This window comes from Microcoleus sp. B13-B6, assembly GCF_036705405.1.
Classification (GTDB): Bacteria; Cyanobacteriota; Cyanobacteriia; order Cyanobacteriales; family Microcoleaceae; genus Microcoleus.
Genome location: NZ_JAUBUJ010000030.1, coordinates 1 through 57161, shown reverse-complemented (window position 1 = coordinate 57161; position 57161 = coordinate 1). Strand labels below are relative to the sequence as shown.

General features: G+C 44.6%; 59 protein-coding genes and 1 pseudogene. 36 read left to right on the top strand and 24 right to left on the bottom strand.

What is annotated here, in order from left to right:
• Positions 1 to 7: 7 nt before the first annotated feature.
• The 8 genes from QUB35_RS15810 to QUB35_RS15775 form a co-directional block, all read right to left on the bottom strand.
• A complete protein-coding gene (locus tag QUB35_RS15810) occupies positions 8 to 253 on the bottom strand; it encodes a hypothetical protein (RefSeq protein ID WP_333142801.1) in 246 nt (81 codons plus the stop codon).
• Between the two features lie 52 nt (positions 254 to 305).
• Positions 306 to 617: a hypothetical protein gene (locus tag QUB35_RS15805; RefSeq protein WP_333142800.1), complete on the bottom strand. Its 312-nt coding sequence runs from the start codon at positions 615 to 617 to the stop codon at positions 306 to 308.
• A 250-nt stretch (positions 618 to 867) separates the two neighbouring features.
• Positions 868 to 2439, bottom strand: a complete 1572-nt coding sequence (locus QUB35_RS15800; protein WP_333142799.1) for an oleate hydratase — start codon at positions 2437 to 2439, stop codon at positions 868 to 870.
• Between the two features lie 9 nt (positions 2440 to 2448).
• Positions 2449 to 2913, bottom strand: a complete 465-nt coding sequence (locus QUB35_RS15795; protein WP_333142798.1) for a hypothetical protein — start codon at positions 2911 to 2913, stop codon at positions 2449 to 2451.
• Positions 2914 to 2940: 27 nt separating this feature from the next.
• Positions 2941 to 5067 (bottom strand): heavy metal translocating P-type ATPase, encoded by a 2127-nt coding sequence (locus QUB35_RS15790; RefSeq protein ID WP_333142797.1) that lies wholly within the window; start codon positions 5065 to 5067, stop codon positions 2941 to 2943.
• A 135-nt stretch (positions 5068 to 5202) separates the two neighbouring features.
• Positions 5203 to 5652: a pyridoxamine 5'-phosphate oxidase family protein gene (locus QUB35_RS15785; RefSeq protein WP_333142796.1), complete on the bottom strand. Its 450-nt coding sequence runs from the start codon at positions 5650 to 5652 to the stop codon at positions 5203 to 5205.
• A complete protein-coding gene (locus QUB35_RS15780; protein WP_333142795.1) occupies positions 5652 to 5780 on the bottom strand; it encodes a hypothetical protein in 129 nt (42 codons plus the stop codon). Before QUB35_RS15780 ends, QUB35_RS15785 begins: the two co-directional genes overlap by 1 nt.
• A gap of 88 nt (positions 5781 to 5868) precedes the next feature.
• Positions 5869 to 7986, bottom strand: coding sequence for a response regulator (locus QUB35_RS15775; RefSeq protein WP_333142794.1), 2118 nt, complete (start codon positions 7984 to 7986; stop codon positions 5869 to 5871).
• Between the two features lie 268 nt (positions 7987 to 8254).
• On the opposite strand from QUB35_RS15775, the gene QUB35_RS15770 reads away from it, so the two are divergent.
• From QUB35_RS15770 to QUB35_RS15705, 15 genes are all read left to right on the top strand, one after another.
• Positions 8255 to 8614: a four-helix bundle copper-binding protein gene (locus QUB35_RS15770; RefSeq protein ID WP_333142793.1), complete on the top strand. Its 360-nt coding sequence runs from the start codon at positions 8255 to 8257 to the stop codon at positions 8612 to 8614.
• A gap of 30 nt (positions 8615 to 8644) precedes the next feature.
• The gene (locus QUB35_RS15765) at positions 8645 to 8890 is read left to right on the top strand and encodes a hypothetical protein (protein WP_333142792.1); all 246 of its coding nucleotides are present in this window, start codon (positions 8645 to 8647) and stop codon (positions 8888 to 8890) included.
• A gap of 68 nt (positions 8891 to 8958) precedes the next feature.
• Entirely contained in the window at positions 8959 to 9579 is a 621-nt protein-coding gene (locus QUB35_RS15760; protein ID WP_333142791.1) for a DUF305 domain-containing protein, read from the top strand.
• Positions 9580 to 9622: 43 nt separating this feature from the next.
• Positions 9623 to 9874, top strand: coding sequence for a DUF2933 domain-containing protein (locus QUB35_RS15755; protein ID WP_333142790.1), 252 nt, complete (start codon positions 9623 to 9625; stop codon positions 9872 to 9874).
• Positions 9875 to 9924: 50 nt separating this feature from the next.
• Entirely contained in the window at positions 9925 to 10614 is a 690-nt protein-coding gene (locus QUB35_RS15750; RefSeq protein WP_333142789.1) for an isoprenylcysteine carboxylmethyltransferase family protein, read from the top strand.
• Positions 10604 to 10918: a DUF5676 family membrane protein gene (locus QUB35_RS39180; RefSeq protein WP_445251356.1), complete on the top strand. Its 315-nt coding sequence runs from the start codon at positions 10604 to 10606 to the stop codon at positions 10916 to 10918. Before QUB35_RS15750 ends, QUB35_RS39180 begins: the two co-directional genes overlap by 11 nt.
• Before the next feature lie 106 nt (positions 10919 to 11024).
• Positions 11025 to 11516, top strand: a complete 492-nt coding sequence (locus tag QUB35_RS15745) for a DUF1269 domain-containing protein (protein ID WP_333142788.1) — start codon at positions 11025 to 11027, stop codon at positions 11514 to 11516.
• A 55-nt stretch (positions 11517 to 11571) separates the two neighbouring features.
• Complete coding sequence (locus QUB35_RS15740) at positions 11572 to 12108, top strand: universal stress protein (protein WP_333142787.1); 537 nt, start codon at positions 11572 to 11574, stop codon at positions 12106 to 12108.
• A gap of 141 nt (positions 12109 to 12249) precedes the next feature.
• Positions 12250 to 12936 (top strand): methyltransferase domain-containing protein, encoded by a 687-nt coding sequence (locus tag QUB35_RS15735; protein ID WP_333142786.1) that lies wholly within the window; start codon positions 12250 to 12252, stop codon positions 12934 to 12936.
• Positions 12933 to 13085 (top strand): hypothetical protein, encoded by a 153-nt coding sequence (locus tag QUB35_RS15730; RefSeq protein ID WP_333142785.1) that lies wholly within the window; start codon positions 12933 to 12935, stop codon positions 13083 to 13085. Before QUB35_RS15735 ends, QUB35_RS15730 begins: the two co-directional genes overlap by 4 nt.
• A gap of 118 nt (positions 13086 to 13203) precedes the next feature.
• Positions 13204 to 13398 (top strand): heavy-metal-associated domain-containing protein, encoded by a 195-nt coding sequence (locus tag QUB35_RS15725; RefSeq protein WP_333142784.1) that lies wholly within the window; start codon positions 13204 to 13206, stop codon positions 13396 to 13398.
• Between the two features lie 55 nt (positions 13399 to 13453).
• Complete coding sequence (locus tag QUB35_RS15720; RefSeq protein WP_333142783.1) at positions 13454 to 15157, top strand: multicopper oxidase domain-containing protein; 1704 nt, start codon at positions 13454 to 13456, stop codon at positions 15155 to 15157.
• A 139-nt stretch (positions 15158 to 15296) separates the two neighbouring features.
• Positions 15297 to 16832, top strand: a complete 1536-nt coding sequence (locus tag QUB35_RS15715; protein ID WP_333142782.1) for an NAD(P)/FAD-dependent oxidoreductase — start codon at positions 15297 to 15299, stop codon at positions 16830 to 16832.
• A gap of 66 nt (positions 16833 to 16898) precedes the next feature.
• Positions 16899 to 18137: an FAD-dependent oxidoreductase gene (locus tag QUB35_RS15710; RefSeq protein WP_333142781.1), complete on the top strand. Its 1239-nt coding sequence runs from the start codon at positions 16899 to 16901 to the stop codon at positions 18135 to 18137.
• A 40-nt stretch (positions 18138 to 18177) separates the two neighbouring features.
• Positions 18178 to 18399, top strand: a complete 222-nt coding sequence (locus QUB35_RS15705) for a hypothetical protein (protein ID WP_333142780.1) — start codon at positions 18178 to 18180, stop codon at positions 18397 to 18399.
• 119 nt (positions 18400 to 18518) lie between these two features.
• On the opposite strand, the gene QUB35_RS15700 is transcribed toward QUB35_RS15705, so the two are convergent.
• Entirely contained in the window at positions 18519 to 19457 is a 939-nt protein-coding gene (locus QUB35_RS15700; RefSeq protein WP_333142779.1) for a GIY-YIG nuclease family protein, read from the bottom strand.
• A 683-nt stretch (positions 19458 to 20140) separates the two neighbouring features.
• On the opposite strand from QUB35_RS15700, the gene QUB35_RS15695 reads away from it, so the two are divergent.
• From QUB35_RS15695 to QUB35_RS15685, 3 genes are all read left to right on the top strand, one after another.
• Entirely contained in the window at positions 20141 to 20449 is a 309-nt protein-coding gene (locus QUB35_RS15695) for a hypothetical protein (RefSeq protein ID WP_333142778.1), read from the top strand.
• A gap of 92 nt (positions 20450 to 20541) precedes the next feature.
• Complete coding sequence (locus QUB35_RS15690) at positions 20542 to 21606, top strand: ATP-binding protein (protein WP_333142777.1); 1065 nt, start codon at positions 20542 to 20544, stop codon at positions 21604 to 21606.
• The gene (locus QUB35_RS15685; RefSeq protein ID WP_333142776.1) at positions 21599 to 24241 is read left to right on the top strand and encodes a S8 family peptidase; all 2643 of its coding nucleotides are present in this window, start codon (positions 21599 to 21601) and stop codon (positions 24239 to 24241) included. The genes QUB35_RS15690 and QUB35_RS15685 overlap by 8 nt, the downstream gene beginning before the upstream one ends.
• 224 nt (positions 24242 to 24465) lie before the next feature.
• Here the strand turns inward: QUB35_RS15685 and QUB35_RS15680 are convergent, their stop codons facing one another.
• On the bottom strand, positions 24466 to 24672 hold the full coding sequence (locus tag QUB35_RS15680; protein ID WP_333142775.1) for a hypothetical protein: 207 nt from the start codon (positions 24670 to 24672) through the stop codon (positions 24466 to 24468).
• A 66-nt stretch (positions 24673 to 24738) separates the two neighbouring features.
• On the opposite strand from QUB35_RS15680, the gene QUB35_RS15675 reads away from it, so the two are divergent.
• Positions 24739 to 25062, top strand: coding sequence for a hypothetical protein (locus tag QUB35_RS15675; RefSeq protein ID WP_333142774.1), 324 nt, complete (start codon positions 24739 to 24741; stop codon positions 25060 to 25062).
• A gap of 133 nt (positions 25063 to 25195) precedes the next feature.
• On the opposite strand, the gene QUB35_RS15670 is transcribed toward QUB35_RS15675, so the two are convergent.
• The 3 genes from QUB35_RS15670 to QUB35_RS15660 form a co-directional block, all read right to left on the bottom strand.
• Positions 25196 to 26170 carry a hypothetical protein gene (locus QUB35_RS15670; RefSeq protein ID WP_333142773.1) on the bottom strand — a complete coding sequence of 325 codons (975 nt, stop codon included), beginning with the start codon at positions 26168 to 26170 and terminating at the stop codon, positions 25196 to 25198.
• A gap of 199 nt (positions 26171 to 26369) precedes the next feature.
• Entirely contained in the window at positions 26370 to 26564 is a 195-nt protein-coding gene (locus QUB35_RS15665; protein WP_015211780.1) for a heavy-metal-associated domain-containing protein, read from the bottom strand.
• 267 nt (positions 26565 to 26831) lie between these two features.
• The gene (locus QUB35_RS15660) at positions 26832 to 26987 is read right to left on the bottom strand and encodes a hypothetical protein (protein WP_333142772.1); all 156 of its coding nucleotides are present in this window, start codon (positions 26985 to 26987) and stop codon (positions 26832 to 26834) included.
• Positions 26988 to 27051: 64 nt separating this feature from the next.
• On the opposite strand from QUB35_RS15660, the pseudogene QUB35_RS15655 reads away from it, so the two are divergent.
• Positions 27052 to 28114 (top strand): annotated as a pseudogene (locus QUB35_RS15655) (IS630 family transposase).
• A 361-nt stretch (positions 28115 to 28475) separates the two neighbouring features.
• Here QUB35_RS15655 and QUB35_RS15650 read toward each other — a convergent pair.
• The 7 genes from QUB35_RS15650 to QUB35_RS15620 all read right to left on the bottom strand — a co-directional run bounded on the left by QUB35_RS15650 (position 28476) and on the right by QUB35_RS15620 (position 35451).
• Positions 28476 to 28889 carry a heavy metal-responsive transcriptional regulator gene (locus QUB35_RS15650; RefSeq protein ID WP_333142771.1) on the bottom strand — a complete coding sequence of 138 codons (414 nt, stop codon included), beginning with the start codon at positions 28887 to 28889 and terminating at the stop codon, positions 28476 to 28478.
• Positions 28890 to 29067: 178 nt separating this feature from the next.
• The gene (locus QUB35_RS15645; protein WP_333142770.1) at positions 29068 to 30045 is read right to left on the bottom strand and encodes a cupredoxin domain-containing protein; all 978 of its coding nucleotides are present in this window, start codon (positions 30043 to 30045) and stop codon (positions 29068 to 29070) included.
• 259 nt (positions 30046 to 30304) lie between these two features.
• A complete protein-coding gene (locus tag QUB35_RS15640; protein WP_333142769.1) occupies positions 30305 to 32563 on the bottom strand; it encodes a heavy metal translocating P-type ATPase in 2259 nt (752 codons plus the stop codon).
• Between the two features lie 45 nt (positions 32564 to 32608).
• Positions 32609 to 32809, bottom strand: coding sequence for a heavy-metal-associated domain-containing protein (locus QUB35_RS15635; protein ID WP_333142768.1), 201 nt, complete (start codon positions 32807 to 32809; stop codon positions 32609 to 32611).
• 650 nt (positions 32810 to 33459) lie between these two features.
• On the bottom strand, positions 33460 to 34380 hold the full coding sequence (locus QUB35_RS15630; protein WP_333142767.1) for a vitamin K epoxide reductase family protein: 921 nt from the start codon (positions 34378 to 34380) through the stop codon (positions 33460 to 33462).
• A 91-nt stretch (positions 34381 to 34471) separates the two neighbouring features.
• Positions 34472 to 35083, bottom strand: a complete 612-nt coding sequence (locus QUB35_RS15625) for a cation transporter (protein WP_333142766.1) — start codon at positions 35081 to 35083, stop codon at positions 34472 to 34474.
• A gap of 23 nt (positions 35084 to 35106) precedes the next feature.
• Positions 35107 to 35451: a metalloregulator ArsR/SmtB family transcription factor gene (locus QUB35_RS15620; RefSeq protein ID WP_333142765.1), complete on the bottom strand. Its 345-nt coding sequence runs from the start codon at positions 35449 to 35451 to the stop codon at positions 35107 to 35109.
• Between the two features lie 738 nt (positions 35452 to 36189).
• Between QUB35_RS15620 and QUB35_RS15615 the strand changes: the two genes are divergently transcribed.
• The 3 genes from QUB35_RS15615 to QUB35_RS15605 all read left to right on the top strand — a co-directional run bounded on the left by QUB35_RS15615 (position 36190) and on the right by QUB35_RS15605 (position 42209).
• Positions 36190 to 36906 carry a DUF305 domain-containing protein gene (locus tag QUB35_RS15615; RefSeq protein WP_333142764.1) on the top strand — a complete coding sequence of 239 codons (717 nt, stop codon included), beginning with the start codon at positions 36190 to 36192 and terminating at the stop codon, positions 36904 to 36906.
• A 73-nt stretch (positions 36907 to 36979) separates the two neighbouring features.
• Positions 36980 to 38926, top strand: a complete 1947-nt coding sequence (locus tag QUB35_RS15610) for an efflux RND transporter periplasmic adaptor subunit (protein WP_333142763.1) — start codon at positions 36980 to 36982, stop codon at positions 38924 to 38926.
• Positions 38927 to 39083: 157 nt separating this feature from the next.
• Positions 39084 to 42209: an efflux RND transporter permease subunit gene (locus QUB35_RS15605; protein WP_333142762.1), complete on the top strand. Its 3126-nt coding sequence runs from the start codon at positions 39084 to 39086 to the stop codon at positions 42207 to 42209.
• Between the two features lie 6 nt (positions 42210 to 42215).
• Here the strand turns inward: QUB35_RS15605 and QUB35_RS15600 are convergent, their stop codons facing one another.
• Entirely contained in the window at positions 42216 to 42656 is a 441-nt protein-coding gene (locus QUB35_RS15600) for a heavy metal-responsive transcriptional regulator (RefSeq protein WP_333142761.1), read from the bottom strand.
• Between the two features lie 636 nt (positions 42657 to 43292).
• On the opposite strand from QUB35_RS15600, the gene QUB35_RS15595 reads away from it, so the two are divergent.
• Both QUB35_RS15595 and QUB35_RS15590 read left to right on the top strand, forming a co-directional pair.
• Entirely contained in the window at positions 43293 to 44369 is a 1077-nt protein-coding gene (locus tag QUB35_RS15595; RefSeq protein ID WP_333142760.1) for a cysteine synthase family protein, read from the top strand.
• Positions 44370 to 44372: 3 nt separating this feature from the next.
• On the top strand, positions 44373 to 45680 hold the full coding sequence (locus QUB35_RS15590) for a hypothetical protein (protein ID WP_333142759.1): 1308 nt from the start codon (positions 44373 to 44375) through the stop codon (positions 45678 to 45680).
• Positions 45681 to 46279: 599 nt separating this feature from the next.
• Here the strand turns inward: QUB35_RS15590 and QUB35_RS15585 are convergent.
• Positions 46280 to 46426 (bottom strand): hypothetical protein, encoded by a 147-nt coding sequence (locus QUB35_RS15585; protein ID WP_015211800.1) that lies wholly within the window; start codon positions 46424 to 46426, stop codon positions 46280 to 46282.
• A 225-nt stretch (positions 46427 to 46651) separates the two neighbouring features.
• Between QUB35_RS15585 and QUB35_RS15580 the strand changes: the two genes are divergently transcribed.
• Together QUB35_RS15580 and QUB35_RS15575 are read left to right on the top strand one after the other, a co-directional pair.
• Positions 46652 to 47155: a hypothetical protein gene (locus tag QUB35_RS15580; RefSeq protein WP_333142758.1), complete on the top strand. Its 504-nt coding sequence runs from the start codon at positions 46652 to 46654 to the stop codon at positions 47153 to 47155.
• A gap of 219 nt (positions 47156 to 47374) precedes the next feature.
• On the top strand, positions 47375 to 47842 hold the full coding sequence (locus QUB35_RS15575) for a hypothetical protein (RefSeq protein WP_333142757.1): 468 nt from the start codon (positions 47375 to 47377) through the stop codon (positions 47840 to 47842).
• Here the strand turns inward: QUB35_RS15575 and QUB35_RS15570 are convergent.
• Complete coding sequence (locus QUB35_RS15570) at positions 47832 to 48053, bottom strand: hypothetical protein (protein WP_333142756.1); 222 nt, start codon at positions 48051 to 48053, stop codon at positions 47832 to 47834. The two genes, QUB35_RS15575 and QUB35_RS15570, sit on opposite strands and share 11 nt — an antisense overlap.
• Positions 48054 to 48363: 310 nt before the next feature.
• On the opposite strand from QUB35_RS15570, the gene QUB35_RS15565 reads away from it, so the two are divergent.
• From QUB35_RS15565 to rppB, 6 genes are all read left to right on the top strand, one after another.
• Positions 48364 to 49419: an acyltransferase gene (locus tag QUB35_RS15565; protein WP_333142755.1), complete on the top strand. Its 1056-nt coding sequence runs from the start codon at positions 48364 to 48366 to the stop codon at positions 49417 to 49419.
• 89 nt (positions 49420 to 49508) lie between these two features.
• On the top strand, positions 49509 to 50543 hold the full coding sequence (locus QUB35_RS15560) for a C39 family peptidase (RefSeq protein ID WP_333142754.1): 1035 nt from the start codon (positions 49509 to 49511) through the stop codon (positions 50541 to 50543).
• 165 nt (positions 50544 to 50708) lie between these two features.
• Positions 50709 to 51185, top strand: a complete 477-nt coding sequence (locus QUB35_RS15555; RefSeq protein WP_333142753.1) for a DUF2808 domain-containing protein — start codon at positions 50709 to 50711, stop codon at positions 51183 to 51185.
• Positions 51186 to 51281: 96 nt separating this feature from the next.
• Positions 51282 to 51755 (top strand): hypothetical protein, encoded by a 474-nt coding sequence (locus QUB35_RS15550; protein WP_333142752.1) that lies wholly within the window; start codon positions 51282 to 51284, stop codon positions 51753 to 51755.
• A gap of 113 nt (positions 51756 to 51868) precedes the next feature.
• Positions 51869 to 52339 carry a DUF2808 domain-containing protein gene (locus QUB35_RS15545; RefSeq protein ID WP_333142751.1) on the top strand — a complete coding sequence of 157 codons (471 nt, stop codon included), beginning with the start codon at positions 51869 to 51871 and terminating at the stop codon, positions 52337 to 52339.
• Positions 52340 to 52564: 225 nt separating this feature from the next.
• The gene (gene rppB, locus QUB35_RS15540) at positions 52565 to 53950 is read left to right on the top strand and encodes a two-component system sensor histidine kinase RppB (RefSeq protein ID WP_333142750.1); all 1386 of its coding nucleotides are present in this window, start codon (positions 52565 to 52567) and stop codon (positions 53948 to 53950) included.
• Positions 53951 to 54400: 450 nt separating this feature from the next.
• Here the strand turns inward: rppB and QUB35_RS15535 are convergent, their stop codons facing one another.
• Entirely contained in the window at positions 54401 to 54790 is a 390-nt protein-coding gene (locus QUB35_RS15535) for a DUF2834 domain-containing protein (RefSeq protein WP_333142749.1), read from the bottom strand.
• Between the two features lie 143 nt (positions 54791 to 54933).
• Between QUB35_RS15535 and QUB35_RS15530 the strand changes: the two genes are divergently transcribed.
• The 3 genes from QUB35_RS15530 to QUB35_RS15520 all read left to right on the top strand — a co-directional run bounded on the left by QUB35_RS15530 (position 54934) and on the right by QUB35_RS15520 (position 56927).
• Positions 54934 to 55800 carry a helix-turn-helix transcriptional regulator gene (locus QUB35_RS15530; RefSeq protein WP_333142747.1) on the top strand — a complete coding sequence of 289 codons (867 nt, stop codon included), beginning with the start codon at positions 54934 to 54936 and terminating at the stop codon, positions 55798 to 55800.
• A 255-nt stretch (positions 55801 to 56055) separates the two neighbouring features.
• Positions 56056 to 56394 carry a hypothetical protein gene (locus tag QUB35_RS15525; protein ID WP_333142746.1) on the top strand — a complete coding sequence of 113 codons (339 nt, stop codon included), beginning with the start codon at positions 56056 to 56058 and terminating at the stop codon, positions 56392 to 56394.
• Between the two features lie 359 nt (positions 56395 to 56753).
• Positions 56754 to 56927, top strand: a complete 174-nt coding sequence (locus QUB35_RS15520) for a hypothetical protein (protein WP_333142745.1) — start codon at positions 56754 to 56756, stop codon at positions 56925 to 56927.
• The last annotated feature ends 234 nt before the right edge of the window (positions 56928 to 57161 follow it).

The following is a 57161-nucleotide window of genomic DNA, read 5'->3' as shown; positions in this document are numbered from 1 at the left end:
TTCAGGGTTACTGACTAAACTCCCGCTTTGGAACCTCAGAGCGGAACAAAGAAATTGCCGCGACGGTGGCTAACACCTGAACCGCGACAAAAATTCTTAGATTCTTGACTGCTTGTTTGAAGCCTTCTGGGGTGAATAGATTTATATTAGGATGCTGCAACCACCAACAAAGCAGTAAACAGAGCAGTAAAACTGTTAGGGCGACACCGTTTTTCTGATTCCAAAGAACGCCTTGTCTGTTAGTTCTTTTCACAGCATCCTAAATATTTCCCAAAAGGCGATCGCATGGCGATCGCAATAACTGTCTATCTGGAGGGGTTGCTTTGATTTCCTCTCATCCCAGGCATATTGTTCATACCAGGCATATTGTTCATCATATTCTTGCAACAGCTACATCCGCCTTCAGTAGGCTGCTGCGGAGCCTGATTGGTTTGCGCTATTGTTGGAGTAAGACGCTCTTGAGCTACGGGTGCTTCATTGGTAGAGCTAGAAGCTGTAGTTGGGCTAGCAGTCGGGTTGTGAGTGTCTGCAAACGAGGGATTAGCTGTCAAAGCTAACAACGTTAAGCCAGCTATAGTTCCACCGATTACTGTTTTAGCAAGTGTGAGCATACTCATCTTTATCCTCAATTGAGTGATTAATTTCTTAGAACTAAGTCCATACTAAACTCTCCACCAGACTAGAGAGTCAAGGCCTAAATTCAGAAATTCGAGTAAATATGCCTGAAGAATGATGTTGACTTCTCTACTTGACTCTCTACTCGACTAAAGAGTTTAAGATAATAGAACAGAAATTTTGGTAAAGATAATGAAAAAACGGCGTTGCTGATTGACGGTATGAATCAACTTTTCTGGGAAGTTACAAAACTCATTTAAACGCTTTGATTAAAGCCTCAAACTGCACTCGCAGTGACTTATCATGAGGCGAAACGGGCGGGATTTGGCGGTTAATACCTAAAAATTCATAAACTGCCATTTGAGCAACTCGCACCGAATACTCAACCGTGAAGACAACATCATCAGGAATTTCGACAAACTGGCTGATGAAAGCAAGGTTCTTCGAGCTGCGAGGAATCGGCAACGGTCGATCCGTGCCTAAACGAGGCATAAACATACTTGTGATGTACGGCATCCTGCAAGGAATGCAGTTTGCCGATTCCACAGTATCCAGATCGAATCGTAGATGACCGCAGAGTTCTCGCAGAATTTCTTCACCGTTACACTCGCTCATCGGCTTGGGCACAAAATCACCCACGCGATCGGGGAAAAGAGCGTATCCCCAGAAGACCTGTATATCAACAGGTTGATTTATAAAGTGGGGTTGATAGGCGAGCACGATGGACATCAGCCAGTTGGAGTCTTTAAACGTGACAAGCCCACCAGTTCCCGGTTGATTGCTGCTAAATTCAAGCATTTTGTTGAAGAATGCAGGGGTTTTTAGTGTGACTGTAAAAGACTCCCACAGTGACTCGGCAATGCTGTTGTTAAAAGCAGAAGGATTACCGAAATCTGGGCGTTCTGCCGCCAGCTTTTCCCACAAATTCCAACTGTCGCTGTCCTGTTTGGTCAGCTTCTTGGGCGCACTTGTCATAGAACCCAAACTTGAGGCATCAGTCATCGATCCGTTTTGCAGAAAAACCAGGTCGCCGTCTTTAAGCGCGATCGCTTTACTTTCACCCTTCTGCTGATAATGAATGCCTGTCACCACAAACTTGCCTTCTTCGGTGTTGCGATCGAGATCTGTGACCTTGCAATCGACGATGAAATTGACACCTTGATCTGCGAGCCAACTCTGAAGTGGACGAACCAATGAATCGTACTGATTGTAAATGGTTCGCTTCACCCCAGCAAGGGTTTCAATCCGAGAGAATTCGAGCATGAAGCGATGCAAGTAACGGTTGAATTCAACGGCACTGTGCCACGGCTGGAAGGCGAATGTAGTTGCCCACATAAACCAGAATTCAGTCTTGAAGAATTCTGGAGAAAGCCAATCAGTGATACGACTAGCAGCCAATTCGTCTTCATCAGCTTGGCTAAGCTTCAGCAACTCTTGACGATCTTGCATGGAAAAGCCCATTGAACTCACAGGGACTTTTGCTCGGCGGCTGTCAACGAGACGCGCCATAGAATTTGACTTATGCCGTTCATTAAACTCCATAGTTTCGTCAAACACTGTTTTACCGGGCGAACTTAGGGAGGGGATGGACTTGTAAAGATCCCAAGTGCATTCATAATTGTCAGTCGTCAACATCCGTCCCCCCCGCATCGAATAACCGTCTACAGGGTTCCCGGCTCCATCCAAACTCCCGCCCAAGATGGGCTTTACTTCTAGGATAAAAATATTTCTGCCAGGGAGTCCGCCGTCGCGAATTATGAAGGCTGCGGCTGCTAAAGAGCCGATACCACCACCCAACAGATAGGCATTAAATTCCTTGTCCATGTCGATTAATTAGCTCCGCTTTTCGAGATAACCCAACATATGACGGCGAGCCAGATAAAGGATGAATGGTGGTAAAACGATCCACTGAATTACGGCCAGTAAACTCATCCCTAGAATGGGTACTGCCAGCACCGGAACCCCATAGACTTTAGAAACATTAACTCGATAGGTTTCTATTACCAGAGTAATCACCAACCCAATACTGGTAAACAGGAACGCCAGCTTCGAGGTGGGATAAAGCACCCAATTCCGCGAACGAACTAACACACTCACCGCCCAACTACTAAATAGAATGATGACCCCATCGCCGAAGGAGCAGTGAGTCAAATCTTTGATTTTGTCGGCTAAAGAGGGACTTCGGTAGAACTCGTAATAGGGAGCCTGCCAAACTTCGTAAACAAAATTGAGCAAAAAGGCAAAGAGAAACAGGTTGGTTTCTGGTGCCGCTAGAATTTGGACGATTTTCTTGGACACAAACCCTTACTCCTCCAATATATGCAATTAATCATTCAAACGAACGCGACGTAACAACATTGCATTAACTGAAACAACGACCGTCGAAACGCTCATCAATATTGCTCCCAATGCTGGCGTTAATAGAATGCCGAAGGGAGCCCCAATTCCTGCCGCTAAAGGAATTGCAACGACGTTGTACCCAGTTGCCCAAAGCAAGTTCTGAGTCATTTTGTTGTAGGTCGCTTTCGCAAGTTTAAGCGCGTAGGTTGCATCAAGCGGATCGCTTTTAACCAAGATTAAATCAGCCGACTCGATCGCCACATTGGTTCCAGCGCCGATCGCCAGTCCTAAATCCGACTCGGTTAAAGCCGGTGCATCATTGATTCCATCGCCCACAAAGGCGGTTGGCTTCTCAGCTTTGAGCTTACGAATCAATGCAGCTTTATCCTGTGGTAGGACACGAGCATAGTAGCGATCGATCTTCAAATCCCCAGCAACCGCCTTGGCAACGGCTTCGGCATCGCCTGTAATCATGACCACCTGCACGTCCATTTCCTGTAATTTTACAACCGCTTCTCGTGCAGATTCGCGCACTTGATCGGCTAACCCGAATAGGGCGAGAACTTGCTTGTCGTCCATCAGCACGATCGCACTTTCACCACGAGATTCACGTTCTTGTAGTCCTTTTTGCAATGCTGGCGGAAACTGCAATTTCAACTCTTGAACCCATTCGGGTCTGCCAACCCGATAGCGCTGACCGTTTACCACGCCTTCAACGCCCTGACCGGGAACTGCTTTGAAGTCACTGGCTTTTGAAAGCTCGATTTTGCGATGGCTGGCTTCTTCTACGATCGATTGTCCAAGCGGGTGTTCTGATAAAGATTCGAGAGAAGCAGAAATGCCCAAAGCTTTTAACTCATCTATACTATCTGTATAAATTCGTTGCACGCCAAAATGTCCGGTTGTCAATGTCCCCGTCTTATCAAATGCGATTGTTTTAATGTCTTTTGCTCGTTCAAACGCTTCTCGATTTCGTACCAGAATGCCGTTTTTAGCGGACATTGCAGTTGCGTTGACCAGCACTAAGGGGATCGCTAAACCTAACGCATGAGGACAAGCAATCACCAATACAGTAACGGCGCGATTAATTGCAAATGTTAAACCATCTGGTTTAACAGATAGCCAAATGATGAACGCTAGCGTAGCGATCGCGATCGCTGTATAAGTTAGCCAATAGGCCAGTCGATCGGCTAGTGTTTGAAATTTACTTTTAGATGCCTGCGCTTCCTCAACTAAGCGCATAATTTGGCTCAAGGTTGTTTGATCTCCGGTGCGAGTGACTTTGATTGTCAAAGCGCCTTCTCCATTGACCGCTCCGGCGATCGCCTCATCATTGGCTTTTTTGACCACCGGGCGCGACTCCCCAGTGAGAAAAGCTTCGTTGACGTTGGAAGTACCCTCGATGACCTCACCATCAATTGGGACTTGTTCACCGGGACGAATCAGAATTAGATCGCCCTCAACTAATGCGCTTACTTGGACATCTTCTATCTGCCCATTCGCCTGCTTCTTGTGAGCGACAGAAGGCACTAACTTGGCAAGTTCTTGTAGAGCATTGCTGGCTCCCAGCACAGAAGCCATTTCCATCCAGTGACCGAGCAGCATGATATCGACTAAGGTTGCCAGTTCCCAATAGAAAGAATCTCCCGCCAATCCAAGAGTCACTGCCACACTGTAGACAAACGCCACGGTGATTGCTAGAGCAACCAGAGTCATCATGCCAATTTTACTGCGGAGTTCGTAGTAAGCTCCCTTCAGAAAAACCCAGCCACCATAGAAATAAATAATCGTTGAGAAAATGGGAATCACCCAATTCGCACCTGAAAACTGGATGGCTTGATAACTAAACCAATCCTGAAACATGGGCGCAAAATAGAGGACGGGCAGCGTTAGCAAGAGGCAAATAAAGAAGCGTCGTTTGAAAATCTCTGGGCTGTGTCCAGCGTGTTTGTCGTGACCTGCGTGTTGAGCGTGATTAGGCTGTTTACCGTGAGCACTATGATTGCTGTGTGGGTCAGGCAGATTCCTTTCAACTTGCTGTTTGTGTTCGTGGTGCCCAGCGTGTCCCGGCTTGGGTTGGGTTTGTCCATGTTGATGGCGATCGTGGTTCATAAATTAATCCTCCTAATTTAATGTGATGCCCTGGTTGGCAGATTTACAGAGAAGGAAGCTAGGGCGAAATTTTAGAGAGGCGATCGCCGAATTAAAATCAGCCTTCTAAAATAAGTTTGTCCAAATTTTTCGATTTCACTGACTGCTAACTCCATCAGTCGTGCGTCCGCTCATTTCATTCTCGTGAATGCGGTAGATTGCAATCACCTCTGCTCGTCCCCAAGCATCGATCCAGGTTCGATTGATCGCAGGCGAAAGTGTTGGATTCTGCGTTTTGACAAATTGCATCACCCGATCGATGTCTTGCTGCTCAGTGAGGCGTTCAGCGCGACCATTCACAACAACGCTGCGCCAGTGCACCAGATCGTGAACTTCTTCGATCTGTAAGCAAACTTTTGGATTTGCATCCATATACTCAGTCTTCATTCCCACCGTTGTGAAGATATATATTTCTGAGTCTTTGAGGTAATAGTGCATAGGCACAATATATGGATACCCTTCGCCTATGCAGCCGAGGTGTCCATATCCTACTTTATGTAGCAGTTCGTGTATTTCTTTTTGTCCCATTTCATCGATATCTAACATTACTGTTCTCCACTGCTAATTTCAAAATCATCGATCGCTACTAAAACTCTCTGATATACAAAACCTTCCCCAATGCCAGAATGCGCGCGATCGGAGGTAATTGTATGCAACAGTCCTTGCATACCCACTTTGACTGTAAGAAAACAATCTGAGGAACTTATGAGGAGTTAAGAAAAGTTTGAGGTTGAGAATGTTAATAATGAATTAAGACTTCGTTTATTGGAGAATAGCCCTAGAGTCTCCCGCCGAAAAAATACAAGCACACCCAGCAACTTTAGACTGATGCAAGGCTTCGGATGCGGCTTGATAAAGAGAAGGCAAATCCGTTCCATTATCTGGATATTGAGCAATTCCAGCGCTAAATGTGATCCGAAATTGAGTTTGCTCGGGAGCAACAAATTTTCTGTGGTGGAGCGTTGCTAATAATTGAGTGAGTCTTTGAATACCATCTGCCTTAATCATGCTAGATAAGGCAACCACAAATTCATCGCTCTCCCAGCGAGCAACGACTGCATTTTGCCTAAAAGTTTGCCGGAGCAATTGTCCCCACTGACGCATCACCATGTCGCCAGTATTGTACCCGTGACGATCGTTGATCTGTTTGAGATTGTCTAAGTCCAGAACTGCTAGACAGAGCGGCTGCTCCTGTTGATTTGCAAGTTGAAGGTATTTGTTTAAGTCTTGGGTTGACTTATTGCGGTTAGAGAGTTTGGTCAAATAATCTGTCTCAGCAGCATTCTGAAGGAGTTTGATCCGTTCTAGGCGATTGATGATGCGACTGACCAATTCTGGCCCTACGATCGGCTTGCTCACAAAGTCATCTGCACCCACTGAAAACATTTGATTGACGATCGCAGCATCGGTATGCGCCGTCAAAAAAATGATCGGCAAGCGCCCCCAGCGCGAATTGTTGCGGATAATTTTGCAAAGCTCAACGCCACTCACAGCAGGCATTTTCACATCTAAAATTAGCAGATCCGGTGAGCATGATTTCAACGTTTCCCAAAATCGTTGAGGATCGTTCAGCGTTGTTACGCTCAATCCCCAGGGTTCTAGGAACTCCTTCAGAGTTACAAGAATCTGGGGATCAGCATCGACGACCATCACCCGTTGCTTTGCTGTCTCTGCTTGTTGTGCCGCTTGTGCGATCGCTTTCAGCACTTGAGCCGGGGGCAAGGGTTTGTGTAAAAAACTATGTCCGCCGAGTTGGGCAACTTCTAGGCGATCGGTTAATTGATCGTGACTGGTAAAAACTAGAACTGGCACAGAAGGAGTTTGATGACTGAGCTTTGCCAGCAGCCTTAAACTCTCTGTTGTGGGATGAGTAATATCGGGATCGAGTAGCACAACGGTAGGCGCATCCTGCTCAATTTTCGTTTCGGCTTCGGAAAGTGTTGTGGCGATCGCGCTCCGAAATCCCCAGTCCACCGCTTCATTCATCAACTGTTGGGCCAGTTGGCGATCGGGATCGACGATCAATAACAAAGGACGCTCATCCGCAAACAAAGACTCTTCCGGCTCGCTCCCTTTTGTGGTTAAGTCGTTTGATGCGCGGTCAATTTCTGGACGTTTGGATAAGGCGCTGAGGGTTTGTGGTTGAATCGGTTGAGTCGCTTCATGAGACGTGAGTTGAGCCGTCTTGGTTGAATCAGCGATCGCTTCCAAGGGTTTAAGCCGATAACCCAGTCCATAAACCGTTTCAATCAAATCTGTGGGAGCGCCGACCCCTCTAAGTTTCTGTCGTAGCCCTTTAATATGAGTTCTCACGGCATCTTCGCTAGGAGTGTCTCCATAAGCCCAGATTTGATCCAAAATTACGCTGTAGGTAAATACTTGACGACCATTCCGCAAAAAGAACTCTAGGATCGAAAACTCCTTGGGACTCAAGGATAGAAGTTGCCCTGCGTAAGTAACTTCACGACTTGTTGGGTCGAGCCGCAAATTACCCTTCTCCAGCACAGATTGAAAAGTCGTGCCTGTGCGACGCAGCAAGGCTCGAATTCGAGCAATCAATAACTCCTGATCGAGCGGTTTCACCATGTACCCATCGGCACCTGCATCTAGCCCGATCGCTTGATCGTGACCACTGCCTCGCCCTGTTACCACCAGAATTGGCATTTTATAGTCGTGCGCTCTGACTCTACGACAGAGACTTATTCCGTCTAAACGAGGGAGCGTAATATCTATCAGCAGTAAATCATAGTTATAAACAACAATCAGTTCCCAAGCTGCCTCACCATCGTTAGCAACTTCAACCACGTAATTTTGGTTGGAGAGAATGCAAGTAAGTAGGTCGGCAATTGCCTCATCATCTTCTACCACCAAAATTTTCATCAGTCTAACTCCTTTACAGGCTGGTTGCGGTGTCAGGTGAGCGGAATCCTCCAATAATGATGGGAAAGAATGAAATCAGGATGAAATGAATTGCTCATCGCCAAAAAGCTGGAAAAATCTTCCTAAAGACGTAAACCTTGAATCGCTCATAGGTTTCTCATAGTCTGAGCGTAGCTTGAGAGATATAAGAACTTAGTCATCCCCTAACCAAGGTGAAGGGCATAACAATCCGTTCTTCGTTGTGTTGATTCTTTAGGAGCTTAAAACCATGACTACTACTACTACTAAATCTCATCAATCTCTGCTAGAAACCTGCATTCAGAATTGCCTCGACTGTCTTCGTGAGTGTGAGCAATGCGGAACCGCTTGCTTAACCAGTGACATGGTGCAGATGATGGCTCAATGTATTCAGCTATGCCGCGATTGCGCTGATACCTGTGCTCTCTGCGCTCGGTTCATGGCTCGTAATTCTGACCTGCACGCTCAAATGTGTGCGGTTTGTGCAGAAGCGTGCGATCGCTGTGCGACTGAGTGTGAGAAGCACGACCACGATCAGTGTAAAAAGTGCGCTCAAGCCTGCCGTCGTTGTGCTGAATCTTGCCGTCAGATGGCTAAAGCAACAGCATAAAACCTATTTATTTACCGCGTTGGCTGTTGCATGAGCGATCGCGCTCAACCATTATCCTACGCAACAGCCATCAGTGCAGAATCAGTACCCGCTTTAGCTGAGTTTTATCAAATGGAGCCATGCAAAATTGTTTTTATTGCTCCGATAAACTTCTCCGACACATCCAAGGTGGATCTATCCACTGGTTTTGTCGAAGTTGCTGGCAAAAAATGCCCGTTCCTACATCAAAAGCTGGACAAGCAAAAAGTTCTCTCTCTAGCTTTACATCGCTCATAAGTTTCTCACAATCTAAGCGTAGTTTAAAAAGTATAAGAACGTGATCATCCCTTAGCCAAGGTAAGTTTATGAATAAGAAGTTTTTGGTGTACAGCTTAGTCGGGTTACTTAGTAGTGGTGCTATTACTGGATTTGTCCTTATCAACAGCGAACAAGTTCAGTCATTACCTGCACCAAGAAATCCTCAACAACCCAGATCAGTCCGAGTCGATCAGCATTTTATCGAAATGATGATCCCTCATCACCAAGACGCGATCGCAATGGCTGATCTTGCTTTTAGTCGCGCCAAACGCCCAGAAGTTAAAAAATTAGCCCAAGCGATTAAAAAAGACCAAACTCGTGAAATTCAAGAGATGCGTAGCTGGTACAAACAGTGGTTCGGCAAAGAAGTCCCTGCACCTTCAATGAATGACATGGGCATGATGGGAGAGCACCACAACCAAGGGCAGGGCACAGGCTCAGGCATGATGGGTGAGGGCATGATGAGCATGAAAACTGACCTCGACGCGCTCAAGAAAGCCCCGGACTTTGACAAAGAATTTGTGCGACAAATGATTCCCCATCATCAAATGGCGGTGAAGATGGCGAAGATGGCATCTGAGCGTGCTTCTCATCCAGAAATCCGTACTTTGGCTCAGTCAATCATCACATCTCAGAGCGCTGAAATCGCACAGATGCAAGGATGGTAACAAGCCTGGAATCGCGAGTTGTTCTATTCACAAGGAGGTCTTTATGCACCAACATGGTTCATCAAATCAGTCCCAGCCCGATCGTCAGCCAACTCGTCTCAGCTTGCCAATTAAGGTTGTGCTGTATGTCTCGATCGGGATTATTGCGTACTTTTTGATTACAGAACATTGGGCGCATTTAGCGGGCTTTTTACCGTTCTCTTTACTGTTCATCTGTATATTCATGCACCTATTTATGCACGGAGCACATGGGGGACATGGAGGCGGTAACAGTGGCAATAGCCAATCTCGCTGAAGGAAATTATTCGGACTCTGTAAATAAATCTATTTCAAGGAGATCGAACCATGAGAGATATGAGTAACGTTCCTGCTTACGGACTGTGGGGATTAGTGATTATTAATTCCCTGATATTTATTATCTTTGCCTTTAGTTTCACCAAGCCGCGTAACCCAAGAGATTGGCGATCGTTCGGGGCGTTCTCAGCATTCATTGTGGCATTGTTCACAGAAATGTATGGGTTCCCCTTAACGCTTTACTTATTCTCAGGCTGGCTGCAAACCCGCTATCCAGGATTGAACATTTTTTCCCATGATGCTGGGCATCTGTGGTGGACATTCCTGGGGTGGAAAGGCGATCCTCATTGGAATCCGATTCACCTTCTGAGTAATGTACTAATTTTTGGTGGACTGATTTATTTAGGAAATGCTTGGGAAGTTCTCTACAAAGCTCAACGAAGTCATACATTGGCGGTTTCAGGGCCATATTCAACCATTCGCCATCCGCAGTATGTCGGCTTCATTGTCATCATGTTGGGCTTTTTGCTGGAATGGCCTACTCTCGTGACGTTGCTCATGTTCCCCATTTTGGTCGCGATGTATATCCGATTAGCTCACCAAGAAGAACGGGATGCCTTAGCAGAATTTGGTGAGGAGTATGCCCGTTATGCCGCACTGACACCTGCATTTGTCCCCTGGGGTCATCGCAACACTCAGAAAAAACTAGCTCATTCACAGGAGTCTCACCATGATCCATAGTATTCACCCGAACGAAGAAACCCGTATACGTAGTCATTCAGCGCTGAAGCTAAGTGTGCGATCGCTATTTCTTGCCACAGCGATTATTACAGGAATTGCTTATTTGATTTGCATTCTGTTTCTAACAGTGGCACCTGAGATAACGATGGGATTCTTTAGCTATGTTCTTCACGCTAATTTATCTGGTATTACCCGAAGCATTACCTGGGGAAGCTTTATTGTAGGTCTTGTGGTTTGGTCTGTGGGTACTGGTCTGTACGCTGCTTTCGTTGCTCGCCTCTACAATAAGCTTCCGGTGAGATAGAAAACAATGGTGTTCCTACCTTTTTTTGGGGACTAGGAACTGTGATTATCTTCGTGCAATTTTTTCCTTTTCAAAGCTGAGTGTTCATTTTAACAGGTAGAAAAATATGAGTGATCTAATTGTGATTGGCTTTCCTGATGAATTTAAGGCAGATGAAGTGTTGCTCGATCTCAGAAAAATGGAGCGGGAATATCTGATCGATCTAGAAGATGCAGCGATCGTGGTCAAAAAGAAAGATGGCAAAGTCAAGATTAAACAAACTCAAGAACTCGTCACCGGTGGCGCGTTAAGTGGCGGCTTCTGGGGACTGTTAATCGGCTTGATGTTTTTTGAACCCATACTGGGAATTTTGGGTGCAGCAGTGGGTGCGCTTTCCGGTGCCTTAACGGATATCGGCATTGATGATAATTTCATTCAAGAACTAGGCAACACGATCGAACCTGGAACCTCTGCCATTTTTGTTTTGGTGAGAAAGTCTACACCTGACAAGGTTTTGGACGACTTGAGCAAATTTGAGGGAAAAGTCCTACGAACTTCGTTATCTCACGAAGATGAGGCACAACTTCAGGCAGTTCTTACGAAAACCGAAGCAGGGTAAGTCGTAGCTCCAAGAAATCTCGAAGTTACCACTTATCATTCTGAAAGGAGATTCTATGTTTCACAAAATTCTAGTGGCGATCGATCAATCCGATCTGACCGATCATGTTGTTGAAATCGCGATCGCTCAGGCAAAAACGACCGGAGGCAGTTTGCTCCTGCTCCATATTATCCATATGCAGGAGAAAGGGTTTCCCCAGATCGAAGGACTTATCAGCGGAAGTTACAATCCTGAGTATTTTAATACAGAAGTACAGTTCTACGAACAGCATTGGAAAACCTACAAACAGATGGGCTTGAAGTTACTGCAAGCCTCTAGTGAACGGGCGATCGCAGCGGGTGTAGGTGCAGAATCTATGCAAAAAACTGGCGACTTTGTGGATAACCCCGGTGAAACCATCTGTGCGATCGCCCAAGACTGGGAAGCGGATCTGATCGTCATCGGGCATCGGGGACTGTCCGGTGTCAAAGAGTTAATTCAGGGGAGCGTCAGTAACTATGTGTTTCACCATGCACCCTGTTCTGTTTTGAGTGTGCAACATCCCATCACGATAAAAACTGAAAAAACTGAACCTACTCTCGCTCACACATAGGTCAGAGACTTACAGCAAATGGAAGAAAAATCGAATCAAGCCAACCTCATGTTGGTGCATATTATGTCACCCGGTGAGAAGGGTGTCCAGACATTAGCAGCAGCTACTAGCATTATTACTCCATATCAATGAGGTTTCACAATGGAATGGACGGTTGGATGGTGGCAGGTTTCAGTTCAACGAGTTTATCCAACAACTACACAACTGTCTCAAACCTATAACAAAGCTGCCATCTGGTGGCATCAACTTGTTCGTCTTCTGGGTTATCGTCATGCTTATCGAGAGCTATGGCGATCGCTAAAAAACGCTGATATTTTGCTTGACTGGCAAGATAACCTGAACATTTGTGATTGTGGTATTGGCACAGCGGACTTCAGTCTGGCATTTGCTCAAACTATTAATCCAACAATACAGATTACTGGAGTCGATGTCTCATCGGAGATGCTCAAAATAGCCGATCAACAACTCAGTCAGGCAAATATTCGTCATCAAATCTGTCAAAGTGATGTGAATACGTTGCCATTTGCAGACCATTCTTTTGATGGTGTCATGAGTGCCTATATGCTTGAACATTTACTGAATCCAGCACAGGGATTACAAGAAATGGTCAGAGTTTTGCGTCCGGGCGCACCATTAGTTCTTGTGGTGACTCGATCGGGACTACTCGGCTCACTCATTCAGTGGCATTGGGGCACTCGATGTTTCACCCAGGAAAAACTCTCAGCGCTGATACGTGAAGCCGGGTTAAATCGCGTTCAGTTTTTCTCGTTCCCAATAGGATTAGCTCGCTTCACCAGTATGGCTTGTATCGGCTTTAAGAAATCATGATATTTCTAAAAATCTGGTGTTTGGCGATCGCCTTTCCCCTGATCTATTTTATGCGGCTCAAATCTGTCAGTGAAACTATCCTTGAACTGGATGCAGGCTTCCTAATTATTATTAGCTTTGTGGTACTCGTACTCACCCAACAAGCATAAGTGTACAGATTACTGCCCGCACAGTGAAGCTGAACTGGTTGAAAAGTGGAGAAAAGCATTGCTGATTGTCCAAAACGTTTTTCTTGACTGAACCACACAAAAATAAGGATTTGACATTATGAAACTCCAATTAAAAGTTCCCAATATGACCTGTGGTGGTTGTGTAAACACCATTACTAAAGCGATTAGAACAGTCGATGCTAAAGCTACCGTTCAGGGCGATCCAAAAACCAAGATTGTATCAGTGGAAACTCAAGCCTCAGAAGCTGCAATCAAGGATGTAATTACGGCGGCTGGCTACCAAGTGGCTTAACAAAGTTCTGAAGGGACAAGACAAGCTTATTGACGTATTCAGAAATGAGAGCGATATGCCCATTAAAACCACTTACCAACATCCCCTAACCCGCCGAAACTTTCTTCGAGGGACTGGATTTGCAGGCGGACTTGTCATCGGAAGCGGAATTCACAGCCTGCTATCGAGTTGTTCGCCTCAATCTTCCACCACAGAAATGGCTCAGGGGAACACCGTAGCCCGTGGGCCGAATGCAAAATTTATTCCCGATATTGAAATCAACCTGAAGGCTGCACCGACAACGGTTCCAATCTTGCCGGGACAAATGACCCAAGTTTGGTCTTACGCAGCACAACTGGTCAAGGGCGACCCAAACAGCTTACAAACCATTCCCGATAGTTATTTAGGCCCCATTATTCGCGTTCGCAAAGGTCAGCGCGTGCGGGTCAACTTCCAAAATAACCTTCCTCAAGGGCAAGCCAGCATTGTGCATTGGCATGGATTGATTTTACCAGAGGAGATGGATGGACATCCTCGCTTTGCGATTCAGCCAGGACAGACCTATATCTACGAGTTTGAGGTGATTAATCGGGCAGGTATGAACTGGTTTCATCCTCATCCAGACGGGCTTACAGGGCAGCAAGCCTATGCTGGCTTGGCGGGGCTATTTATAGTGACGGATCAAGAAGAAGCGACCCTTAATCTACCCACCGGGGCTTATGAGATACCGATTGTGCTGCAAGATCGTACCTTAGATGCCAATAATCAACTCCTCTATCTCGGCAGCAAAATAGGTACCCCCCGTAATAGCAACATGGGTGGGATGCAACAGGATAACTCAGGTCAATCCAGCAATGACATGAGCAGCATGATGGGCTTTTTGGGTCAAAAGATATTCGTGAATGGTAAGCCCAACTTCACACTTTCTGCGGCGACACGAGTCTACCGCCTTCGCCTCTTAAATGGATCTAATTCACGTATCTACAAGCTTGCGTGGAGCAGTGGCGATCCACTGACCATCATTGGCACTGATGGTAGCTTACTGCCTCGACCTACCGAACGAAAGTATGTCATGTTAGCGCCAGGTGAGCGGATTGATGTTTGGGCAGATTTCAGTAAGTTGAAAGTTGGTACAGAAGTATCTCTAAATAGTCTGGCTTTTTCAGGAGCAGAAAATGTAGGAGGTAGCAGCATGAGCGGCATGATGAGTTCTGACAATGCCCCGGAACTTGGTTCAGCGATGATGCTATTCAACGTCAAGATTGAGCGCAAAGAAAAAGAAACTCTGCGACTCCCCACTCAACTAGCAGCCCTACCACTATTGCGTCCAGAAGATGCCGTTAATGCCACCCAGCCACGACCTATTGAGCTTTCTCTCAAAGGTATGAAATGGGTGATTAATGGGCAGCCCTTTGAAATGAATACTGCATTACCGCAAGAAACCGTAAAGCTAAATTCGATCGAACAGTGGGAGATTATCAATAAACTCAACCCCGGAGCCATGATGGATGCGAAGGGGATGGCGCACCCTATCCATCTACACGGCGTGCAGTTTCAAGTTATTAGTCGGGAAGTGCTGCCAGAACTTGCCGCAGGATGGCAAACTGTCAAGGATGGCTATGTAGACGAGGGCTTGAAGGATACTGTAATGGTAATGCCGGGTGAGCGAGTGAAGCTGCTCATGAAATTTGAGAAATACAGCGGCTTATATACATACCACTGTCATACCTTAGAGCACGAAGACGCTGGCATGATGAGAAATTATCGAGTCAAGGAATAATCAGGCATCTATCAGGCTAGTTAACCCGCTGTAATTGGTTCTAACTTCAATTTCAAAGCCTTTCACTGGATGTCTAATTCTGAGGCTACAGGCGCTACAGCGATCTTGTAAAGATGTTTATTGTTCGAGGGACTCTCTTATGAAACCGGATTACCTGATTATCGGCAGTGGTTTATCAGCATTGACCTTTGGTGCTTTGATGGCAAACTCCGGCAAGACTGTGCAAATCCTCGAAGCTCACGAGCATCCAGGGGGATTTGGGCATACGTTTACAATGGCTAAAAAGTATACATTCAATGCTCAATTTCACTACGTCTGGAACTGTGGTGAAGGGCAAACTGTCAATCAAGTGCTCAAAAAACTGGGCTTGGATAAGGAAGTAACTTTTGAACGTTATGACCCGGACGGCTTTGACCATATGCGAATGCCAGGGTATGCGATTGATATTCCGTCAGAGCCAGAAGAACTGATCCAGCGATTATCGGCTCTATTTCCGGCACATGGCGATCGCATTCGCCAATTCGTTAACGAAGTAGAAAAGACTGGCGTAGGCTTGAAAATAATTGCTCCTCCAATTAAGCCGATTAAATTACTCAAACACCCAAGTGAAGCATTATGTGCTTTCCAGCATCTCAACAGCACACTTCAAGATGTATTTGACAAGTTTCAGCTACCCCAAGCCGCTCAAACCCTATTGGCTCTGCAATGGCTTGATTTTTTATTACCTCCAAATCAACTCTCGTTTTATGCTTGGGTGGCATTGTTCCGAGGCTATCAAGCAGGTGCATTTTACCCAACCCAGCATTTTGAGGATGTGATTAATTCCTTAGTCAAGGTGATTGAATCACATGGGGGAGAGGTGTTGCTAAACCATGAAATCACGAATTTTAGAGTCACAGACAGAACGGTTACGGGAGTTCAGGCAATGGATCTCACCAATAATCAAACCTCCGAATTTACGGGTGATACGGTGATTTGCAATATTGACCCTCAAAGAGCCGCCAAGATGATCGGTGAGGAAAAGTTCTCCAAAACTGTGCGTCGAAAACTTAACTATGAATATTCGGCATCTAACTACATGGCGTATTGCGTCGTCAAGGATATCGACCTGCGAGACTATGGATTTGGCAAGTGGAACCTCGCCCATAGCGGGCATCAAGACCTGAATGAATCCTTCGCACAGATGTACGATCGCCATGACTTTTCTAATCCTAGTTTTGCGATCACAACGCCTACTTTACTGACGGAAGCGAGTCGAGATTGCCCAGAAGATTGCCAAATTGTGGAATTTCTCACAGTTGCCAATTACGGCTATTTCAAGCAATTGCGGGAGAGCGATCGCAAAGCTTACAACCAGAAGAAGCAAGAAATCTTGGATTCCATCCTGGATGTTGTGGAAAAACACTATGTGCCGAACTTTAGAAAGCACATGGTCTTCCATATTACGGGCAGCCCGACCACCAATGAACGCTTTTGCTGGTGTCCCAGTGGGAATTCTTACGGCTCCATTCTGACACCGCGCAATGTGGGTCTAGGGCGACTGAATCATGAAACCTCACTCAAGCAGTTCTATTTCTGTAATGCCTCATCTGGCTATCCAGGCTTTGCTGGCACAGTTTGGACGGGAGCATTGCTCTATCAACGATTATCGGGCGACGTGCTTTTAGACGACTAAACAGATGATGTCTACGACGAACTACGCCTACGCGCATTATCCATTTCATAAACTTAGAGGTCAATTATGAGAATCGCTGTTATTGGTGGCGGAGCTAGCGGCATGGCTACAGCCTACCTGCTTGATAAAGAAGGGCATCATGTCACCGTGTTTGAGCGGCAGCCCATGTTAGGAGGGCACATTCGGACATTGAACAAGAACGTGCAGCCGAACCAGTCCGATTGCGATGAAATTTTGGAAAGTGGAGTGCTCGAATTCCCGACTGTCTTTTACAACTTCATCGCGCTGATGCAAGAACTAGGGGTAGAACTAGAACCCGTCGATATTGGTTCAGCCATGTTTCTTAAAGATGGCAGCCACTTTCTATCGGCAGTCACGATCGAGAAGAACTTTGTAGGTGTCCACGGGCTGATCGAACAGTTACGCCTCGATACCATCTATGCCCGTTCTGCGGGATTATGGCTGAGAACGAAATTTGCTAACTTGCAAAATTTGTCCAATCGTCCGCTGTCGGAATATTTGCCAGGCTCCGGTAGCCGCGATACCTGGCTAAAGTTGTTGGTTATGTATAGCTATTCAATCCCATTTGAACTGATTGATGATTTTCCAGCAGAGTTGGCGATTCCGATGTTACGCGACTATCTCGCAGTCAACTGGGTCAGGGTTAAGGGCGGCGTGTATGCTTACATTGAAAAAATCCTGGAACGCTTTAAGGGTGAGATTTTGCTGAATGTAGAGATTGACCGTATTTCCAGAAGCTCGGATGCTGTGAAAATTGTGCGCTCGACGGGTGAAATTCAGGAGTTTGATAAAGTCGTGTTTGCTACGCCCCCTGACCAGGTGATGGCGCTGTTAGCTGACCCGACCGACGCTGAAACTAAACAGTTTTCCGGCTGGAAAGCCCACTATGCAACGACCTTAGTTCATAGAGATATTTCCATGTACGCCCGACATGGCGTTACACAACCCTCAGAATTTGATTTCTTCCAAAAGCCAGACAGTCGCTGGGGCTATAACGCCTGCCTAAATCAGCTTTGCGGTATCTCGTCGCCACAGCATAATTTTTTATCGTTCCAACTAGAGGAGTTGATTGCACCCGATCGCATCATTCACACTCAGGAACATCACACCCCACTCTACACCACTGAGTCGTTCCGCTATCGGGATGAAGTAGTTGCCACCAATGGCGAGAACAATACCTACCATGCGGGAGCCTACCTTGGCGATGGCTTGCATGAAGGAGCGATCGCTTCTGCCTTTCGAGTCGCTCAACTGATTGGGTCAAGCCTTGAGTCAGCTCCTTGACCCAAAACAAGGAACTAAATTTTTATTGAAGTGAGTAACTATGCGTTTCTCAATTCTGCCGACTCCTGCCAATTCTGAACTTTCGATCGCACAAGTCCGGGCGGCTCATCAGGCAGAGCTAGACGCGATCGCGCATTATTGTCGCCTAACGAGTTACCTTGCGGCGGCTCAAAATGCGCTCGATCTAAATGTTGATCTTTATGGCTCGCTCGATTGGGCATATCGAGAGATGGCCTTGCTTAATCAGGGTATGAAAAAATAACTTTAAAATCGAGAAGCTTTGTGATACTGGTTTCTATGATTTGCATATTTAGCCTTTCATACCGTAAATCAGCAACGCCGGATTAAAAAGTTTCTTTTTTCCAGAAAGTTGAAGTTGAGTCAGGACTTCAGGCCAATTCGAGGCGTGTGGCTCCAGTTCAGACCGATCGCATCCGACTCAACATCACTCAACACTTTTGCTTCCATCCCGTACAAATCATTCAGCACCGCCTTGACGTTCGGAAACGCAAAATACTCTGTCAGCTTGCCAATGCGATAATTAAAAGCTTTGTACCGGTGCTTGAAGTACAGCTCCACATTCCCCCGGTGTTCCCACAGTCCCAGCAAATTGACGGTCACATCCGAGTAATGCGCTTTCACATCCCGCTGCACTTCGGCGATGCGTTCCTCGATCGATCGAGTTGTTACCCCAATTTTATAGAAGCAGCTTTCGTCAGCTTTTACCTCAAGGAAGTAGAGCGAGTTCACCAGAATCCGACGAAGCTGTGCTCGATAAATCAGCAAATCAGCCCGCCGTTCATCCAAACAAGATAAACCCGCAGCTTCAGCAATCTCTACAGAGCCTTCCAACGAAGCCAGCTCCGACAGCAGCAAAGGTTCCTGGACTTTGTTGAACAGCGCCAGGGGAAGCGCGCCAACGGGGATTTTACCCAAGTCGGTAAAGTGATAAGTGCGATCGCCCGACGACTCCACCAATCCTTTGAGTTCCCACCGAAAGTTTACCAAGTCTTTGGGAATGGCGTAATTTTGTGCGCCGTACTCTTTCCACAGCACTTTCAATTGCTCTAATTCCTCACCTTTAAGTCGCACGTTGAAGTTATCGTAGAGGGGAAGCGATGGAAACGCTTTGGTTTTAATCCGCTGCGAAACGGGCTTGCAAGTTTCCCCGGTGTGCGCGAAGTGATGTTCTTTCACGGAACCCTTTTTCGCTGTGAGGGAGCCTCCGCAGTAGAGGCAAGCGAGGTTAGTTTTTCCGCGCACAACCTCATCAATGCTCGCCAGTTCTCCGCTGGGAGCAACACCAAATTTAAGCCACATAGTCAAAAGTTCTCCTAAAAGCAGGTTTTCGTAGATGCACCTGCTCCACACGATCGAGAATTGTAACAAATCCAGGGGTGAGAACTTCTGGCGGGCGTGAGTAAAGCGATCAGCACTCGATGCTGTTGATGCGTGACTTTAATCCTTGCATCCACCAAAATCTAAAATCTAAAATCTAAAATAGACCTCTTGCAAAAAAAATATGTGTTATACTTAAAAGTTTGCTCAAGTTTAGGTCAAACTTTGAATTATTGGGTTGATTGGCCTCTCCTTAAACTTGCCCAGCCTGCTAGATTATAAAATTGGCTAAACTTTCCATAATAGCACAAAATTATTTTGCAAGAGGTCTAATCTAAAATTGCTCGTCACCAATCGGGAATTTCTTCAGTCCGAGGCTGATAGGTATTGTGAGAGTTGCTCTCTCGCTAACGGCACAGCGGGCAATTCATGCTCTAATCCGCTACTTGGTTCAAGACGGGACTGGACAAAATTAGCCCGTTCCTTCGCTGACCGTCATACAGCGCGATCGCACTACTTGGTCTGGTAAGCACGATTATGCTTTGCTTCGGCTGCTGTGGGGTAATGCTTTGAGACGAAACAACGGCGGCTGCGACCAACAAGCCGTTACCTAAATGCTTGCCTCTATGTTTTGAATGTTTTTACTGGCTTGGATCAGTAATTCGTTGATTAGAGCTTGTTTTTGCCTGCGAGCAAGTCCTAGATTTTGCGGCATTGGCGACGATAGAGTATTGGCTGTCAGTGGTTTTACGTTTGAGGTGGCTAGAGAAGTTCTAAAAACTCTCCAGGAGAAGTATCCGGGGCTTTTGAGCGATCGGGAGCCAAACCGGTTAATTTTTGTCAAGGAGTCGCAGGCAGGAGATTCTAAGCTGGTAGAGTTCGATGTGGGAAAAGTAGTAGCAGCTTGGGCTGAGGGTAAGTTTGTAGTACCGGTGTGGTTAGATGTGAGATGTGATTTATGGGCGGTTGCGTGAGAGAGTGGAGGGGTAAAGTGCGATCGCTCGAACTGGTGGACTTTGATTGGTTGAAATAGTACAATGGTACTATATAGTAGCAAATCAGCAAAATGAAAGGAGACGTGCTTAAACGGCTATTTAGAGCGATCGCCAGTGAAGATAAAACGGCGATCCAAAGTATGCTATCTGTAGTCGTTGAGGAAGAACGTAAAAAAGGACACACCCTCCTAGCTGAACAACTCCAAAATATTACCCACAAAAGTAATTCTCAATCTTCTCGTATCCCTCCTGAGATTCCAGCACTTTCACCTAAGCTCTCTCGTGATGCAATTTCTTCTGCACCTTCTAGCGGTGTTCTTTCAAAGACACATGATACTCACTCCCTAACCTTGCTATCGAGCAAGCAACGTTTTAACCATCCCTTTATTGTTACGGTTCCTAGAGAGCGTTTACGACACCATATGATTCTTTCAGATGCTGTGGAAGATCGTTTTCGTCGTATAGAAAAAGAATATGTTGCACGTGACCGACTAGCTCATCATGGTTTACGCTACCGCCAAAAAATACTACTCTATGGTACTCCGGGGTGCGGTAAAACTATGGGAGCCGAACGTCTAGCTTGGAATACAGGACTTACTCTCGTAAAAGTACGTTTTGATGCAATGGTTTCTTCCTTTTTAGGGGAAACTGCAACCAATTTGCGCGAAGTATTTGAAACAGCCTCTCAAACTCCTTGTTTGTTATTTATTGATGAATGTGATGCGATCGCTAAATCACGAGAAGACGTTCAGGAAGTAGGAGAAATCAAGCGAGTGGTTAATACTTTTTTACAACTACTTGATGAATATGAAGCCTCAAATGGATTACTTGTTGCAGCCACAAATTTAACTAAATTTCTGGATGAAGCTGTATGGCGACGATTTGATGATGTCATCGAAGTGCCAAAACCAACACCCGCAGAAATTGAGGCTATTTTGAAACAGACACTTTCTTCTGTAGAGTTGGGTATAATCGACTGGAGAAATATTGTGCTGAAATTAGACAAGCTTTCAGCAGCACAAATTGTTCGAGTTGCTCAAGATGCGGCTAAACGCGCCATCCTTGATCGAGAAGAGCTTGTCATCCAAGAACACTTAGAGGCATCTATTCAAGACGTTATAATTTCCCATGTCTGAACAATTAAATCAATTTTCTCATTTACCTCTACGTTTGACTAATGAAGGAACTGCTACGCCATCTCCCGGAGGTGCGAAAAAAACCTCTACAACAACGCTGGCTAATAAAGGTGATGTAGGTGGACATAGTAGCAAGTTAAATTCTTCTATTTCATCTATTGTCTCAAATTGGGAGAAAGAACGCGAAAAACGCGAGGAAGATTGTAAGCCTAATCTGCCAGATGCAATTTCATTCATTTTACAAGTAGATCCTAATTTATTTGATGCAGATGCCCTGAAAAGTTTCGGGATTGAAATAGTTGCTGATCTAGAGGAGGGCTACATTATTGGAGCTTCAGCAGATATAAAACTCTCGGAACTCAGAAAAAAGATTCAGCAATTTATTGAGTCTGAGCATGGGGGCGGCAAAGTTCCAGAAATATGGGAAATTTTGGAGGGGACTCAACGACCAGAATATATCCTTTCCCCTAGCCTTAAAGAACAGTGGGGTCAGATTTTAGATCATCAAGAATATATTGTAGATGTAGGTATTTCTTGCATCAACATTCAAGAACAATATTCGAGATGCCCCAAGCGGGAACGTTTTCATAACGATGACAAGTATCTGAAAAGCATTAATAAATGGTTAGATAAACATAATCTCACATCTGAAGAATGGGATGATCTTTATTGGGTAAGAGAACAGCAATTTCAAAAATTTATTCAAGATCCACTATATCGTGGAAAAATTTTGAAGTCCAGTCCAGGTAATGAAATGGGTATTTCACGCCTACCCGATAGCTTTTCCTGCCGAATTCGCATACTTGGTAAAGGTCTGAAGGATCTTGTCCTCAACTTTCCATATATATTCGATGTCAGTGAAATCGATGAATTTATCGCTCCATCCGTTACACCTAATAACTCTGAATCAGATCGGGAACAGTTTGAATTACAAGCACCTGATCCAAACGCACCCAAAGTTTGTATTATAGACAGTGGTATTCAAGAAATTCACCCTAAACTGAAAGTTGCGATTGACTCTAATCTCTCTACATCTTGGGTACCTGGAGAAACGAATATGACTGCTGATTATTGTAAATATGGTGGACATGGCACTAGAGTTGCAGGAGCAGTTTTATATCCACGAGGCATTCCTCAAACAGGTCGTCAGCAGGCAGTGTGTTGGCTTCAAAATGCTAGAATTCTCAATGCGGAAAACGAACTACCTAAAGGGTTTTTCCCGCCTAACGTTTTAGAAGAAATTGTGGAGATTTATTATCGCCAAACTAGAACACGAATTTATAACCACTCAGTAGCTGCAATTTCCCCATGTCGCACCCAATCAATGACTCCTTGGGCAGCAGCTATCGATAAACTAAGTTGGGAAAATGATGTTCTCTTCATTGTTGCGGCGGGCAATATTGAAGCAAAGTCCAACTATGTGACGCGCCCTTCAATTTACGCTCACATACAAGCTGGTCGTAACTATCCACAATATCTGCTGCAACCCTCTGCACGGGTCGCTAACCCAGCACAGAGTTTTCAAGCTCTAACTGTTGGCTCTGTTGCTCATTGTACCTACAATAAGCCGCCTCTAAGGTCGATAGCAGAAGAGAATTATCCTTCTTCTTTCTCCTGTTCTGGCCCAGGCATTTGGGATACTATTAAACCAGAAGTGGTTGAATATGGTGGGGACTATGTGATTGACTCACCAACTTCACCAAATTTCACTACACCAGAATCAGTTAGTCCAGAATTAATTCGTTCAACCCGTGATAGTGGTAAAGCTGTTAGTGCCGATGCCGTAGGGACATCATTTGCTGCTCCTAAAGTTACACATATCGCTGCCGCATTAGCAGCAGCATTACCTCAAGAAAGCACACTGCTTTACCGCGCACTCATCGTTCAATCAGCACGGTTACCAGCTTGGACGAATAATTCGGAGACTAATTTATATCATGCCATTCGGACTATGGGTTATGGAATTCCAGATATCTATCGCGCCCTTGGCAATTCCCTAAATCGTGTAACGCTGACAACTAGAGGGACAGAACGCATTAAAGCTCGACAAGCCAAGGTTTATCAAGTAAAAGTGCCAGAAAATTTCCTACCTCAAGGGGAAGGATTTGACATTCTGATTGAAATTACCCTTTCTTATGTGGCTGAACCTCGTCGTACCCGACGTAACTGTAGGAAATATCTATCAACTTGGTTAGATTGGACTTGTAGCAAACGGGAAGAAGATCCCAAGCGTTTTCTAGCTCAAGTTCTCGAAGACTATGATGCACCAGAAGAAACCGAGAAAGATAACGAGCTATTCCAATGGACATTGGGAAAAAGACAGTTAGGCAAAGGCCAAACACGAGCAAATGGCATTGATGGCATAGTAAAGGAACTGTCTCGAAGGAGAGGAACTGTTCAGAAAGATTGGGCGACTGTAAAGTCTTATGAGCTACCCAAAAGCTTCTGTATTGCTGTAGTTGGACATACAGGATGGAACCAAAATAGCAATGCTGACGTACCTTTTGCTCTGGCTGTTAGTTTTGAAGCAGTAAATTCAAGTATCGATGTATATGGCTCGTTTGTTGAAGCTGAGGTGAAAGCAGGTACTGAAGTTAAATTGCAGGAGAAAATACAAATTCAGCAATCAGTCTAAAAAGCTAAAGTATTTCGGATTATTTTCCCAGTATAGGGGTAATACAAGGGAAGCTACTACTAACTACAAACTAAACTATATAGCTTATTTTGCTCTACAAAAAGTTCTACATTTTGTTTGCGAATTGAAACTTTACCTTTTTTGCCTTCTATTTAGTAAGTTAATCGGCTTCTGATATTTTTCCATATCCACAAAACTCAGAAAACACCCCTGACACCACCCATCTACCCACTGCGCCGGAACTTTAAACCTAGCCTCACAGTTAGGACATTCTGACAGCAAGCGTAACTGATGCCGTAGCTTGCGGGGCGGAACGCCATCGCACCCCTGCATCCTTTTAAACTGCTAGATGAATTATTTTCTATTCTTAAAGAAGTTTCTACACGGGCTGCTGCATGAGGCACAGCAGTAAAACCTGGGGCGTTACACATAATCTCACCTGAAGCCCAATTGTGATTGCAGTGAAACCTGGCTTTTTGTGCTGAGGAACGCGGGGAGTGGCAGTTTTCCTCGCTCTTGAATGTTTAAAATCCAAGATAGCCGGCGATCGCCCAAGTCGGTATGGAGAATCACCGCCGTTGCTAAAAGTAACAAACACGGGATTTTTAGTAGTGCAGTCTAAAAAAGTGTACGTCCAAGTTCACCCCCACCATGCCACTTTTCCTGAGTCGGAGCAAAAACGCGCCACAGTCCAATCCCTCCACCGCCCACAAGGAGCAACACGAGCAATAACGAAGGGGACGATCGCCGACAAGAAGCGGACTCTGAATGGATTTGTAGATTGGTGTTTGAAGAAGGTTGTAATTCCGATGATTCCATAGTTTACTCATGATTTATCGCCAAGGAGTTTTGCTATCAGCCACCAGTAGTTAGCTGATAGCAAAATGTTGAGAAATCAAGCATTTGAAACAAAAATCTGTTTCTCTGCTTCAGAAACGAAAAATGCGAGTATAACTATTCCACGTTTACCCAAAAATCAGCCGTGACAATTTGACCATTACGATTGAACTGCCCCCAAAGCTTATATTTTCCTGGTTGGGGGAAACTGGTCATAAAGTGAACCTCTCCTGCTGGAGTATCTTTCAAGGCATGAGCATGAATATAGTCGGCTTTTGTCAACGGTAATGACTGCTTGAGGATAACTAAGTGTCCTCTTTCCCCTAAATAGGGCTGTAAATCCTTCAGCGGTTGGTTGCTACTAGCATCTTGCAAATTGAAAATTAAGTTAACTCCTTGTCCTGCTTTTATTTGAGGTTGAGAAAACGTGAGGTTAGCCTTAGTATTTCCCAAAGTTTTTGTGGTAGCCATGTCAACTTTTGACCGAGCTAAAGCTTGACCAGGAACTTGCATTTTTAAGACAGAAACTTGTTCTGCATTTTTTGCTGGTTTGTAATCACTGAACAGCGTGTAACCACCAGAGCCGGGAAAATCAGTTTGAACTTCAAAGTGTCCATTTCCTTTATAGGTGGGGTGAATATGATTGAAATATTGGAGATTATCGCTAACGACAATCAGGTGCATTAATTGTTCTTGAAATTTATCAAAATCAGCAATAGACTTTCCCTCTTTGTTTTGGACTTCAATTACCAAAGGTACGGGAGTTGTGGGCGCGATATAGGAGGGAACTGTCAGCTTAGCAATAGCATTTGCAGGTTCGGCATCGGAATGCCCTGAATGACCACCATCATGATGTTGTTCTCCCGCGTCATGGGTTTTGGAATCCTCCATATTATGACCCTCATGAGGATTTTTATTAGCTCCTGATTTTTGGACATTATCCATTACATGACCCTCATGAGAACTTGTATTTGCCACTTGTGAGGCAGAAGAACTTGATGTTTTGCCAAATTTTGTGCTTGAGGGTGAGAAGCAACCTTGAGTTAGGATGAGAGTTGAAGTAATAGCAATTGCAGTTAAAAATGGGTTCATTGTTTTCTCCAGTTAGTAAACTTGAGGTTGTCGATTTATCAGGGGTTCAGATTTTGCTATTCTCGTTTGGAGTTTTTAGTTAAGGGCATTCTTGTAAATGAATCCTAAAAACTACTGATAAACTCCACAGTTAAGATGAATATTTAGGATTGGCGGCTAGCCAAAAGCTAACCGCTGGCAGGAAAAAAAACTAAAAGGTTTACACGGATGGATAGCCAGCCGCAGCTATTGCTTCTTTGATTGCTGTTTCGGAGGCTTGAGTTTCTATGCTGACAAGTTTGGTTTTTGGATTGGCTTGAACCGAGGCAGTAGAATCAAGCGTTTGAATAACTTTGGTGATAGCATTCACGCAAGCAGAACAAGCCAGTTTAGGAACAGTTAGTTGCAGTACCATAGCCTTCAATTTCTAATCGATGGTGATTAATGGGTGAAGTTGGTTGAGTAAATCAATCGTGAATTTACTCAACCTAATAACAGCTTAAATTCTCTATTCGACTGGAGAGTCAAGGGGTAGCGAAAAAAACTTAACAAATTTTTTCAGAATAAACCGACATAAGTAGGTAGGCAGGAAAAATTATCTTTATGTAACAAAAGATTAAGTGTGGTGATTGGATTTAAATTTAACACGTTGGGGTACGGTAGTTTTTTCTTTCTCCTCTATCTAACTTCTAAGTAGTAGGACATAAATAAACAGTGTGGTATAAAGAAATATTAAGCGATCGACTGTGATGAGCGATCGACTGTGATGAGCGATCGACTGTGATGAGCGATCGACTGCGATGAGCGATCGACTGTGATGAAAGCAAATGCTAAACAAACAGCTTCTCAGAAATTGCCGTAAAAATTCAGTTATAATGCTTAAATTATATCAGTATCAAGCGATGTCATCACCACCATTAAGAGTTTTTCTCAATTGTGAAGAAGAGCAGACACTTTGGGAATTAAGAAAAGTCAAAAATATTCCTGCTAGAACCAAAGAGCGAGCCGAAACTGTCCGATTATCAGCGCAAGGCTGGCGAGTTGAAAAAATTAGCCACTATTTGAAATGTTCGCCAAACACAGTACGTTCAACCTTACACAGATGGAAAGAAAAAGGATTAGAAGGATTGTGGGATGCCCCGCGTCCAGGTAGGAACAAAAAATGGCTCCCATCAGACATCGCCGCCGTAGAAGAAAAATTAGAAATAGAACAAAGGACTTACAATAGTAAGCAATTGTGTCAGTTCTTAGCAACGGAACGTCAAGTGAGTTTAAGTGAACGCCAACTGAGAAGAATCCTCAAAAAAAAACTTATTGTGGAAAAGAACACGGACTTCTCATAAATCCAAACAAAATCCCACCCAAAGAAAAACTGGTCAAGCGGACCTAGATATGCTGGAATGGGCAGCAGCAGCGGGGGATATTCACTTAAAATACTTAGATGAATCCGGCTTTAGTCTGTGGGCGCAAGTGTGTTATACCTGGGCAAAAAAAGGGGAACAAAAACGAATTGAGCAAACAAAAAAGAAAGGAAGACGACTTAATATCTGTGGTTTATTAGAAATAGACAACAGTTTTGAATACGGTTTAGCTGTTAAAAACTTCAACAGCAAGTCCTATATTAAATTGATGGATTGGCAGGCACAGAAAGCACAAGTAAAGCTGGTAAAATCAGGAGTTATTACTGTTATTGTTCAAGATAGGGGTTCTATTCATACTAGCAAAGTTGTTAAAGAACGTCATGCCTATTGGGAGAGTCAAGGTTTATATTTGTTTAACCTACCCTCCTATTGTTCGGAAATGAATCGGATTGAAAATGAATGGCAAAGACTAAAGGAAGATGAATTGGCGGGACGAATGTTTGCGGATGAATATGAATTAGCAATTGCCGTCATGGAAGCAGTTGAAGCCAGAGCGACGCAATCTGGTTATGAAGTACAAAGATATCGTTTCCATTCCGAATAGTTAGGTTTTTGAACTATTAGGAAGTGTTTTCTTCTTGCCTATTTAATCTTTCTTAACATAGCATTGTTTATTTATGTCCGACTACTTACTCCCTGAATTACGGTGTAGGCAAGCTCTAGCTCATTGTCAAGTATTTGACCTGCTAATTGATCTTTTTTAATGTGTTGCAACTCTAATATTTAGGCACCAAGAAGATATATAAACCCTGATTTTCCGACTTTGACCATAAGTGTTGAACTTGCCTTAATCAGTGTATGGGGCAGTTGTGTTGAGCGATATTATTTTTTGATAAGAAACCAGTGTGTTAACTTCTATAACCTCCGTTGACATACCGATCGAAACAATTAAGTTATAGAAAAATTTACTTTTTTTGAATCAGAGGACAAATGATGGAATCAACCTTTTCTAGTAAGGTGGGCGAACCTGAAAGTAATCCTTCCAACTCTAGTTTGAGGATAAATAGTTGCTGAATTTGTAGATCGATAGCGAGCAGTTTATCTTGCAACTGGACTTTGATGTGTTCACAAGGCAACTCTCCCCCATCGTGAACCGTCAATAATTCTTGAATCTCGGCTAAACTTAATCCCAAAGTTTGGGCGCGTTTAATAAACCTTAGCCGATTCAAAATATCAGAATTAAATAATCTATATTTCCCCTCGGTTCTGCCTGATGCCTTGATTAAACCGAGTTCCTCATAGTAGCGAATGGTTTTGATCGGTACACCGCTTTCTTTCGCAACTAAACCAATGAGTTTTTGCTTTTCTTGAACTAACATACTCATTTCCTCTACTGAATCCAACTCTAAGCTTATGATAAACTATCCAGTCGAGTGGAGAGTCAAGAGGGGCTAGACATTTTTTTGAATGACAGAGTGGCGATCGCCTGAATGTCGCAACTTTGGGTAGCAGTAGGCGTCTGGACAAACCATTCGAGCGATCGCACTTGGTTGACGGTCAGTTATTTAAGGCCTGAGCAGCCATTTCATCTGGGTCAGAGACGTTAGCGGCTTGCACTTCTATGGTACCGCGAAACATATTCATGCCACAACTAAAAGTGTGGTTTCCTACGTCTTCGGGAGTGAATTCAATGGTTGTTACTTGATTCAAAGACAAATCGGTAGCAATGCCAAAATCTGGAATCAGCACTTTCGCTAAACAACCACTGGGATTTTCGCGTAAAAAGTTGAGTTGAACGGGTTTACCTGCTTTAACTACCAGATGATTAGGCGTGTAGCCTTTGTTAACCATGATAGTCACTTTCTGGATGCCCTGGTCAACAGTTGGATTGATTTGCATAGCTTCAGCGTCAATTATTGTTTCAGGCTGATGTGTTGACATGGATGAATTGAACTGGGATTCTGTTAGTGTTTGAGGTTCCTCGAACCCCGTTGATTCAAGTTGTTGGTCTTCGGTGGCGATAATTTCGCCTCGAAACATATTCATGCCACAGCTAAAGACATAACTGCCAGCTTTTTTAGGTGTGAATTCAACAGAGGTTACTTGATTCAGATGCAAATCTGCTGCAATATGAAAATCTGGAATTAAGACTTGTTCCAAACAACTGCTAGGATCTTGGCGGTGAAAGTTAAGACGCACTGGTTGTCCAGCTTGCACAACAATGCGGCTGGGTTCATAGCCACCATCAACGGTGACGGTTACTTCTTGAATTCCTCCACTGGCTGTAACTGCTTTCTGAGATTTGGGTTTGCTAAGGAGAAACCACCAAAGTTCTAAACTAATTAATCCCATTCCAGCCAGAGTAACTAAAATCTTGTTACTTAAGGGTTGTTCAATGCGATGAAACTGACTTCTTTGCTGTGTTTGAGTTGGGTGTGTTTCATGGGTATTTTGCGCTATTCCTTCACCAGATAACATTCCTAGTACAACCCCGAGACTAGCAATAGTACCGATAATTGTTGTTTTGCCGCTCATTTGAAAACCTCCTAAAAAATAAACAAGATTATGGGAGTAAGAGCGGGTTTTGAACAAAGGTATTTAGTAAATTTCCTTCGTGATTGACAAAACCCGTGCTATCGTTCGATGTTTCATTCATCAGAGTGCAAAAATAGGCTACGTTAACACTCCAAAAATTGAACCGGAAATTACCCCAAGCAGAAAGCCAAATCCTGCTAATGTTCCTAGAAATGTAAGTTGCTTGTTCATCATTAGTCCCTCTTAAGCACGAATCAAATTAGCCAACATTTTTGGGTCGAAAGTTACGGAGACGCAACGCATTTGTTACTACAGAAACGGAACTAAATGCCATTGCTGCCCCGGCAATAATTGGATTGAGGAGCCATCCAAAAATCGGGAAAAGAATTCCGGCGGCGATCGGAATGCCTGCCACATTGTAGACAAAGGCAAAAAACAGATTTTGTTTGATGTTTTGGATCGTAGCGCGAGACAGTTGAATGGCAGTAACAATGCCTTGTAAGTCACCAGAAATTAGAGTGATATCGCTAGCTGCGATCGCGACATCTGTTCCTGTGCCAATTGCCATGCCTACGTCAGCTTGAGCAAGTGCAGGTGCATCATTGATTCCATCCCCCACCATTGCGACAATTTTTCCCTCTGCCTGAAGATTTTCGATTTGAGCGACTTTTTGATCGGGACGAACTTCTGCAATAACTCGTGTGATGCCGACTTCCCGCGCTATGACTTCCGCCGTGCGACGGTTATCACCTGTTAGCATTACCACTTCTAATCCCATCTTTTGTAAAGTGCGAATTGCGACAACAGAAGATGGTTTCACGGCATCGGCAATGCCCATAATTCCTTCTACTTTGCCATTTACGGCAATCCAGATAACCGTCTTTCCGAGATATTCCAATTGATCCCACGGTTGCTGCAAACTACTGGTATCAATTCCCAATTCATTCATCCAACGATGAGTTCCAATTTGCACCCACTGATTGGATACATACCCTTGCACACCACTGCCTGCGTGAGCCTCGAACTCCCGTGAATCCGTCAGCTCCACTCCTTGAGATTGGGCATATTGCACCACCGCTTCTGCCAGAGGATGTTCTGAATTCCGTTCGACGGATGCAGCGAGGCGCAGAAGTTTTAGCTCGTTACCATTGGCGGTACCATTAACCGTTATAAAGTCCGTTACAGTGGGTTTACCTTGGGTAATCGTGCCTGTTTTGTCTAAAACAACAGTTTGCAGTTTGTGCGCCAGTTCTAAACTATCTGCACCTTTAATCAAAATTCCGTTTTCTGCCCCTTTACCTGTACCCACCATGATCGAGGTTGGCGTGGCTAAGCCAAGCGCACAGGGACAAGCAATAATCAGCACGCCCACGGTGGTAATCAATGCCATTGTGACGTTGCCCATGATGTTGTACCAGATGATGAAGGTAGCGATCGCAATGGCAATCACAACAGGGACAAACCATCCCGTAACGCGATCGGCTAATCGCTGAATCGGTGCCTTGGAGCCTTGCGCTTGCTGCACCAGTTTAACGATTTGCGCCAAAAACGTATCTTTACCCACTCGTGTGGCTCGAAATTTGAAGCTTCCAGTCTTGTTGATAGTCGCTCCAATCACTTCATCACCAGGCTGCTTTTTCACGGGTACACTTTCACCCGTCACCATTGCCTCATCAATCGTTGAGGAGCCATCAATAATCTCGCCATCCACGGGAATCTTTTCACCCGGACGAACTAGAATGACATCTCCCAACACTACCTCAGCGATGGGAATGTCCACCTCTCGTCCATTACGAATTACCCGCGCCGTTTTTGCCTGCAAACCCATAAGAGAACGAATTGCTTCTGAGGTTTGTCCCTTAGCGCGGTTTTCCAACAGTCGTCCTAGCAAGAGCAATGCAATAATTACAGATGCCGCTTCAAAGTACACATCTGGTTTAAGACCCTGACTGATAAACCACTGGGGAGAGAAGGTGGGAAATAGAGAATAGAGGTAAGCTGCCCCTGTCCCGATCGCTACTAGCGTATCCATTGTCGCCGTATGACGCTTCAAGGCTTTCCAGGCATTGATGTAGAAAGACCTACCCGCCCAAAACAAGACTGGAGTAGTGAGTACAAGTTGTAGCAAGGGATGGTGCAGCCACATGGGAATCAAGGGAATAGGCAATCCCGTCATCGCAGGCAGCGAGCCAATCACGATAACGGCGCTGATAATACCGCTAACCCACACCTTACGGGTCAAGTCCTGATTTTCACTTTGCCGCGCCTGCCGTTCTGCATCATCTTCTGGAGCAAGTACATCATCTTGCATCGGCAGAGCAGAATATCCAGCCGCATCCACGGCATCCTGAATCGCTGCTACATCAGTTTGGCTGGGATTATATGTAACGCTGGCTTGTTCAGCTCCAAAATTAACATTGCACGTCTCAACTCCCGGAACTGAGCGGATTGCCTCTTCGATGTTACTTGCACAAGAGGCACAACTCATGCCTCGCAGTTTCATAGTGGCGTTTTCCATACAAAACCTCCTTATTTTCATCCTTAATATGGGTCTGAGAAATCTTTAGTGACACGTAACGGGATAACCTGCCGCTGTAATGGCATCTGTAATAGCGGCTTCAGATGCTTGAGTTTGGATATTGACCAGTTTGGTTTTGGGATCTGCCTGGACATTTGCGGCGGCATCTACTGTCTTGATGGCTTTGGTAATGGTTTCGCCACAAGCTGAACACGCCATGTTAGGGACTTTTAGCTGTAGTGTCATGGTTGTATTTCTCCTTTCCTTTGAGGGGTTAATCCTAACTTAAACTATCCAGCCTACTGGAGTGTCAAGGGGGAATGAAAAGAAATTTTTGAGAAGCTCTAAAAAGGAGAAACCAACACCCTGGACACCACGCTCCGCTGTCTCTTGAATCCCTAGGGCGTGTTTTCAAAGTCGGTGTATCCTAGATTGGGGCGACGATGTTTAGTTTTAAAACTTGTTGTTTAAGTCCCGCTAGCATGAAAAAGCGATCGCCACGCTCCAAGTACAGCGATCGCACAATATCAAGAGAATCCTTAGCCCTATACCTCTTCTTTTAACCCATCCTCCAACAGCATCCGCACTCTGGTTCACTTTCTTGCGCCCCGTCTTTTGTGCCAACATCGACAGTTTGCGACGATAAAAGCCTCAGAGTTGCTGCCAATCTCCAACGAATGCCCGAAAATCGTATTCGTCTCATCCGACTTTAGTTTCTCTCAGGAACAGAAACAATCAACAGTTTCTGTTCCTGAGAAAGTAACAAACTATAATCGATCGCCCATTAGCTACAACCGCACGATTACCATAAATATAAAATTGGGTATTTTTTCATACCTTAAACCGAGATGCGTGCGATCGACTATGATGAGGTCGATCGCCAAAAATCACTCTTGTCAACGTTGCTGATTTGAGAGGTTTCTAAATTCGCGAGTTCCCTGATAACCTGATAAATCAGCTAACTCCTGCAAAGATTTTTGCCCTGAGTAAAACTTACCATTAATTTCCCAAGTAGGAGTACCCTGAATCTTGGCAGCTTCACAAAGATCGCGGCGAGCATTCTTCCCTTGCGGATTGCACTCGATATAATTGATAATGCGAGCCGCTTCTTTGCCAAAACTTTCCTTCTGCATCTGACAGTGATCGCAGGTAAAAGAGCCGTACATTTTAGCTCCCACTCTTTTTAAATGTTGCGCTAAAGCAATTTCTGAAGTACCAGAAGATGTTGTAGTGTTCATACTTGTTTCTTTAGCCGTACCGAGATTATTGACATCGGCATAAAGAGCCAGAGAGGAAATCAGCACTAACATAGACACCAGAATCCCTATAAAAAATAGTTGCCCGATATCATCCCATTCGCGACCGATTAATGCTAAGACAAACAAGCTAGTTGCAAACAAAGCAGAAGCAATACAGTAAATACAAGCTGCTTTAATATCAACAGCCAGTACATACATCAGATAGCCGCTGAAAATCGTCATAGCTGTGCTACCAGCAAACAGAAATAAGCCCGTCCAAGACTCTAACTTAGAGCGGAGACTCTTCTGTTCTGCTGGATTAACAAGTAGGGGAGCTACGGCAAAAACTATCATGCTCAAGTAGCCCAAAAAACCGAACAAAGAAAGAGGCAAACCAAAGACATAGGCATAGGGACTCGAAAGCACGATATCGCAGCCTTCGATCGGACAAACTGCCGTTCCGTTGGATAACTTGACCACTGTTAGATAAGCAGTAGTCGCAGCCCCTATCGAGGCAATTCCTGCCGTGATGGGACGAGAATAGCGGTGAATCCAAGGCTGAGAACGTTGACGACGCATAGTATTTTTGACCTCAAAATGAATGTATGTCTCAATTGAACGAAGCGAGAAACCTTCAAATCGTTGGTGCCAAACTTGTTAAGCGATATTGCTACAGCCCCTGTTGCTTCATTCTGTCGCGTTGTGCATCTCGAATAATACTGATTCCACCCCAAACGACTAGGCTTGCGATTCCAAATCCAACAATTAAATCGGGAAATCGAGAATTAAATAGAGTCACTAGGAAACCTGCGACGATCACACTGAAATTTGCAATTACATCATTCTGCGTAAATATCCAACTTGCCCGCATATGTACCTCACCCTTACGATGCTTTGAGAGAAGGTACAAACCATAACTGTTAGCAATTAGGGCCAAAAAAGCCATTGCCATCATCCAACCCGATTCCGGTGAACTCCCCCAAACAAACCGTCGAATCACATCGACGACAACCATCACGGCTAACGTGATCTGAAAAATACCACTTAGAGTCGCTGCACGATTCTTATGATGCGCCGATTTGCCAACTGCATACAGCGACATCGTGTAAACCGAAGCATCTGCAAACATATCTAATGAGTCTGCAACTAAGGCAGTTGAATCCGCTAAAACTCCTGCCACAATTCCGACGACAAACATTGTGCCATTGATAAGTAACAGAATTCGCAGCGTTTTACGCTCGGCTGCGTTCTTGGCTTCCATGTGACATCCACAGTCTGACATCGTGCCTCCTAATTAGCTTGTTTTTATTCGTTCTTTGAGCAGTTGTAGCGGGTACACTCATAAACTCCTTTTGCTACATCAGCCAGTAACTCTTCAACCATTTCCAAAATCTCAGCAACTCGTGCATCGGCGAGTTGATAGCTCGTGTACCGTCCTTGCTGTACGGTGTTTACCAGACCGCAATCACGGAGACAGCTCAAGTGGTTTGAGGTGTTAGATTGCGATAGCCCGGTTGCTTCAACAATTTCACTCACGGTCATTGCACGCGATCGCAGCACGTCCAAAATCGCCAATCGTGATGGATCGGAAAACCCACGAAAGAGTTTTGCTTTCAAGCGAGTGGACTGGGATTGAGCAGAGACAATCATATGCTTAGTTCCAATACAAAGCTCTTTTGTATCATCATATCAGCAACTAATGATATGTCAACACCTGAAAGCTTATTTATACCCTTATATGAGCAGCGTCGCAGTTCCCACATCCGCTATTGCCCAAGCCGGAGCATCGTTAATCCCATCTCCCAGTATCGCTACAATTTTCCCTGGTGCTTGCAGTGTTTAGATTTGAGCTGCTTTTGGGTCTAGTCCAACTTCAGCAAAAACGCGCTGGATACCAGCAGAAGGGCGATCGACTCAACTCATGCCTTGGAGTTTGACTGTCAGATGATCCATATATGCACTGTGAAATTGGGATGGGTAATATTCTGACTTCTGTCTTCAAGCGCCTGGATAGCCAACAGATGCGATCGCTTCCCTAACTTCATTTTCCGGTTTCACAGTTTGAATTGTCACCAACTTCGTCTTGAGATCGGCTTAAACAACGGCGGCTGAGTCAACTGCTTGGACTTCTCTAGTCCACTGGAGTGTCAAGGGGGATTGCGAAATTAATCAGGAATTATGGAAAAAGTGGTTTGACACCCTACCCATAGGGTAAGGCGCGCACTGTGCACCCTACATAATTAGGTTATGAGTCCTGTAAATCTTAAATTTGAGTTCGATCGACAGCACAGCAATAATTTTTTACAATTCCCAGTCGAAAATTTCATCCTAATTTCATTTATATGTGGAAAGCTGAAGATAAATAGTCGTTTTAAGCATATAAAATGTATGAAACCAATTTCATTAAAAACCGGCTTTGCAGGGCTGACATTGATCGCCACAGCCGCCCTAACCAGCGGAGTGCTCGCAGCTTGTTCAAAAGCTCCTACAAGCCAAACTCAAGCCCCAAACGTTACGGCTGCAACCGAAGTGAACAACAAGCCAGACGCGGCACAAGGTGGCATGGGTGGCATGAATCATGGCATGGATCACAATATGTCAATGGATTTAGGCCCGGCTGATGCCGAGTACGATTTGCGATTTATTGATGGCATGACACTGCACCATCAAGGTGCAGTAAACATGGCAAAAGAGGTACTCAATAAATCCAAACGCCCGGAAATGAAAAAAATAGCAAATGAGATGATTGCCGCTCAGAACCGCGAAATCAATCAAATGAAAGAGTGGCGAAAAGCTTGGTATGCCAAAGCCAGCAGTACGCCAATGGCTTATCACGCTGCAATGAGTCACACGATGGCAATGACTCCCGAACAAATGCAAAGCATGATGATGAGCATGGATTTAGGGGCCGCTGATGACCAATTTGACTTGCGATTTCTCAATGCGATGATTCCCCACCACGAAGGAGCTTTAGTGATGGCCCAAGATGCTTTGAAGAAGTCGAAGCGGCCGGAAATAAACAAATTGTCCCAAGAGATTGTAACTTCGCAAAAGCAAGAAATAGAGCAAATGAAAGAGTGGCGACAAGCTTGGTACAAACAGTAACACCATATTTCACCCGGATTTCATTTTGATCTGCAAAACTGATCTTTGAGTTCAGATTCTCCCCTACTCAATCATGCAATACTACCGCCGTGTCCGCTCCTCAGCACCCATAGTTCACTTTTCGGGAATACTCCTGACTCTTTTGTTATTCATCGAGTCCACCCCCGTTTTTGCCCACGCGGGACACGGAGATGAATTTAAGCACAGTGGCGAAACAACTGAAACTCCTACTGCTATTTCTGTCGATGCCGAAACAGCAAAACGATTAGGAATTAAAGTCTCCCCTGCCGCTCGCCAGCGACTAGATATCGGCATCAAAACCACAGGACAAATTGAAACTTTACCCAACGAAAAAGTAGAAGTTACGGCTCCGGTTGCTGGCAAAGTAGTAGAGTTGCTGGTTAAGCCTGGGGACAAAGTATCAAAAGGTCAACTGGTTGCGGTTTTATCGAGTTCAGAATTAGGACAATTGCGGGTTGAATCTCTCTCGAAACGTGCCGAAGCTGAGGCAGATTTGCAGCAAGCACAAGGAGATTTAAAACTAGCACGAGAAAATTACGATCGCCAACTTCAAATATCCGCAGCAGAAATCGCCCAAGCCAAAACCCAATTGACGGCGGCAACTAAGCAGTACCAGCAAGAACAAGAATTAGTAAACAAGCGTTCAGTTGTGCAAGCCGCTAAAGAAAACTATCAGCGCCAAGTTGAAATAGCGCAAGCCGAAATAGCGCGGGCAGAAACAGAATTAACTGTTGCTAAAGAACAGTTTGAGCGCGACAAAGAATTAGCGGCATCAGGGGCGATCGCGCGGCGCACAATGCTGGAATCGCAAGCGCACTTCGCCGAAGCACAAGCCACTGTTGCTAAGGCAAAAAGCCGTCCTGAAGTTATCCAAGCTCAAACCGAAATTAAACAAGCCGAAGTAGACCTCCCAATGCGGGAATTGCGGGAATCTCAAGGCATGGTTGCAGAAGCAAAAGCTCAACTTACCAGAGCTCAGAGCCGCCGGGAAGTCCTAGAAGCCGAGAACCAAGTTAAACGCGGCAAAACTGCCGTCCAAGTTGCTCAGTCGCGCATTCGTTTGGCTGACGCACCCTATCAAGCGCGGCTGCAACAATTAGGAACTGCTGCCAACGATCGAGGACTCGTTACCGTAGTTGCTCCGATTTCCGGGACGGTAGCCGATCGCGAAATCACTCTAGGAGAGTCAGTAAACGCTGAAAAACCGTTGATGAGTCTGTTAAATGACAGCCGCGTTTTTGCCACAGCCAATATTTACGAAAAAGACCTGAATAAAGTAAAACAGGGTCAGGTAGTCAGGGTAAAAGTCGCTAATTTACCCGATCGCATTTTCAATGGAAAAATCGCCTTCATTGGGTCATCCGTCGAAGGAGAAACGCGGGTTGTGCCGGTGAAAGCAGAAATAGATAATATTAACGGCGAATTAAAGCCAGGACTGTTTGCTGAGTTGGAGATTTTAACAGACAAAACTGCCACAAATATTTTAGCAATTCCGAGTGCTGCGGTAGTGGATGTTAGCGGTAAAAAAACTGTTTACGTCCAAAATGGCAATGCTTATCAAGCTGTTGAAATTGAACTGGGTCAAACGGCCGGAGATTTAGTTGAAGTTAAGAGTGGTTTATTTGAGGGAGATTTGATAGTAACGCAGCGAGCACCTCAACTTTACGCACAATCTTTGCGGGGCGGCAGCAAGCCCTCAAAAGACGAGGAAAAGAAAGAGGCAATTCCAAAGGTAGCAGAGGTTAATTTTAATAATTTACCCGTCTCTTTCTGGTGGACGGGAATAGGGGGAGCAGTTGCGATCACATCCCTGACTTTCACAGCCGGCGTGTTGTTGGGAAATCGGCGCAAATTGCCAGCATTAGCAGCGGATTCTGGAAACAATGCCGGAAACAATAGTTTTTCCGACTCTGCATCGCCGTTGCACAATGAACTGCTGTTACACAATAACAACCATCACGTTAAAGCTCAAGAGAAAGAAGTCAAGAGTTTGAAGTAAACAATTGCGTGAATATAGCAATTTAGTTTGCAGAAGTATCTATCTATAGCCTTTCTCAGTAAAATGAGGTGCTCATAGGGCATAGGGCATAGGCATAAGACTCGCCCCCATACCTCACCACGCTTGAGAACCGCTATATTAACTCCAAAATAATAAAATGTTCAGCACTATTCTCAGATGGGTAATTAACCGCCGCTGGCTAGTTGTTATCGCTACCATTATTGTTAGTCTTTGGACATTGTATATCATCCCCCAAATGTCCCTTGATGTCTTTCCTCCTTTTGCACCCCCGCAAGTCGAAATTCAGACGGAAGCACCGGGGCTGGCGCCGGAAGAAATCGAGTCTTTAGTAACACTGCCGATCGAAAGTGCAATTAACGGAACTCCTGGGGTGACAGCAGTGCGATCGTCTTCCGCTGTAGGTCTTTCTGCCGTTAAGGTAATCTTTGATTGGGGAACTGAAATTTACCAAGCCCGCCAGTTGATAACAGAAAGGTTGCAGCAAGCTCAAAGCAAGCTTCCCGCAGGAGTAGAAGCACCACAAATTTCTCCGACAACTTCACCGGTAGGCCTTGTTATTACCTATGCTTTTACCTCGGAAACTACTCCTTTGATGGAAGTGCGCCGTCTGGTGGATTGGCAAGTCACAAATCGCCTTCTAGCTGTGACTGGCGTTGCTCAAGTGGTGGCTTACGGCGGCGATCAGAGGCAGTATCAAGTATTAGTAGAACCTGCAAAGTTGAAAGCTTTTAATGTGTCGTTGCAGGAAGTTGCCGAAGCGACAGCGGCTGCGAATGTTAACGCGCCGGGGGGGTATTTAATTACGCCGGATCGAGAAACTTTAATCCGGGGGGTGGGGCGGATTGCGTCTGTGGAAGATTTGCAGCAATCTGCGATCGCCTCTCGCAACGGAACACCCGTCAGAATTGCTGATGTCGCTGATGTCAAGATTGGTGCTGCAATCAAGCGGGGAGATGGCAGTTTTAACGGCAAAAAAGCTGTGATTGTGATGGTAAACAGACAGCCCGTTGCTGATACTCCGACGGTAACTAAAGCGGTTGAGGCAGCAATGGCTGAGGTGCAGCAAGCTCTGCCAAAAGATATTAAAGTTACTGTGACTTTTCGCCAGGAAGAATATATTAATTCCTCGGTGGAGAATGTGCGATCGGCTTTAGTTGAAGGCAGCATCATTGTTACCATCATCCTGATCCCGTTTTTGATGAATTGGCGCACTCTCGCGGTTGTTTTGCTGGATTTCTTTCTGACTTGGCTGTTCGCGCTGCTGGCGATGTATTGGCTGGGGCTGGGGCTGAATACGATGACTTTAGGGGGTTTGTCGGTGGCGATCGGCACTGCGATCGACGATGCGATCGTCTATGCCGAAAATACCTACCGCAACTTGAGAGAAAATAGGTCTTCTCTTAATCCGCGTCCGGTAATGGATGTGATTTTTGACGGCAGTCAAGAGGTGCGCGATTCGTTAATTGGAGCGACTGTTATTGGGATTGTTGTGTTTTCTCCTATTTTTACTTTGCCCGGTGTAGAAGGTCGAATTTTTACGCCGATGGGGATTACTTATTTGGTAGTTGTGGTGATTTCTAGTCTGGAATCGCTGTTAATATCTCCAGCCCTTTGTGCTATCTTGTTGCCTGCCAAACGCATGAGTTCCGAGGAACCTTGGCTGCCGAGATTTTGCAAGCGTATCTATCATTTTTTTATAGAATTGTCAATGCGCTATTCGGCGATAATTTTAGCTTTAGCTGCTGCTAGTATGGTGGCTGCATTAATTATTTTGCCATCTTTTGGACGGGTGTTTTTACCCGAGTTTCAGGAGCAAACTTTGGTAAATACTATTCTGCTTTATCCGGGGGTGTCTTTGGAAACAACAGATAGCGCGGCTTTTGCGATCGAAGATGCACTTAAGGATGATACCAGGTTTGAATACGTGCAAGTGCGATCGGGCAGAGCTCCGGGAGATGCTGATGCTGCGGGAGTCAATTTAGCTCACATTGATATCGGTTTGAGCGAGGAGGGCATGGAACACAGGCCGAAAACTTTGGAGGCGTTGCGGCAGGAATTTGCTAAATTGCCGGGAGTTGCACCAAATATCGGCGGTTTTATTTCTCACCGGATGGATGAGGTTTTATCTGGTGTCAGAAGTCAGATTGCTGTCAAAATCTTTGGCCCGGATTTGGATCAGCTTCGCAGCATCGGTGCCAAAGTTGAAGAGCAAATGAAAACTGTTGAAGGAATTGTAGACTTGCAACTCGAACCCCAGGTGCCAGTGCAACAAATTCAAATTAATTTTAACCGTCAAGCTGCGGGTAGATACGGTTTAAAAATTGGAGAGCTTTCTGAATTAATTGAGACAGCTTTAAACGGCAAAGTTGTTTCTCAAGTTTTGGAGGTGCAGCAAACTTTTGACTTAGTTGTTTGGTTGCAGCCTGAAGCCCGAAATAACTTAGAAACTATTCAGAATTTGTTGGTTGATACTCCAAGTGGCAACAAGATTCCCCTCGCCCAAGTTGCTACTGTAAAATACGGTACTGGCCCAAATACGATTAACCGCGAGAATGTTTCTCGGTTGATTGTGGCAGCGGCTAATGCTAAAGGTCGAGATTTGCGATCGGTTGTGAATGAAATTCAAGCTAAAGTCAAACGAGAGGTACAGTTGCCTTTTGGCTATTTTATCCAGTACGGCGGTCAATTTGAAGCAGAACAAAGAGCTTCCCAAAATATTATGATATTTAGTGCGATCTCTTTTCTTGTAATTACAGTATTGATGTACTTGTCCGTCAAGTCAATTCCTTCAACTGCGATGATTATGATTAATTTACCGCTCGGATTAGTGGGAGGAGTAATTTCTGTAGCTTTGACTGGCGGCATCATCTCTGTAGCTTCTTTAGTGGGTTTTGTCACTTTATTTGGCGTTGCCACCCGCAATGGCTTGTTATTAGTAGACAACTACAACACTAAATTTGCCGAGGGAATGCCTTTTAAGGAAGCAATTATTAAAGGCTCGATGGAACGGCTCAATGCTATTTTGATGACGGCTTCAACTTCAGCTTTAGGTTTAGCACCTTTAGTCTTAGAAGGCGGCCCCGGAAAGGAAATTTTGCAACCTTTGTCAGTAGTAGTTTTAGGAGGATTGTTTACTTCTACTGCCTTGACTCTGTTAGTTTTGCCAGCTTTGTATGCTAAATTTGGTAAAATTTTACGACCTCAACAACCTCAGCCAGTTATTGAAGACGGGAAGGTAATTAAAGCTGAAATAGCGAACTGATCAATCCTACTTAACTCCCTCAATCAAAGTGCAAAGTTCCTCGCTATCGGGATTGTCTGAAGTTCGATTTGTCCAAAGTTTTTTATAAGCTTCCAACTCAGCTTTGAACGCACTCATGCGCTGAATTTCCTCCTCAAAGAAATCTATTTTGCGACTTAATAAGTCTTGCACTAGCGGACAAGCTGTTATTCCTTGACGGCGAGAGGCCAAAATTTGCTGAATTTCTTGAAGAGAAAAGTTGAGTCTTTGAGCTTTCTTGATAAATTGCACTTGTCTGGCAGCATCGGCTGTGTAGTAACGATAACCGCTACTGTTGCGTAAGGCAGGTTCCAGTAACCCTAGGCTTTCATAGTATCGCAGGGTGCCTACAGTAACACCAGTTTGCTTTGCTAGTTTTCCTATTTTTAGTAGGTGCTGTTCTAGGCATTCTGTTTCAAATTTTGTCATAGCAGTTCTAGGTAAATTGGAACCCTATCATTATAGCGATAGCCAGTTTCACTTTTTTGTGCTGTTTATACTTACCCAATTTGGGCGGATAAAATATTTTATTTTGTCCATAATTCTAGTGACTCAAAAAGCAGCAGTAACTCTGTTTTGAGTTACTGCTGCTGTCGGATATTCTCTTGCTTATCCCTGAAATATAAAAACCACTTATACCTGCGCTCTTTCCTATAATTTTTTAAATCAATGAACCTGACTTATTTCACCCCAATTTCATTCTGGCGTTGCAAGCTTGTAATTAGGCAAAGATGCCCTCTGGCTAATTGATGAGCATAATCTCGCGCTCAAATGCTGAAATTTCTCGCAGGCAAGGAAGATAGATGACCATGACTAACTACCGTGTATTTTGAAGGATCTAATTTTCCACCTATAGCGCTTTTGTCTCTACTCAGAAGCTATACATGGGAATTTAGAAATTAGATGCGTTTACCCTGATTGTGGCGTTGCAAGCTTGTAATTAGGCAAAGAGGGCTTCTGGCTTATTGATAAGCATGATCTCGCGCTCGGATACTAAAGTTTTCCGCAGGCAAGCAAGATAGATGACCAGGACTAACTACCGTGTATTTTGAAGGATCTAAATCAATGATTCAACTTCTACAAACAGCGCTGAAATCATCCCTAGCTGGCGATATCACCCAGGCAATTGGAAAGGTTCCCATTGTTCGTCTCAATCGCGTGAGCGAACTCTGTCAGCATCACGAATTTTATCTCAAATTAGAATCCTGTAATCCCGGTGGCAGCATTAAAGAGAAAAATGCTGTATGTCTGGTTCAACACGCAGAACGTACCAGGTTACTCGCCCCCGGCGGCACAATTGTTGAATCTAGTTCGGGTAATTTCGGCATTGGTTTAGCAATGATTGGTGCAGCGCGAGGCTATCGCGTGATGATTGTCATCGATGGTAAAACACCGCCCCCGATTCGGCGAATGCTGGCTGCCTATGGAGCAGAATTGGTAGATGTCCCCCTGAGTGCGGCAGATGCCAATGGATCGATGCAAGTTGCGAGGATGAAAAAAGCCAAAGAACTCGCCGAAACCATTCCTGGTGCCTGGTATCCTTGCCAGCACCGCAATCCCGAAAACCCAACTGCCCACGAGCAATTTACTGCTCGCGAAATCGAACAGGCTTTTCCCGTAGCACCAGATGTTATCGTTATTGGCGTTAGTACGGCGGGACAATTGGCGGGAATTAGCCGATATTTTAAACAGCGTCATCCCCAAACTCGAATTGTCGGCGTAGATGTGGCAGGTTCGGCTATTTTTGGCACGCCGTCTCACCCCTATAAAATGACAGGATTGGGGTTATCTTTTGTACCGCCCAATTTTGATCCAATGGCACTGGATGCAGCGTATTCTGTGAACGATCGCATTGCCTTTTCTGTTTGTCATGCCCTGGCACGTCGAGAAGGCTTGTTGTTAGGAGCATCCACAGGCGCTATCGTTGCCGCTGCCCTAGCTTACAGCCAGCAGCATCGCCATTCTCAACGCATGGTACTGTTGAACCCGGATCGGGGCGATCGCTATCTCGAAACAGTCTACAATCCAGAATGGCTGTCCGAGCAAGGGATTGAAATCTTGGAACAAAAAGCCCTCACCGCTACAATTAACGCCCTTCAAAGCGTCCCTCTTACCCTCGTGCGACAGCAACAACCTGTATAAACAATGACCTTAAAGGCTTCTCCAAGTCCGTCTAAAATCGGTCTGCTAGATTTATGGCGGCAATTTATTCCCCTCTCCCTCAGCGATGTGGCAATGGCTTTTGGCGATCCGATGATGACGGCTGCCCTAGCTCATTTACCCGATGCACGGGTGAATTTGGCAGCCGTGGGCATTGCCAAAGCCCTCGCGGTCTTTTTTGAAAGTCCGATTATTATGATTCTGCACGCCTCGAATGCCCTTGCACCGAATGGGCGATCGCGTCGCGCCTTGTGGCGATTTACGCTTTTAGCAGGCGGCGGACTGAGTGCGTTACTGTTGCTGCTGACGCTGCCGTTTATTTTCGCCACGCTGGGGGGGACGCTGTTAGGAATTCCACCCCAATTGCGGCAGACGGTGCAGACTGTGTTGACGTTAATGTTTCTCTGGCCTTTGGCGATCGCGTGGCGGCGTTATTTTCAAGGATTGCTCATCCACACAGGTCATTCTCAGGCGGTTGCCAAAGCTAGCATGGTTCGTTTGTTAATTGTAGCCCTAACGTTATGGGGCGGATTTGTGTTGAAAATGTCAGGCGCAGTGCTGGCGGGGACTGCTTTGATCGCGGGGGTTCTCTCAGAGGCGCTGGTTGTAACCATTGCGGCGCACCGGCTAGGAGCCACTCGTCTGCCTCGACCCATTGATTCTGAGTTAAAGCTACCCACCAATCTCAAAAGTGTGTGGAATTTCTACTGGCCTTTAGGCTCTTCAATGTTAGTAGTCTGGGGTGGACGTGCTGTCCTGGTGGGAATTATTGCCCGCGCCCAAGACGCTAATATTGCATTGGCGGCTTGGCCTGCGGCTTGGGGATTGGTTTTGGTGATTGCCAATGCGACTCGCATGGTGCAACAGGTGATTATCAAAAATCGAGATCGAGTGAGCGATCGCCAATTAATTGCATTTGCTCTCAGTGTGGGTGGATTTTGTTCGCTACTGTTGTTTTTAGGTAGTACAACGCCATTTGGGTTGCAGGTTGTGCAAAGTTTTATCGGCAACGATGAAGCCCTGGTTGAGAGTATCCGTCCCGTATTGCTGTTGTGCGCGTTTGTACCCCTTCTGGTGGCGGTGCAAAATGCTACTCAAGGTTTTTTGGTCGGGGCAGGTCAAACCAAAGGTCTGAATTATGCAACTTGGATTGGCACGACTATATTGCTTTTAGTTGCGTTCGGTGCAGTTCAGCTTGGGGCATCGGGTGCAATTGCGGCTGCGAGCGCGATGATTATTTCTTTAACAATAGAAGTATCCTGTCTCGCGTTCAATTTACGCAAACAATTATAGCAACCGCCAAGGCTGCGCCGGACGCAAGGCGTAAGACATCCTCGATCGCATGGAGTAAACCATCAAAATTTTGAGAGATCGCTAATCAGTATTTACTTCTTGGCATCATCATTAGTTTCTCCATCGCCGTCCCTTTAATTGTCGATTACAGTTGGCGGGGTTGTCACCCCGCCAGGGTGTTATACTATCTCAGCACTTACTTGTGTGCACACTATATGTAGTGTGCACACAAGCAAGATCGCACTATTCGAGAAGCAGGGTAAAAGAGCAATTAGAAAACTAGCTACCAGATTTGATGTGAGTAAGTATAATTGTTGAACGACTTTTTAGTAGCTGCTGTTCTAAGGATTCTGTTCCAAATTTTTTCATAGCAGTTTTAGGCAAGTTTGAACCCAATCATTATAGTGATAGCCACTTTCAGTTTTGTGTAGTGGTTATAGTCATCCAATTTTTCGATAAAATACTCTATCTTGTCCAAAATAATATTGAAAAAAAAAGCAGCAGTCACTCAAAATTGAGATCGTGCTGCTGTCGGATATTCTCTTGCTTATCCCTGTTAAAAATCCGTGAGGTAATCTACACACCGGGGAAAATAAGGATTATTTATCGCAATTAGCTTGAGGGCAGTCAGGAGTAGGAGTAGTACAGGGGCCGGCGGCAAAGACAACCGCGGCTGTACCTGCTGTCAGGAGAACTGCCGTCAAAGCTGCAAGAGTGAAGCGTTTAGTCTGAGTTGCTTTAATCATGAATTTTTACCGGGGAATCTAGGATCGAAAAGTTTCTTTGGGAAACTATATATAGCATAAACCCTCAAGTCGGCTATAGAGTCAAGGGGGGGAAAGATTAAAAATGATAAAAATATTGAATTTCCGAGGTCACGATCCGAATACCTGTATGAAAGTCTGAAGATTTCATCCAGATTTCATTTTTGGGTGTCATATTCTAATTATTGTACCCAAAAAATAAATCGAATGAAAGCGCTCAAGTCAAGCTTAGTTATTCTAGGCAGTGTCGGATTGCTGTTTTTGGGAGCTTGCAGCAAAAGCGACCAAGGAACCGGCCCAAACAGCAGCCCAACATCCGCTCCTGTTGCCTCTCAACCTAATACTTCCAGTTCGGCCGCTTCTCCTGCAGCATCTGCTAAAACAGAACCTCCCAAACCATCTAAAGGAGGTCAAGTTGTCGAGTCTGGACCTTACCACCTAGAACTTTTAACTCTGAAAGAGGATAGCGGAACTCACTTAGATCTTTATTTGCAAAAAGGCGATACCCACGAACCGATTCCTAATGCAAAAGTGACGGCACAAGTGCAGTCTCCGAATGGAGAGCAGCAAACGCTGGACTTCAAATACGATGCTGATGGCAAACATTACGCCGTTGTATTTCCAGGCAAAGATGCAGGAAGTTATCCCGTGAAAGTGACTGCGGATATTAACGGAGAAAAAGTTGACGGTCGTTTTAGCTTCAATCAATAGAATGCAAGTTTTCTTACAATTGATCGGAAATCCCCTAAAATGATTTAAACACAGGATAAGCAGCACAGCTTTCTCGCAAAATGAATAGTCTAAATTACCAAGATTATCCGGTTGAGCGAGGAATAGAAGGAATAATCATTTAGATGCTCTAGCATTAATGAAAGTCAATGCTCGGAAATTTATAAGAGTACAAAATCCCTAATCAAACGAGGAAAGACCATGAAAACAGTAAAGTCAGGTTTAATTATTCTGGGTACTGTGGGGCTAATATTTTTGGGAGTTGGAAGTAACAACAGCCAAGCTGCTACTTCAGCCAACAGTTCTGCCGTCTCGTCTTCAAAACCCATTACAAGAACAGAGATAGCCGCCGCTCAAAACAAAGGCGGTCAAGTCGTTGAATCAGGGCCTTATCATTTAGAGTTGGTGGTCGAGAAAGAAGCCACTCAAACTCACCTGGATTTCTATTTGCAAAGAGGCGACAACCACCAGACAATACCTAATGCGAAGATAACCGGTCAAATTCAGATGCCCGATCGCACTCAAAAGACTGTTACCTTCACTTATGACCAGAAAGACCAGCACTATACAGCTTTCCTGCCTGGAAAAGTTGTAGGTCAGTATCAGATGAAGATTACTGCTGATATTAACGGTCAAAAGGTAGACGGTCGATTCACCTTCACTCGGTAGACTTTTTAGTAGGTTGAATCTGCGGTTGACTGGTTGACGGGTTGCTGGCGGGCTGTTTGTTGTCGTGACCAACTAATGCCCGCCAACTTCCGTTTAGAAAGAAGAAAGCAGCCATAGGCACAAGGCAACACGCCAGCATTGCTATCCCCATACCCATCCATAGGAGAATTGGGTTTTTTAATTTTTGCTCGCTCATTTTTATAAGTTTCATTCTGTCATTTTCACAGTAGGGTAATTCGGCAATTTTATGATAGCATACCGGATTGCTGTCAGAGATGAGCTATTTACCTGCACTATAAGTCGCATCAATATTAAAATTTTCATCCTGATTTCATTTAGGAATGTAAACCTTAAGTTGAGCGCGGTTAAACGCTGTCTAATCAGAATGTAACGTTTCTGGTGTTGCACCCGCCAAGTAGTAGGGATACGTCACTGCCCGCAGGTGTCAACTTAAGACTGAAACCCTTGACAAATATCGTTTGCAGCCGAGTGTGGCTACCATCACTACCCCTGTTTTTACAATGCAAAAAGCATCTACTAGGTTTGCTGAATTCGATTTAATCAGAGCTTTGGCGATCGTCAGTGTTGTGATTATTCATGCTGGTTTTTTGTCATTACCCGATCGCAGAATTCTATTTATTTCGATCGATACACTCCAGCTTTTCTGCGTACCTGCATTTTTACTGATCAGCGGTTTTTTTCTTACCAACAAGCTTGAAAATCAAAATAACCCGACGCTGATATTAAAGAAAAGGCTGTCGAGAATTATACCGCCCTATCTTTTTTGGTCAGTAGCCTTCTACATTTTAAATAATTTGGGCAACCTCAAACGATTTGATTTACTTGGATTAGTTAGAGATGTGCTGACAGGTTCTGTGCTGCCCCCCTATTACTTTATAGTTGTGATTGTTCAATGCTATTTGTGGTGGTGGATTCTAGTTAAATTAAAATTTTTTGAGCCCCGAAAAGTTTTGGCTTTGGGTTTCACCATTCAAATAGCTTTTACCATAGTCTTTTACTTAGTTGCTTTCAAATACTTACCTTCCATACCTATACCGCTGATAGAGCGCTGGATTTTTAGTTGGATTTTGCCGTTTTCCACTGGTTTAGTTCTTGGCAGTTGCTATGACAACATTCAAGGATACCTTCAGCGCCAAAGAATGCTTATTTTAGCAGCAACTATCTTGTTCTATCTAGCGAGTATTTGGGAATTTTACCTACTCAGTGAAGTGAATTCGGATGCCTGGTTTGCCCGATCGTTTTTTAAACTATCTACTCAAGGATACGCAATTTGGTTCGTACTGTCGATATTGGCATTTTCTCAAAGCATCATACTTCCCAGTAAACTATCGAAATTAGTCAAAATATTGGCGGCTTACTCCTTTCCTATATACCTGCTAGATGTGATGGTAGTAAACTATGTTAATTTAGCGTCTTATAAATTTATGTATTCTGCCGAGCCACTGCTCAAGCTCGGAGTTTTAGTGACGGTAGATTTGCTAGTTTGTTTTGGGATTATTTACCTGTTGCAAAAACTTTTACCCAAGAATTACAGTCAGTACATTCTGGGAATTTAATCTGGATTTACGCAACATCCGTGGGGGCGAGGCGATCGAAAATGGGGAAATGGGTTTAACATTTAGTTCCAATATTCAATAAATTAATTATGAAACTCCAAAACATTGTAGGAACCAATAAGAAAGTGGATGTAAAGGCGATCGCTGCCGATAAAGAGCTAACTCGCCAAATCCAAATTCGTCTCATCGACTTAGGTTTGCTAGACCCTCCAGCCAACGGCATCTTTAGTCCAGTCTCTACTGCGGCTCTCAATCGATTTCACAAGCTGATTCAGTGCACTGATGAACCAGGATTTATCGGAGCAAAAACAGCCGAGAAACTTATTGAAGCCAAGCCATCGGATCTCAAATTTCCACCTCCTGTCCTCAAGATAGTTAATGAGACAGTTCTCAAGGCTAGACCTATCTATGCGTTAAATTTATCAGATGCAGAGAAACAAAAAATTGAAACGGGGAAAGTATTGGAGCTTGTCTCTTATGAAATGGTTCGCGATCACATCCGAGTAGCTTTGCGAAAAGATTCCTTTAAAAATTCTCAAATCTGGTATGTCTATAGGTCGCACGTCCAAATTTTACAAGAAGGAAAGGTAATTTATCCAAAAACTAAGCCTAAGAGCTTTCAACTTGCTAATTTTCCTTACAAATACCAACTGGATAATTACTATAATCCGACTGGTGCTTGCAATGTCACATCAATGGCAATGTGCTTGCAGTTCCTCAACAAACCGCGCCGGGACACGATCGGTCAATTTGAGGACGAACTCTACGCATATGCACTCAACAAAGGTTACAGTCGCTGGAACCCCTACGACTTGGCAAAAATTGTCAGAGAGTATGGTGCTCAAGATACCTTTAAAGAGAATGCGACCTTTGAGGAAGTTAAAGATTGGTTAGTAGATGGAAACCCAACTGTCATACATGGCTATTTTACTTCTTTCGGTCATATTCTGCCCGTAGTTGGATATGACGAAACTGGCTTGATTGTTCACGATCCTTATGGAGAATGGTTTGCTAGCGGGTATAACAACAATGCCAATGGAGCTTATCTTCACTATTCCTATGATTTAATCCGTCGCGTTTGTATGGCAGATGGAAATTTCTGGGTTCATTTCATTTCCAAGTAAGAGAGTAAAGCGCTTGTTTGCTATTAAAATTCACCTCTCACTGGTTCATATTTCATCTTGATTTCATAATTAGCTGTCAATCTAGTTAATAAGAAGCTAACTCTTCAAATATGAATGTTGAAGTAGGTTGGCGTACTGTACTTAATTTCCTAGAGAGTCAAAACTATGAGAACACTCATTTACGGTGCTGTATTTGCTCTGTCAGCCGCAGTTTTAGTTCCTGCTGTCCATGCGAGCACCAGAACAGGCGCCGAGAATTTTCCTCACATTGATAGTTCAGTACAATTTCCGGAAACTAAGGCAAGAATCGTCAGGCATACTTTCCGGCTACACATTCCTCAAGGAACTAGGGCTATTTCTCAATTAAAAATTAGCGTTCCTGCGGGGTTAACTGTCAGGGATGATATCAGTATATCTGACGATTCAGGTCAAAAAATTGACACTAAGGTTTCTGTCAACAGCAATCAAGTTATACTAACCTTCTCCCAACCTCTTTCTCCCGAAAACACAATCAAAATTACCATGAATAAAGTAATAATTTCTGGAGTTTCTAACGCTTGGATGTACCAACTTACTGCTACATTAGTTGGCGACAATACAGACATTCTCCTCGGTATAGCACGGGTTCGCAGCTATCAATAAAAAAATCAGGTGTTACGGCCGATCTTTCATCCTGGTTTCATCCATACGTATCAAACTAAGAAATAAGCCAAACGTTAGTTTTCAAGGAGTGCAGTCGTGAAAAAATTAATTAGCATTAGTGCAGCATTTGCCCTAATTATTGCCTCTTCTATCTCCGCAGCAAAAGCAACAGGAATACCGGGAGATTCCCAATCACCTCACATTGTCGGAGGCCGTTCCTATCCTGACTACCCAACTTGGAGAGCCTTCCACGATTTTGACGTTCACGTTGAGGGAGAAGCCATTTCAGAACTATCAATTCAGTTGCCCTCACTGCGAATCAAGGGTATTGAAGTAAGCAGGCAATCCGGTGAAAAGATTGAGGCAACAACTTCTGTTAAAGGTGGAAAAGCAATGGTAGTTTTCTCCAAACCTGTAGTTGCCGGGACTGTGCTGACAATTTCTATGCTTGAGGTTGAGGCTTCCATCTACCCGCGTAATTATATATACCGCGTTTATGCCAAGAAAGTGGGTCAGAGTTCAGACAGTAAAGTTGGTACGGCCAATATTCAAACTCTCCCACGGTGGTAAATGCTTTTGGAGGTTAATTTCCTAAGCGACTGACATCTTACCTGGATTTATTTCAGGGCTTTTAGACCCATTAATGCCGAGTCCATTGAGTTAATTATTTGAGGAGCATCGCCATGAAAAAGTTAGTTTACGCCACTGCATTCACCTTCTTGTTGTCATATAATGCCCCCGCTACTGTTGCGGGAGGAGCGATGCGAAATGCTAATATTTCTCACCTGATTCACAGCGGAGCCCATCCCAATAGCGCTCGCTTTCAGGGTGCTACTCATCATTTTGAAGTTCACGTTCAGGGAAAACCTCTTTCGGCACTTACAATTGATTTACCGGATGATGTGAAAATGCGTAGCGGAATTGACGTAACAAATCAATCTGGTCAAAAAATCGAGTCTCAAGTTTCTGTTAATAACCGAAAAGCGACAGTGGTTTTCTCCCAACCTGTTTCTCCTGATACCACCATATCGATTGATATGCGGGGCATTCACACTCCTGGTTACAGTCGGAGTTGGATGTACGCTATCTCTGGTAAAATGGCGGGAATAAACGCAGAAGTACCACTCGGTACAGTTTTAATTCAAACCTACTAAAGGTAGCTGGCAGTTAGGGATTTTAAATTGCAATTAACTTGAATAAATTCGAGAAAATTGCAATTTAAAATTTGCTATTACTTAAAGGCTAAAAGCTGAAAAAGTCGGAAGAGTGCTATCTTTTGTTGCTCAATTTTTGAAACAATTTACTGCAATAAATGAGAGTTATGTCCTGACCAATTACCTATTAACACTTTAACACTTACCAATTACCTATTAGGAAAGATGAATCAAAATAAACTATTTAATCGGACTCGCTGGAAATTAGCCATTTCCTATGCAGCAGTAATGGGTTTGATTTTAAGCTTGTTGGGATTTGGTGTATATAGGGCGATCGCCCACGCTCACTGGGTAGCCCTAGACCGGGAATTAGAATCGGTAGCGGGAACGCTACATGACAGCCTAGAAATCAAATTGCAGCAGCCCGGACGCCTGGAACCAATAGTCAATGAACTTTTGCCCAACCTCCGCGTAATTGGAGTTAACGGCATTAAAGAACAGTTGCCAAGCCGCCATACTTTAAGCGCTATCAACCAAAGCTATTACTATATCCGTTTATTTGATAAGTCAGGAAATTTGATTGCTACAGCAGGCGCTTATCCCAAAGAATTGCTAGGGACTTTTAACTCACAACACTGGCAAACCATTACTGACAGCAAAGGCAATATTTATCACCAAATTTCTGTATCACTGCATACTCAAAATCAGAAAAATTGGGGATACTTTCAAGTGGGGCGGAGCTTGCAAGACTTCAACGATTATCTCAGTACAGTCAAATTAGTTTTAAAGTTGGGATTGCCTACTGCGTTAATCTTGGTAGGCTTTTCTAGTTGGTGGCTGGCAGGATTGGCAATGAAACCAATTTATGCTTCCTACCGACAAATTCAACAGTTTACAGCGGATGCCGCTCACGAACTACGAACGCCTTTAGCCGCCTCTCAAGCGACAGTAGAATCCGGGCTGTTGATGTCTGAATTGGATGAAAAAGAAGCGCGGGAAATTTTGCGAACTGTAGAGCGCCAAAACCGCAGATTGACTCAGTTAGTGGCTGATTTGTTGCTGTTGGCGCGGATGGATAATCAACCGATACCCGATCGCCCTCAATTGTGTTGTTTAAATGACTTGGTTAGCGATTTAGTCGAGGAATTGGCAGCAATGGCGATCGCCAGAGAGGTAGCGCTAACATCGGAATTGCCGGTGCATCAGCCATTGACTATTATTGGTGATTCTAACCAGCTTTATCGCTTAGTTTTTAATTTAATTGTCAATGCCATTCAATACACTTCACCTGGTGGCAAAGTAACGGTTATTTTAGAAAAAAATGACCATTTAGTTGTGATTCATGTTCAAGATACAGGGTGTGGGATTGCAGCAGAAGATCAAAAGCAAATTTTTGATCGTTTCTATCGAGTTAACAGTTCACGCGATCGCGTTACTGGCGGCTCGGGATTGGGATTGGCGATAGCGCAAGCTATAGCCTTAGCACATGGCGGTAGCCTGACTGTGCAAAGTAAATTGGGTACGGGTAGCATTTTCACACTGCGATTTCGAGAAAGAAATGCGGCGTTGATGAATGATGCCATGAATCATGGAGTAATCGGCACATCCTAGAACTTGGGCGTTGGGCGTTGCACATTTATGGTATGATGGACAAATATACTTAACTAACTAGGGCTTGCTCAATAAGTGGTTCAAGTAAACACTGTATGGGTTTTCGGACGAAGAAAGGTAGTAATGTGCAGGAAAAACAGGTGAAATAGATCAAAATCCCTGCATTACCATCTGCGAGCATATACATAAAAGCGGAACTTTATCTTCTCCCACCCTTGGAGTTTGAGCTAGCCAACGGATACAAAGAGGTTTTTCAAACTTGACCACACATGATTTTTTAGGGTCTATAGCTTGTGCAATTATCTTTGATAAGTCGCTCCTTCAATCCTAGGTTTTTAAGCATGGTTTTCTTCCCCTTCTTCTTTCCATTATTACTCCCTTTACTCGACCATAAAAACTGTTGGTAAGACGATAACGCGGAGCTGTAGTCAGAAAGTCTTTACGTAGAGCTTAATGCTCAAACTTTAGGGTTTCTAACGCTCGTTCGCGCCAATATAAAAATAAAGGCAAAGCACAAGATACACCAATGCCAAAAGTAGCGACAACGTAAACAAACAACCAGCGACGAGACAAACCTAATCGCTTTAGCTCAATAAATGAAAAACAGAAGAAGACATCTGCACAAATGAGCAAATCTATTGCTACGGCAGAAGCGACATGATTAGCGAACGCATTCTGGAAAAATAAATCGAGATCAAGACCATTCTGGAGAAAGAACTTCAGCAGAAAGCTCCAAGGCGCGATCGCACCAATAATCGTTAGCAGCAGATAAAGCGATTGGGTTGACAGAAATTTTTTGGATGTAGGTAGTTGCCGCTGTAGATAAGTTGCATTGGACATAGGTTCACTTTCCTTTTGTTATCAGCACTTCAACAGGGACTTGGTTTGGCGAAGCGTAAAAGTTCGTCATCAACCCTGTTGCTCTGATTGTCACCCTCCGAGATAATATAAACAATTACCTACGAGGTAATAAGGATAGTAAAATGGCGAGCGCTTCAACCTCAACGCAATCAACTCCAAACCGAGACGCATCCTTTGGGAATCTGCTCAAACACTGGCGCAATCAACGCGGTTTGAGTCAACTCGATTTGGCTTTAGCTGGCAATGTCTCTCAGCGGCATATCAGCTTCTTAGAATCAGGCAGAGCTAATCCCAGCCGGGATATGGTACTGCAACTGGCGGCTGTGCTACATGTTCCTCTGCGCGATCAAAACATCATGCTCACGGCGGCGGGCTTTGCGCCGATTTATTCCCAAAGCGATTTATCAGCGCCTGAAGTTGAACCGATCCGCAAAGCCATAGAGTTTATCTTGCGCCAGCAAGAACCCTATCCGGCATTAGTAATGGATCGTTATTGGAATTTAATCCAGAGCAATACAGCCGCGCAACAGCTTACCAATTGGTTAGTTCATCCAGAGAAGCTGCAACACCATTTCTGCATCAACGGCAGGATTAATCTGATGCGGCTGATGTTTCATCCTCAAGGGTTCAAGCCGTTTGTGGGGAATTGGGAAGAAATTGCTAGCCATCTGATGCAACGGGTGTATCGAGAAGCGTTCGTCGATGGACATAGCGACGAATCTATGGCTCTTTTTCAAGAACTACAAGCTTATCCAGATGCCCCCCGCTTGTGGCAGCAATCTCTACCCCGCACCTGGCAACTACCCTTGTTGACGGTACAGTTTGTCAAAGACGGACTGAGCCTTAACTTATTTTCGGCGATCGCCACGTTAGGTACTCCTCATGACATCACGTTGCAGGAACTGCGGATTGAAAGCCTGTTTCCGGCAGATGAGGTGGCGCAAACCAATCTTGCAAATTTTTACAGGGATACACCGGCACCCCACTAGAGATGGGTACTCCCCAGAAAGCCGGGGCCGGTGGGCTAATATGGGCACACATATCGTTAGCGCACTCAATGCCGAAGTATTCCCCTGAAACAGTCGAGGCCATCTTAGAAACCATCCGCACAACGGGCAGCGCGTGAGCCGGTCGCCTAATGAGTGTCTGGTTGCTCGCGCGTCGCTTCGATATTAGGAAAAAGCCCTATCCTGATAAATCTTTGTTGATATTAAACACAGAACAAAATTACAAACATCAACAAAATGGTTACTAACAAGACACACATCGCCGTCTCTCTAGACCTGGGAACCAGCATTCCCAGCAGTGTACGTGCAGCAGATGCAAGCAACCTCGTTCTGAAAATTAGGCACGAAAACGAATTAGAAAAGGTACGGGCTCAAAATCAACAGTTGGTGGAATTTCGATCACAAGTTGAGGCCACGCAGGCTGCGAGCGAAAAGCTGAAGGTTCAACAGGTTCAACAGTTGGTGGAATTTCGATCACAAGTTGAGACCACGCAGGCTGCGAGCGAAAAGCTGAAGTTTAATGACAGGCGTTTTGGTAGCTACAAAACCTGGCAGTCATTCCGCATCCTGTCCTAGTTAGGTCGATCGCCAACTCTCTAGCGTCTGTCTCATCTCCTGACCTAGCAGTAGCACTTCTAAGTCCTAGATGGGTAAATTTGATTTCCTTGACCTAATTGCAACGATCACAGACGCTCTCGCCATTAAGACACCGTATTAGGGTCTGCTCTTAACCTGCCTTCATACCAACAGTTTAGCCGATTGCAAAGCGCGAGTCCGACAACAGCAATTTATGCAACTGCCAAGGCTGACATAACGGCTGCTACGCTGCCAATTTTTTCGCACTTCTGAAATTTGATTTTTAATTCAACTTACCATACCGTAACTTGACTATTAAGTCAATTCACTTGTTGTTAAAAACGCTAAAAAATAGCTAATTGTTGTGGAGCGCTAAAGTCAGGGATTTGCAGTATAAAGTCAGGCGTTTGCAGTATAAAGTCAGGCAAGTGCAGGTATTTGCAGGGGGTGCACTTTACCTGCAAATGCCTGTAAATATCCTGCAAATGCCTGACTTTTTCGGTCAAATTACTGCTTTTTTGTGCTCTTCGTGACTTTGCTTGTTGAGGCTGCTTTTGGCTGTTCTCAATCGGTAGCAAGCAATGGTTTTGCGATCGCAAACCATGATTAATGCGTGCAGAAAAAAAATAATACACCCTGATGAATGGGGCATCCTAGGTGTCAAGCGACTTGATTTTTACCCGATATCCAACTGTGCTGATTGCACGAACATTGCTCCTGCTGTTGTGGAGACCCTTGTGACAGCATCGGCGTCAATTGCCCCAACT

Coding starts and splice junctions, on each gene's coding strand:
- QUB35_RS15805 (WP_333142800.1), bottom strand. CDS start 617: ATGAGTATGCTCACACTTGCTAAAACAGTAATCGGTGGAACTATAGCT.
- QUB35_RS15800 (WP_333142799.1), bottom strand. CDS start 2,439: ATGGACAAGGAATTTAATGCCTATCTGTTGGGTGGTGGTATCGGCTCT.
- QUB35_RS15790 (WP_333142797.1), bottom strand. CDS start 5,067: ATGAACCACGATCGCCATCAACATGGACAAACCCAACCCAAGCCGGGA.
- QUB35_RS15785 (WP_333142796.1), bottom strand. CDS start 5,652: ATGTTAGATATCGATGAAATGGGACAAAAAGAAATACACGAACTGCTA.
- QUB35_RS15775 (WP_333142794.1), bottom strand. CDS start 7,986: ATGAAAATTTTGGTGGTAGAAGATGATGAGGCAATTGCCGACCTACTT.
- QUB35_RS15770 (WP_333142793.1), top strand. CDS start 8,255: ATGACTACTACTACTACTAAATCTCATCAATCTCTGCTAGAAACCTGC.
- QUB35_RS15765 (WP_333142792.1), top strand. CDS start 8,645: ATGAGCGATCGCGCTCAACCATTATCCTACGCAACAGCCATCAGTGCA.
- QUB35_RS15760 (WP_333142791.1), top strand. CDS start 8,959: ATGAATAAGAAGTTTTTGGTGTACAGCTTAGTCGGGTTACTTAGTAGT.
- QUB35_RS15755 (WP_333142790.1), top strand. CDS start 9,623: ATGCACCAACATGGTTCATCAAATCAGTCCCAGCCCGATCGTCAGCCA.
- QUB35_RS15750 (WP_333142789.1), top strand. CDS start 9,925: ATGAGAGATATGAGTAACGTTCCTGCTTACGGACTGTGGGGATTAGTG.
- QUB35_RS39180 (WP_445251356.1), top strand. CDS start 10,604: ATGATCCATAGTATTCACCCGAACGAAGAAACCCGTATACGTAGTCAT.
- QUB35_RS15745 (WP_333142788.1), top strand. CDS start 11,025: ATGAGTGATCTAATTGTGATTGGCTTTCCTGATGAATTTAAGGCAGAT.
- QUB35_RS15740 (WP_333142787.1), top strand. CDS start 11,572: ATGTTTCACAAAATTCTAGTGGCGATCGATCAATCCGATCTGACCGAT.
- QUB35_RS15735 (WP_333142786.1), top strand. CDS start 12,250: ATGGAATGGACGGTTGGATGGTGGCAGGTTTCAGTTCAACGAGTTTAT.
- QUB35_RS15730 (WP_333142785.1), top strand. CDS start 12,933: ATGATATTTCTAAAAATCTGGTGTTTGGCGATCGCCTTTCCCCTGATC.
- QUB35_RS15725 (WP_333142784.1), top strand. CDS start 13,204: ATGAAACTCCAATTAAAAGTTCCCAATATGACCTGTGGTGGTTGTGTA.
- QUB35_RS15720 (WP_333142783.1), top strand. CDS start 13,454: ATGCCCATTAAAACCACTTACCAACATCCCCTAACCCGCCGAAACTTT.
- QUB35_RS15715 (WP_333142782.1), top strand. CDS start 15,297: ATGAAACCGGATTACCTGATTATCGGCAGTGGTTTATCAGCATTGACC.
- QUB35_RS15710 (WP_333142781.1), top strand. CDS start 16,899: ATGAGAATCGCTGTTATTGGTGGCGGAGCTAGCGGCATGGCTACAGCC.
- QUB35_RS15705 (WP_333142780.1), top strand. CDS start 18,178: ATGCGTTTCTCAATTCTGCCGACTCCTGCCAATTCTGAACTTTCGATC.
- QUB35_RS15700 (WP_333142779.1), bottom strand. CDS start 19,457: ATGTGGCTTAAATTTGGTGTTGCTCCCAGCGGAGAACTGGCGAGCATT.
- QUB35_RS15690 (WP_333142777.1), top strand. CDS start 20,542: ATGAAAGGAGACGTGCTTAAACGGCTATTTAGAGCGATCGCCAGTGAA.
- QUB35_RS15685 (WP_333142776.1), top strand. CDS start 21,599: ATGTCTGAACAATTAAATCAATTTTCTCATTTACCTCTACGTTTGACT.
- QUB35_RS15680 (WP_333142775.1), bottom strand. CDS start 24,672: ATGTGTAACGCCCCAGGTTTTACTGCTGTGCCTCATGCAGCAGCCCGT.
- QUB35_RS15670 (WP_333142773.1), bottom strand. CDS start 26,170: ATGAACCCATTTTTAACTGCAATTGCTATTACTTCAACTCTCATCCTA.
- QUB35_RS15665 (WP_015211780.1), bottom strand. CDS start 26,564: ATGGTACTGCAACTAACTGTTCCTAAACTGGCTTGTTCTGCTTGCGTG.
- QUB35_RS15650 (WP_333142771.1), bottom strand. CDS start 28,889: ATGTTAGTTCAAGAAAAGCAAAAACTCATTGGTTTAGTTGCGAAAGAA.
- QUB35_RS15645 (WP_333142770.1), bottom strand. CDS start 30,045: ATGAGCGGCAAAACAACAATTATCGGTACTATTGCTAGTCTCGGGGTT.
- QUB35_RS15640 (WP_333142769.1), bottom strand. CDS start 32,563: ATGGAAAACGCCACTATGAAACTGCGAGGCATGAGTTGTGCCTCTTGT.
- QUB35_RS15635 (WP_333142768.1), bottom strand. CDS start 32,809: ATGACACTACAGCTAAAAGTCCCTAACATGGCGTGTTCAGCTTGTGGC.
- QUB35_RS15630 (WP_333142767.1), bottom strand. CDS start 34,380: ATGCGTCGTCAACGTTCTCAGCCTTGGATTCACCGCTATTCTCGTCCC.
- QUB35_RS15625 (WP_333142766.1), bottom strand. CDS start 35,083: ATGTCAGACTGTGGATGTCACATGGAAGCCAAGAACGCAGCCGAGCGT.
- QUB35_RS15620 (WP_333142765.1), bottom strand. CDS start 35,451: ATGATTGTCTCTGCTCAATCCCAGTCCACTCGCTTGAAAGCAAAACTC.
- QUB35_RS15615 (WP_333142764.1), top strand. CDS start 36,190: ATGAAACCAATTTCATTAAAAACCGGCTTTGCAGGGCTGACATTGATC.
- QUB35_RS15610 (WP_333142763.1), top strand. CDS start 36,980: ATGCAATACTACCGCCGTGTCCGCTCCTCAGCACCCATAGTTCACTTT.
- QUB35_RS15605 (WP_333142762.1), top strand. CDS start 39,084: ATGTTCAGCACTATTCTCAGATGGGTAATTAACCGCCGCTGGCTAGTT.
- QUB35_RS15600 (WP_333142761.1), bottom strand. CDS start 42,656: ATGACAAAATTTGAAACAGAATGCCTAGAACAGCACCTACTAAAAATA.
- QUB35_RS15595 (WP_333142760.1), top strand. CDS start 43,293: ATGATTCAACTTCTACAAACAGCGCTGAAATCATCCCTAGCTGGCGAT.
- QUB35_RS15590 (WP_333142759.1), top strand. CDS start 44,373: ATGACCTTAAAGGCTTCTCCAAGTCCGTCTAAAATCGGTCTGCTAGAT.
- QUB35_RS15585 (WP_015211800.1), bottom strand. CDS start 46,426: ATGATTAAAGCAACTCAGACTAAACGCTTCACTCTTGCAGCTTTGACG.
- QUB35_RS15580 (WP_333142758.1), top strand. CDS start 46,652: ATGAAAGCGCTCAAGTCAAGCTTAGTTATTCTAGGCAGTGTCGGATTG.
- QUB35_RS15575 (WP_333142757.1), top strand. CDS start 47,375: ATGAAAACAGTAAAGTCAGGTTTAATTATTCTGGGTACTGTGGGGCTA.
- QUB35_RS15570 (WP_333142756.1), bottom strand. CDS start 48,053: ATGAAACTTATAAAAATGAGCGAGCAAAAATTAAAAAACCCAATTCTC.
- QUB35_RS15565 (WP_333142755.1), top strand. CDS start 48,364: ATGCAAAAAGCATCTACTAGGTTTGCTGAATTCGATTTAATCAGAGCT.
- QUB35_RS15560 (WP_333142754.1), top strand. CDS start 49,509: ATGAAACTCCAAAACATTGTAGGAACCAATAAGAAAGTGGATGTAAAG.
- QUB35_RS15555 (WP_333142753.1), top strand. CDS start 50,709: ATGAGAACACTCATTTACGGTGCTGTATTTGCTCTGTCAGCCGCAGTT.
- QUB35_RS15545 (WP_333142751.1), top strand. CDS start 51,869: ATGAAAAAGTTAGTTTACGCCACTGCATTCACCTTCTTGTTGTCATAT.
- rppB (WP_333142750.1), top strand. CDS start 52,565: ATGAATCAAAATAAACTATTTAATCGGACTCGCTGGAAATTAGCCATT.
- QUB35_RS15535 (WP_333142749.1), bottom strand. CDS start 54,790: ATGTCCAATGCAACTTATCTACAGCGGCAACTACCTACATCCAAAAAA.
- QUB35_RS15530 (WP_333142747.1), top strand. CDS start 54,934: ATGGCGAGCGCTTCAACCTCAACGCAATCAACTCCAAACCGAGACGCA.
- QUB35_RS15525 (WP_333142746.1), top strand. CDS start 56,056: ATGGTTACTAACAAGACACACATCGCCGTCTCTCTAGACCTGGGAACC.